The sequence below is a fragment of the Streptomyces albipurpureus genome (genome assembly GCF_023701525.1).
Taxonomy (GTDB): Bacteria; Actinomycetota; Actinomycetes; order Streptomycetales; family Streptomycetaceae; genus Streptomyces; species Streptomyces albipurpureus.
In genome coordinates this window covers 421,165-478,835 of sequence record NZ_JAMQAW010000036.1, presented here as the reverse complement: position 1 = coordinate 478,835, position 57,671 = coordinate 421,165, and the positions used below count along the sequence as shown (strand labels likewise).

Annotated in this window: 46 protein-coding genes, 1 tRNA gene and 1 other RNA gene (2 of these 48 only partly in view); 40 read left to right on the top strand and 8 right to left on the bottom strand. The window is 68.5% G+C overall.

Annotated features, from left to right (window positions below; translation table 11 throughout):
• Together NBG84_RS29145 and NBG84_RS29140 are read right to left on the bottom strand one after the other, a co-directional pair.
• Positions 1–219 carry the 5' end (the start) of an ABC transporter substrate-binding protein gene (locus NBG84_RS29145; protein WP_250922602.1) on the bottom strand. 1,149 nt of this gene lie to the left of the window's left edge, so the window shows 219 of its 1,368 coding nt (coding positions 1–219); it begins with the start codon at positions 217–219; its stop codon lies beyond the left edge, outside the window.
• Between the two features lie 148 nt (positions 220–367).
• Positions 368–3,673 (bottom strand): FHA domain-containing protein, encoded by a 3,306-nt coding sequence (locus NBG84_RS29140; protein WP_250922601.1) that lies wholly within the window; start codon positions 3,671–3,673, stop codon positions 368–370.
• A gap of 489 nt (positions 3,674–4,162) precedes the next feature.
• Here NBG84_RS29140 and NBG84_RS29135 point away from each other — a divergent pair, with 489 nt between their 5' ends.
• From NBG84_RS29135 to NBG84_RS29120, 4 genes are all read left to right on the top strand, one after another.
• The gene (locus NBG84_RS29135; RefSeq protein ID WP_250922600.1) at positions 4,163–5,926 is read left to right on the top strand and encodes a serine/threonine-protein kinase; all 1,764 of its coding nucleotides are present in this window, start codon (positions 4,163–4,165) and stop codon (positions 5,924–5,926) included.
• A 144-nt stretch (positions 5,927–6,070) separates the two neighbouring features.
• Entirely contained in the window at positions 6,071–7,321 is a 1,251-nt protein-coding gene (locus tag NBG84_RS29130; RefSeq protein WP_250922599.1) for a serine/threonine-protein kinase, read from the top strand.
• An 82-nt stretch (positions 7,322–7,403) separates the two neighbouring features.
• Positions 7,404–8,510, top strand: coding sequence for a peptide chain release factor 2 (prfB, locus tag NBG84_RS29125; protein WP_250922598.1), 1,107 nt, complete (start codon positions 7,404–7,406; stop codon positions 8,508–8,510).
• A 500-nt stretch (positions 8,511–9,010) separates the two neighbouring features.
• Positions 9,011–9,724, top strand: a complete 714-nt coding sequence (locus tag NBG84_RS29120) for a hypothetical protein (RefSeq protein ID WP_250922597.1) — start codon at positions 9,011–9,013, stop codon at positions 9,722–9,724.
• Between the two features lie 222 nt (positions 9,725–9,946).
• On the opposite strand, the gene NBG84_RS29115 is transcribed toward NBG84_RS29120, so the two are convergent.
• Entirely contained in the window at positions 9,947–10,138 is a 192-nt protein-coding gene (locus NBG84_RS29115) for a hypothetical protein (protein WP_250922596.1), read from the bottom strand.
• 315 nt (positions 10,139–10,453) lie between these two features.
• On the opposite strand from NBG84_RS29115, the gene ftsE reads away from it, so the two are divergent.
• The 12 genes from ftsE (at position 10,454) to NBG84_RS29055 (ending at position 23,410) form a co-directional block, all read left to right on the top strand.
• Complete coding sequence (gene ftsE, locus NBG84_RS29110) at positions 10,454–11,143, top strand: cell division ATP-binding protein FtsE (protein ID WP_250922595.1); 690 nt, start codon at positions 10,454–10,456, stop codon at positions 11,141–11,143.
• Positions 11,144–11,204: 61 nt separating this feature from the next.
• The gene (gene ftsX, locus NBG84_RS29105) at positions 11,205–12,125 is read left to right on the top strand and encodes a permease-like cell division protein FtsX (RefSeq protein ID WP_250922594.1); all 921 of its coding nucleotides are present in this window, start codon (positions 11,205–11,207) and stop codon (positions 12,123–12,125) included.
• A 67-nt stretch (positions 12,126–12,192) separates the two neighbouring features.
• Positions 12,193–13,353 carry a S41 family peptidase gene (locus NBG84_RS29100; RefSeq protein WP_250922593.1) on the top strand — a complete coding sequence of 387 codons (1,161 nt, stop codon included), beginning with the start codon at positions 12,193–12,195 and terminating at the stop codon, positions 13,351–13,353.
• Between the two features lie 18 nt (positions 13,354–13,371).
• On the top strand, positions 13,372–13,851 hold the full coding sequence (gene smpB / locus NBG84_RS29095; protein ID WP_250922592.1) for an SsrA-binding protein SmpB: 480 nt from the start codon (positions 13,372–13,374) through the stop codon (positions 13,849–13,851).
• A 123-nt stretch (positions 13,852–13,974) separates the two neighbouring features.
• Positions 13,975–14,369, top strand: a transfer-messenger RNA (tmRNA) gene (gene ssrA, locus NBG84_RS29090).
• 257 nt (positions 14,370–14,626) lie between these two features.
• Positions 14,627–15,859: a serine hydrolase domain-containing protein gene (locus NBG84_RS29085; RefSeq protein WP_250922591.1), complete on the top strand. Its 1,233-nt coding sequence runs from the start codon at positions 14,627–14,629 to the stop codon at positions 15,857–15,859.
• Positions 15,860–16,001: 142 nt separating this feature from the next.
• The gene (locus tag NBG84_RS29080; protein ID WP_250922590.1) at positions 16,002–16,604 is read left to right on the top strand and encodes a CGNR zinc finger domain-containing protein; all 603 of its coding nucleotides are present in this window, start codon (positions 16,002–16,004) and stop codon (positions 16,602–16,604) included.
• 216 nt (positions 16,605–16,820) lie between these two features.
• The gene (locus NBG84_RS29075; RefSeq protein WP_250922589.1) at positions 16,821–17,408 is read left to right on the top strand and encodes a sigma-70 family RNA polymerase sigma factor; all 588 of its coding nucleotides are present in this window, start codon (positions 16,821–16,823) and stop codon (positions 17,406–17,408) included.
• Positions 17,405–18,370, top strand: a complete 966-nt coding sequence (locus NBG84_RS29070; RefSeq protein WP_250922588.1) for an anti-sigma factor family protein — start codon at positions 17,405–17,407, stop codon at positions 18,368–18,370. The genes NBG84_RS29075 and NBG84_RS29070 overlap by 4 nt, the downstream gene beginning before the upstream one ends.
• A 188-nt stretch (positions 18,371–18,558) precedes the next feature.
• On the top strand, positions 18,559–20,862 hold the full coding sequence (locus NBG84_RS29065; protein ID WP_250922656.1) for a HelD family protein: 2,304 nt from the start codon (positions 18,559–18,561) through the stop codon (positions 20,860–20,862).
• 533 nt (positions 20,863–21,395) lie between these two features.
• Positions 21,396–22,829, top strand: coding sequence for an NAD-dependent malic enzyme (locus NBG84_RS29060; RefSeq protein WP_250922587.1), 1,434 nt, complete (start codon positions 21,396–21,398; stop codon positions 22,827–22,829).
• Between the two features lie 299 nt (positions 22,830–23,128).
• A complete protein-coding gene (locus NBG84_RS29055) occupies positions 23,129–23,410 on the top strand; it encodes an HU family DNA-binding protein (protein WP_004571953.1) in 282 nt (93 codons plus the stop codon).
• 785 nt (positions 23,411–24,195) lie between these two features.
• Here NBG84_RS29055 and murA read toward each other — a convergent pair.
• Positions 24,196–25,536 carry a UDP-N-acetylglucosamine 1-carboxyvinyltransferase gene (murA, locus tag NBG84_RS29050; protein ID WP_250922586.1) on the bottom strand — a complete coding sequence of 447 codons (1,341 nt, stop codon included), beginning with the start codon at positions 25,534–25,536 and terminating at the stop codon, positions 24,196–24,198.
• Between the two features lie 280 nt (positions 25,537–25,816).
• Here murA and NBG84_RS29045 point away from each other — a divergent pair, with 280 nt between their 5' ends.
• The 17 genes from NBG84_RS29045 to NBG84_RS28965 all read left to right on the top strand — a co-directional run bounded on the left by NBG84_RS29045 (position 25,817) and on the right by NBG84_RS28965 (position 46,491).
• The gene (locus NBG84_RS29045; RefSeq protein ID WP_250922585.1) at positions 25,817–26,377 is read left to right on the top strand and encodes a YqgE/AlgH family protein; all 561 of its coding nucleotides are present in this window, start codon (positions 25,817–25,819) and stop codon (positions 26,375–26,377) included.
• A 182-nt stretch (positions 26,378–26,559) separates the two neighbouring features.
• Positions 26,560–26,847 carry a DUF3039 domain-containing protein gene (locus NBG84_RS29040; RefSeq protein ID WP_250922584.1) on the top strand — a complete coding sequence of 96 codons (288 nt, stop codon included), beginning with the start codon at positions 26,560–26,562 and terminating at the stop codon, positions 26,845–26,847.
• Between the two features lie 542 nt (positions 26,848–27,389).
• Positions 27,390–28,694, top strand: a complete 1,305-nt coding sequence (locus NBG84_RS29035; protein ID WP_250922583.1) for an extracellular solute-binding protein — start codon at positions 27,390–27,392, stop codon at positions 28,692–28,694.
• A gap of 19 nt (positions 28,695–28,713) precedes the next feature.
• The gene (locus NBG84_RS29030; RefSeq protein WP_250922582.1) at positions 28,714–29,685 is read left to right on the top strand and encodes a carbohydrate ABC transporter permease; all 972 of its coding nucleotides are present in this window, start codon (positions 28,714–28,716) and stop codon (positions 29,683–29,685) included.
• Between the two features lie 5 nt (positions 29,686–29,690).
• A complete protein-coding gene (locus tag NBG84_RS29025) occupies positions 29,691–30,530 on the top strand; it encodes a carbohydrate ABC transporter permease (RefSeq protein WP_250922655.1) in 840 nt (279 codons plus the stop codon).
• Between the two features lie 58 nt (positions 30,531–30,588).
• A complete protein-coding gene (locus NBG84_RS29020) occupies positions 30,589–32,259 on the top strand; it encodes a beta-N-acetylhexosaminidase (protein WP_425608717.1) in 1,671 nt (556 codons plus the stop codon).
• 582 nt (positions 32,260–32,841) lie between these two features.
• Positions 32,842–33,738, top strand: coding sequence for an FAD binding domain-containing protein (locus tag NBG84_RS29015; RefSeq protein ID WP_250922580.1), 897 nt, complete (start codon positions 32,842–32,844; stop codon positions 33,736–33,738).
• Positions 33,735–35,531, top strand: a complete 1,797-nt coding sequence (locus NBG84_RS29010) for a 2Fe-2S iron-sulfur cluster-binding protein (protein WP_250922579.1) — start codon at positions 33,735–33,737, stop codon at positions 35,529–35,531. The genes NBG84_RS29015 and NBG84_RS29010 overlap by 4 nt, the downstream gene beginning before the upstream one ends.
• A complete protein-coding gene (locus NBG84_RS29005; RefSeq protein WP_250922578.1) occupies positions 35,528–37,879 on the top strand; it encodes a xanthine dehydrogenase family protein molybdopterin-binding subunit in 2,352 nt (783 codons plus the stop codon). Before NBG84_RS29010 ends, NBG84_RS29005 begins: the two co-directional genes overlap by 4 nt.
• 97 nt (positions 37,880–37,976) lie before the next feature.
• Positions 37,977–38,507 (top strand): hypothetical protein, encoded by a 531-nt coding sequence (locus NBG84_RS29000; RefSeq protein WP_250922577.1) that lies wholly within the window; start codon positions 37,977–37,979, stop codon positions 38,505–38,507.
• A 51-nt stretch (positions 38,508–38,558) separates the two neighbouring features.
• Entirely contained in the window at positions 38,559–40,166 is a 1,608-nt protein-coding gene (locus NBG84_RS28995) for a WXG100 family type VII secretion target (protein ID WP_250922576.1), read from the top strand.
• Positions 40,167–40,243: 77 nt separating this feature from the next.
• Positions 40,244–41,635 (top strand): S8 family serine peptidase, encoded by a 1,392-nt coding sequence (locus tag NBG84_RS28990; protein WP_250922575.1) that lies wholly within the window; start codon positions 40,244–40,246, stop codon positions 41,633–41,635.
• 220 nt (positions 41,636–41,855) lie between these two features.
• Entirely contained in the window at positions 41,856–42,284 is a 429-nt protein-coding gene (locus NBG84_RS28985; RefSeq protein ID WP_250922574.1) for a hypothetical protein, read from the top strand.
• A 15-nt stretch (positions 42,285–42,299) separates the two neighbouring features.
• Positions 42,300–44,615 (top strand): DUF6571 family protein, encoded by a 2,316-nt coding sequence (locus NBG84_RS28980; RefSeq protein WP_250922573.1) that lies wholly within the window; start codon positions 42,300–42,302, stop codon positions 44,613–44,615.
• On the top strand, positions 44,612–45,334 hold the full coding sequence (locus NBG84_RS28975) for a hypothetical protein (RefSeq protein WP_250922572.1): 723 nt from the start codon (positions 44,612–44,614) through the stop codon (positions 45,332–45,334). The genes NBG84_RS28980 and NBG84_RS28975 overlap by 4 nt, the downstream gene beginning before the upstream one ends.
• Before the next feature lie 188 nt (positions 45,335–45,522).
• Positions 45,523–46,068, top strand: coding sequence for an AAA family ATPase (locus NBG84_RS28970; RefSeq protein ID WP_250922571.1), 546 nt, complete (start codon positions 45,523–45,525; stop codon positions 46,066–46,068).
• Positions 46,069–46,278: 210 nt separating this feature from the next.
• Positions 46,279–46,491, top strand: a complete 213-nt coding sequence (locus NBG84_RS28965; RefSeq protein WP_250922570.1) for a hypothetical protein — start codon at positions 46,279–46,281, stop codon at positions 46,489–46,491.
• 170 nt (positions 46,492–46,661) lie between these two features.
• Here NBG84_RS28965 and NBG84_RS28960 read toward each other — a convergent pair whose 3' ends face one another.
• Positions 46,662–47,474: a helix-turn-helix domain-containing protein gene (locus NBG84_RS28960; RefSeq protein ID WP_250922569.1), complete on the bottom strand. Its 813-nt coding sequence runs from the start codon at positions 47,472–47,474 to the stop codon at positions 46,662–46,664.
• 137 nt (positions 47,475–47,611) lie between these two features.
• On the opposite strand from NBG84_RS28960, the gene NBG84_RS28955 reads away from it, so the two are divergent.
• From NBG84_RS28955 to NBG84_RS28945, 3 genes are all read left to right on the top strand, one after another.
• Positions 47,612–48,355, top strand: a complete 744-nt coding sequence (locus tag NBG84_RS28955) for an SDR family oxidoreductase (protein ID WP_250922568.1) — start codon at positions 47,612–47,614, stop codon at positions 48,353–48,355.
• 35 nt (positions 48,356–48,390) lie between these two features.
• Positions 48,391–48,747 (top strand): nuclear transport factor 2 family protein, encoded by a 357-nt coding sequence (locus NBG84_RS28950; protein WP_250922567.1) that lies wholly within the window; start codon positions 48,391–48,393, stop codon positions 48,745–48,747.
• Positions 48,748–49,061: 314 nt separating this feature from the next.
• Positions 49,062–49,217 carry a hypothetical protein gene (locus NBG84_RS28945; protein ID WP_250922566.1) on the top strand — a complete coding sequence of 52 codons (156 nt, stop codon included), beginning with the start codon at positions 49,062–49,064 and terminating at the stop codon, positions 49,215–49,217.
• 476 nt (positions 49,218–49,693) lie between these two features.
• Here NBG84_RS28945 and NBG84_RS28940 read toward each other — a convergent pair.
• Positions 49,694–49,768 (bottom strand) — tRNA-Cys (locus NBG84_RS28940).
• Positions 49,769–49,941: 173 nt separating this feature from the next.
• Between NBG84_RS28940 and NBG84_RS28935 the strand changes: the two genes are divergently transcribed.
• The 4 genes from NBG84_RS28935 (at position 49,942) to NBG84_RS28920 (ending at position 56,111) form a co-directional block, all read left to right on the top strand.
• Positions 49,942–51,417 (top strand): MFS transporter, encoded by a 1,476-nt coding sequence (locus NBG84_RS28935; protein WP_250922565.1) that lies wholly within the window; start codon positions 49,942–49,944, stop codon positions 51,415–51,417.
• Positions 51,418–51,728: 311 nt separating this feature from the next.
• Positions 51,729–53,519, top strand: coding sequence for a DEAD/DEAH box helicase (locus NBG84_RS28930; protein WP_250922654.1), 1,791 nt, complete (start codon positions 51,729–51,731; stop codon positions 53,517–53,519).
• Positions 53,520–54,253: 734 nt separating this feature from the next.
• Positions 54,254–54,895, top strand: a complete 642-nt coding sequence (locus tag NBG84_RS28925) for an IclR family transcriptional regulator (protein ID WP_250922564.1) — start codon at positions 54,254–54,256, stop codon at positions 54,893–54,895.
• 427 nt (positions 54,896–55,322) lie between these two features.
• Complete coding sequence (locus NBG84_RS28920) at positions 55,323–56,111, top strand: YlbL family protein (RefSeq protein WP_250922563.1); 789 nt, start codon at positions 55,323–55,325, stop codon at positions 56,109–56,111.
• Here NBG84_RS28920 and NBG84_RS28915 read toward each other — a convergent pair.
• Together NBG84_RS28915 and NBG84_RS28910 are read right to left on the bottom strand one after the other, a co-directional pair.
• On the bottom strand, positions 56,041–57,396 hold the full coding sequence (locus NBG84_RS28915; RefSeq protein WP_250922562.1) for an MFS transporter: 1,356 nt from the start codon (positions 57,394–57,396) through the stop codon (positions 56,041–56,043). The genes NBG84_RS28920 and NBG84_RS28915 overlap by 71 nt on opposite strands.
• Positions 57,397–57,409: 13 nt before the next feature.
• A protein-coding gene (locus tag NBG84_RS28910; RefSeq protein WP_250922561.1) for an ArsR/SmtB family transcription factor crosses the window boundary here: on the bottom strand, positions 57,410–57,671 show its 3' end. 422 nt of this gene lie beyond the right edge of the window; only the last 262 of its 684 coding nucleotides appear in the window; the start codon falls outside the window, past its right edge; it ends in the stop codon at positions 57,410–57,412.

Here is a 57,671-nt window from a genome sequence, read left to right as displayed (position 1 = left end):
ATTCTCTTGCTCGGGGCCGCTCCAGACGGCGGCCACTTGCACTTTCTCCCCGTTCAACTTGGGGAGTTGGAGGGTGGATGTGGGGGCTGAACCCTTGGTGTCACCGGATTTCTCTGGTTTACCCTCACCGTCGCCATCGCCACCACATCCGGCCACTGTGAGCGCGACAACTGCGGTTAATACCGCGGCGGTCCTGCCCGTACGAAGAGTTGTGCGCATTGCTGCCCCGTCTCTTTCGTGCGTTCCCGTTGACCGATAGGTGTACGCCGGGCCCAGCAGTGTCGCAACACCGCCGCGAGGCCCGGGCCGTCTTTTGTGATCCCTCTGTGACGTGCTGTCCCGTCAAAGGACATGAATACCCGCGGCGTTAGGGATGTATGAGAGTGAGTGGTGACAGCGGCCGCGCGTCGACCAGGCTGGCCGCCCGCTCCAGCGCGCTGGCCAGCAGCGCGAGATCGGTTGGCCCATTGCCCAGTTCCCGTACGGGCCGGCGCGTCGGCGGATCGCCCATCCGTTCCCACTCCAGGGGGACGACGGTGGGGCGCAGGGTCGCCGTACGGGGAATGCGCCCGGTGACCCGGCCGCTCTGGAACGGGGTCTCGCGCCCATCCGGGTGGCTCAGCCGGCCCCGGCCCGGGGCGGGCTCCCCCGGCCCGGGGTTGACGGGCGGGGCGTCGAGGACGGCGCGCAGTCGGGTGCCGCGCGCCAACTCGGTGTCGGCCGTGTACTCGGGGCGGGCGGAGGTGGCGATGAGATGGACGCCGAGCCGGCCGCCGTCGCGTGCCACCGCCTCCAGCGCCCGGACGACCGAACCCGCCGCCGGACGGCCCGTACTCCCCAGGGCCGGGGCCACCAGCGCGTCGAAGTCATCGACGAGAACGACCAGTCGGGGCAGGGGGCGTTCGGTGGTGGTGGCGGTGACGTTGCCACGCCCGCCGGGACGCAGGCGCAGGGTGCCGCTGGGTGGGGAGTCGAGATCGCCGTGCGGGTGGCCGCCCGACCCGTTGGCCGTGGGCGGCGGAGAGGCCGTGGCCGCACTGTGGTGCCCGCGGGGCGGTGGGAGGCTTGATCCGCTCTGTTCGGCGGCGCTGGACGGGCGCTGACCGACCCTGCGGCCCGCCAGCTGACGGCCCTGCTGCCCTGCGGTGAAGCTCGCGCCCCCCAGGATCTCCGCCCGCCGCTTCAACTCGGCGCCGAGCGCCTGAGCGAAGGCGCGCATGCGCAGCGGGTCGCTGGCGACCAGATGGTCGAAGGCATGCGGAAGCTCGGTGCAGGCCGCGAGGCCGTCGCCGCGCTCCCCGCCGGCTCCGTCGACCAGCAGCAGACCGAGTCGGTCGGGGCGGGCGGCGGATGCGAGGGACGCGGCGATGGAGCGCAGCAGCTCGGTGCGACCGCTACCGGGCGGACCTTCGATCAGCAGATGTGGCTCGTCCGCGGTCAGATTGATGGTGAGCGGACCGCGCGGGCCAGCGCCGAGCACCGCGGTGCCGTCCGGCCAGCGGCCCTCGACCTGATCCACGGGCCTGCCCGGTCGCCCATCGGCCGACGCGGGAGGGGGCTGGCCGGCTTTCTGGGCCATATCGGTGGCCGATGCCCAACGCGCCATCAGGGAAGCGGGAGTGGCGCGGGCGAGTCCCAGTTCGTCCAGGAGACGGGCGGAGCGGGGGAGCGCGGCGGCCCGCCCGGGGCCCGTGTCGGACCCCGCGGGGCCTTCGGTGCGCAGCGGGGCGAGGGCTCGGGCGAAGCGCTCGGCCCAGGCCGCCGAAACGGCGTCCACCGCTGCCAGGGTGCCTTGTCCGGCGGGCAGCCCGCCGGCCGTCCGCAGCAGTCGCAGGGCGGTGGCCACATCGCCGCTGAGCATGGCGACCGCCCCGCACTCACGGAAGGCGAGCGATGCCGCGCACGCCGTCTCATAGGTCGCGGCGATCGGTGAGTGGGGGGAGGCCGGCGGTGTCTCGGCCAGCACGATCAGATGGATACCGGTCGCCCGGCCGGTGCTCGCGAGCCGTGCGGTCGCCTCCCGCAGCGCTGCCGAGCCCGGATCGCCGTCGACGATGACGACGGTACGTCCTCCGACATGCCGCCCGGCGGCTTCCGCCACGGCTCGCGGGTCGGCGCTTGGCCAGCCCGGGCCCAGCGGGCCGTCGTCCAACCGGCGCGTCAACTCGGCGGTACGCGCCGCGGCCTGGTCGCGGTCGTACGCCAGCAGCATGCGACAGTCCTGGCCGTGGGCTGGCCGCAGCTGGGGCAGCCAGCCGAGCCACGCCCACTCGGCCCTGCGTTCGTCCAGGCTGCGGGAGCGATCGGCACTGATCAGTACGATCTCCAGCTCGGTGGGGGAGTGCGCGGCCGCGAGCTGTGCGACCGCCCAGCGGGCCAACCCGGCCAGGCGGGCCCGGGGCCCTGCGAGACCGAGGGAGCCCGCCTCCCGCAATCCGACGGTCACCGGTACCGAGGGCAGCCCGTCCCGATCGTCCGTGCCGAGCCGGAGCACCAGTGACTCGGGGTGCGCCGGACCACGCTCCCAGAGCCGGGGCCCCGGGCCGAGCGCGGTCAGGAGCACGGCGGCGGGATCGGGCCAGCGCTCGGCGGTGAACCGCCCGGACAGCTCTGATCTCGCGGCGGGTACGGAAGGTCCCGAAACTGGCCATTCCGGGGGGTAGTCGACCGCGGCGGCACCCGCGGTCTCGTCCCTGCCCCCGGCCAGCCGCCGCGCCCAGGCGCCTATGCCCCGCTTGCGCCCGCCGCGACCCTCCTGCCCGCCCTGGCCACCGGGACCCTCGGTTCCCGCGCTGTCCAGCGGGCGGGAGTGCACCGGGGCAGCCGGGCCGGGGAGCGTGGGCTGGTACTGCGGGGGTACCCGGCTGCCGTCGAAGAGAGCTTGGGCCGGGTGGTCCGGATGGCCGGAGTCCGTGATGGGCGGGGGTCCCCACCCGGGCTCCGCCGGACGCTGCTCACGGCTGGAGTCATCCAGGGGATCGACGAAGGAGACACCGTCGGGTACGCGGAGGTGGCCCTCCCCGTCCGGGTCGGTCGACAGAGCCGGTGCGGGAGTGCCGGGAGCCAGGCGCAGCGCGGATTCCCCCAACCGCAGCAGCGCGCCCGCGGGCAGTCGCACCGGGCGGGGGCCCACGGGCCTGCCGTCCAGCGTGGTGCCATTGGTCGAGCCGAGGTCGGCGACCGTCACCCGGCCGTCTTCCTCGACCGTCACCGAACAGTGCAGCCGGGAGACATCGGGGTCGTCCAGCGCGACATCCGCGTCGGCCGAGCGCCCCACACTGATCTGCCCGCCGTGCAGGAGGTGGACCCCACCCGCGTCCGGGCCCGCGACGACATGGAGCTGTGCGGGGGCTTCCGCGCCGGGCGGCTCCGTCTCGCCGGGGCACTGGAAGGACAGCACCGCGCCATCGATCAGTGGTGGCTCGCCGAGGATGTGGCGCTGGGCGTCGAGCCGCTCCTGTCCCACGTACAAGACGACGGCACCGGATATGTCCGGGCCCGCGGCGGCGGTCGCCAGACCGGACGCCACGGCTCCGAGAGCCGTGCCGGCGGGCGCGGTGACGAGCACATCGCAGCCACGGGCGCGGGCCGGTCCGGCCTGCCCCGCTGCGGTCCCACCCGCCGCCGCGGACTGCCCGGCACGCGGCGCGAGAACGGTCAGCCGGATCTGCATCGCCGTCTGCAATCCCTTCTGCACGGGGTACCCGGCAGGGGAGCCGCCTCCGATTGCCCCCACCCGGCAGGTCGACACAGAGCACCAGGGCTCCCGTCCCACGGCTCCGTGCTTGAGGCATCCTCGCACCTGCTACTGACAACGCGCCCGGCAACCGGCGATAAGTGATCTTGAATGATCCTATCCGGACGGAAAAGTGCCTGGTTGGGTCAGCAAGCGTCAGGACTGTGTTGTGTACGGCACGCCAGTTCGGCAACCTTCCGTACTCCCTTCGCGTCTTTGCTGCGGACACCACACGGCCGCACCCGCGGCGCATTGCGGCTACGGGACCGGTACTCCACCGGCCCGTACCGGACCGGACCAGCGGAGAAGACCCGCGGACAACCGGCCGGCGACTTGTGCGGCGGCATTAAAGTGGGTCGGACACCCGGGCGGCGTCATAGTGGGCCCGGACCACGCAAGGACCACGATCAGCAGGGAGCGCATGACGTGCGGCCTGTAGGCAGCAAGTACCTCCTGGAGCAGCCACTCGGCCGCGGAGCCACCGGCACCGTCTGGCGTGCCAGGCAGCGCGAGACCGCGGGCGCCGAGGCGGCGGTGCCGGGCCAGCCCGGCGAGACGGTCGCGATCAAGGTCCTCAAGGAGGAGCTGGCGAACGACGCGGACATCGTGATGCGCTTTTTGCGCGAGCGTTCCGTACTGCTCCGCCTGACCCACCCGAACATCGTGCGGACCCGTGACCTGGTCGTCGAGGGCGATCTCCTCGCCCTGGTCATGGATCTGATCGACGGCCCCGACCTCCACCGCTATCTCCGGGACAACGGCCCCTTCACCCCGGTCGCCGCCTCCCTGCTGACGGCCCAGGTCGCCGACGCCCTCGCCGCCAGCCATTCCGACGGGGTCGTCCACCGTGACCTCAAGCCGGCGAACGTCCTGCTGAAAACGGACGCCGACGGACAGATGCATCCGATGCTGACCGACTTCGGCATCGCCCGCCTCGCTGACTCCCCGGGCCTGACCCGTACCCATGAGTTCGTGGGCACCCCGGCCTATATCGCCCCCGAGTCCGCCGAAGGCCGCCCGCAGACCTCCGCCGTCGACATCTACGGTGCCGGCATCCTGCTGTACGAGCTGGTCACCGGCCGTCCGCCGTTCGCCGGCGGCACCGCGCTCGAAGTGCTCCACCGCCATCTGAGCGAGGAACCCCGGCGCCCCACCACCGTGCCCGAGCCGCTGTGGACGGTCATAGAGCGCTGCCTGCGCAAGGAGCCGGGCGAGCGCCCCAGCGCGGTCAACCTCGCCCGCGCGCTGCGCACCGTCGCCGCCGGTGTCGGGGTGCACTCCAGCGGTGCCCAGGTCGACGCCGCCCTCGGAGTGGCCGCCCTGCTCGCGCCCGACCCCGCGCCGGCCCAGGTCCCCGAGACCCCCGGAGCGGCCGCCCCGACCCAGATGCTGCCCAACACCGGATCGCCCGGCGGTTACGACCCCAACGCCGCGACCAGCGTGATGCAGCAGACCGGCTCCCCCTCGGGCGCCGCCGACCCGACGAGCGTTCTGCCGCGCGCCGGGGCGTCCGATCCGACCGCGATGATGCCGCCGGTGCCGCCGCGCCCCGACGGTTCTCCCGGGTCCCAGGACCCGCACCCCTGGCAATCCCAGCTCCAGGCGGCGCGCGATCGCAATGACCAGACCCAGGTCCAGTACCTGGACCCGAGTCAGGACCCGCTGCGCCGCCGCCCCCAGCGTCAGCAGCCGCAGCAGCCTCCGCAACCACCGCACTCTCCCCAGCAGCAGCACCAACAGCAGCAGCAGCAGCAGTACGCGCCGCCTCCGCCGCAGCCGCAACCGCGGCGGGCCAGGCCGCAACCTCAGCCTCGCCAGCAGCAGCGCCCGCAGCCGCCCCAGCGCCAGCAGTACGCACCCCAGCCATACTCACCTCCGCAGCAGCCTCAGCAACCACAGCAGCCTCAACCGCCAGCCCCGCGTCAGCCCAGGCAGCGCAGTTCCAACCCCATGCGTATTCCTGGACTCGGCTGCCTCAAGGGCTGTCTGTTCTCGATCCTCATGCTGGTTGTCGCGGGCTGGCTGATCTGGGAGCTGACCCCCGTTCAGGGCTGGATCGCCGATGGAAAGAGCTACTGGGACGCGATTGGTGACGGCGTCACCAATGTGACGGACTGGATTTCCGAACTCGGCGCTTCCGACTCGACCACAAACGAGCCCAACACCAATAACCCGGACACCGGGCAGTAGCCACCACTCCCCACGGCCGAGTGGATTTATCGACTTCCGCGGGCAAAAACCGCCCGCGGAAGTGAAGGTTGGTGTCATCTGGGGCGCGCGGTTGCCATAACCACGCGTACGTTATGGACAACGCCAGCCGCTGAGGGAGCAGTCTTGGCACGGAACATCGGTAGCCGGTACACGGCGCACCAGATCCTCGGTCGGGGCAGTGCGGGCACGGTCTGGGCAGGGGACGGGCCTGACGGGCCCGTCGCCATCAAGCTGTTGCGCGAAGACCTCGCCTCGGACCAGGAACTGGTTGGACGCTTCGTCCAGGAGCGCACAGCCCTGCTGAGCCTGGACCACCCCAGCGTCGTCGCCGTTCGCGATCTCGTCGTCGACGGCAATGACCTCGCCCTGGTCATGGAGCTGGTCCGGGGCACCGATCTGCGCACCCGTCTGGACCGGGAGCGCAGGCTCGCCCCCGAGGCGGCGGTGGCGATCATCGCGGACGTCGCCGATGGACTGGCCGCCGCCCATGCGGCCCAGATCGTCCACCGGGACGTCAAGCCCGAGAACATCCTGCTCAACATGGAAGGGGAGCTCGGCCCCGGCGGAGCCCACCCGGCCCTGCTCACCGACTTCGGTGTCGCCAAGCTGATCGACACCCCGGGCCGCACCAAGTCGACCCGCATCATCGGCACCCCGGACTACCTCGCTCCCGAGATAGTCGAGGGGCTCCCACCGCGGGCCGCGGTCGACATCTACGCCCTCGCCACCGTCCTCTATGAACTCCTCGCGGGCTTCACCCCGTTCGGCGGGGGGCATCCTGGGGCGGTACTGCGCCGCCATGTCACCGAGACGGTCGTCCCCCTGCCGGGCATCCCGGAGGAGCTGTGGCAGCTGATCGTCCAGTGCCTGGCCAAGGCCCCCGCCTCCCGGCTGCGCGCCTCCGAGGTGGCGGCCCGGCTGCGTGAACTGCTGCCGCTGCTGTCCGGCCTGCCTCCGCTGGACGTCGACGAGCCCGACTCCGAGCCGCCCGCCGAACCCTACGAGGAAGCCGTTCCCGAACCCACCGGCGAGGTGCGCCGCCGTGGCGCGGTCCCGCTCGTGCCCGGCGGGCCCCCGGCCGACTCCAACCGCGACACCCACACCTCCATGCGCGTCCCCGCCCCGGACGAGCTCGCCGGTGGGGCGTACGGCACCGCCCGCGCGCCACGAACCCCGGGCCAGCCCCGCCCCGGCTCGGCCCGCAACAAGCAGACCGCCAGTCGGGCCAGTGCGGTGCGTAAGCGACGGATCACCCTGGGTGCGGCCGCTGTCGCGGTGATCGCCGCGGTGAGCGTCGGCGGCTGGCTCGCGACGGGTGACGGCGAAGCCGAACCGCCCCCGAGAGACTCCAAGTCCTCCACCGCGGAGCCCTAGAAGCCGACCCTGGTGGGGTGGCGAAAGCCGCTGCCAAACCCTGGCGGACGGGTAAGTTGCACCCAGCCGTTACGCTGGACCCGTGGCAGTCGTCGATGTATCTGAAGAGCTGAAGTCCCTCTCCTCGACCATGGGGTCGATCGAGGCCGTCCTGGACCTCGACAGGATGAGGGCTGACATTGCCGTGCTGGAGGAGCAGGCCGCAGCCCCGTCCCTGTGGGACGACCCGGAAGCGGCGCAGAAAATCACCAGCAAGCTCTCCCACCTCCAGGCGGAGCTGCGCAAGGTCGAGGCTCTCCGCAGCCGGATCGATGATCTGTCCGTGCTCTTCGAACTGGCCGAGGCCGAGGACGACGCGGACACGCTCGCCGAGGCCGAGTCCGAGCTGGTGGATGTCCGCAAGGCACTGGAAGAGATGGAAGTGCGCACCCTTCTCTCCGGCGAGTACGACGAGCGTGAGGCGCTGGTCAACATCCGCGCGGAAGCCGGCGGAGTGGACGCGTCCGACTTCGCCGAGCGGCTCCAGCGCATGTATCTGCGCTGGGCCGAGCGCCATGGGTACTCGACCGAGGTCTATGAGACGTCGTTCGCCGAGGAGGCCGGCATCAAGTCGACCACCTTTGTGGTCAAGGCCCCCTATGCCTATGGCACCCTCTCGGTCGAGCAGGGCACTCACCGGCTGGTGCGCATCTCCCCCTTCGACAACCAGGGCCGCCGCCAGACGTCCTTCGCCGGCGTCGAGGTGCTCCCCGTGGTCGAGCAGAGCGACCACGTCGAGATCGACGAGTCCGAACTGCGGATCGATGTCTACCGCGCCTCGGGCCCCGGTGGTCAGGGAGTGAACACCACCGACTCGGCGGTTCGCATCACCCACCTGCCGACCAACATCGTGGTCTCCTGCCAGAACGAGCGCTCGCAGATCCAGAACAAGGCGAGTGCGATGAACGTCCTCCAGGCGAAGCTGCTGGAGCGCCGCCGCCATGAGGAGCAGGCGAGGATGGACGCCCTCAAGGGCGACGGCGGCAACTCCTGGGGCAACCAGATGCGCTCCTACGTTCTGCACCCCTACCAGATGGTCAAGGATCTGCGCACAGAGTTCGAGGTCGGCAATCCGCAGTCCGTTCTGGATGGCGAGATCGACGGTTTCCTGGAGGCGGGCATCCGCTGGCGGAAGCGCCAGGACCGCTAGCACAAGTCCTCTCGTAAGAGAAAGATGCCGGCCCCCCCGCCTGGGGGTGCCGGCACTTGTGCGTGGGCGGCGGCTTCCCGCTCTGCCTGAGGGTCACCGGGGGAGGTCGCCGTGTCCCGATGGTGCGGCAGTCACGTCGAGTGCGGAACGGGGCCGTTTCAAGGAACCGAGGCTCCAGCGTGGTTGTCATACCAGTCGGTGAATTCGCCAACGCAAGCGCGGTATTGAGCTTCTACTCGCTTTGTCGATAAGGCAATCAGTAACTCATGGGCCGTCAGTTTCCTTATGTGTCACAGTTCTATCGCCCCTGCTCAGGCAACCTGCCTCATACCGGACATCGCACGCGCAACCGCCTTGACGCGTCCGCGAAAACTGGGAAGGCTAACGCGCGGCAGACGCATTTTCGGGGCTCATAAGGACGGGGAAGAGCCCAACTCCCTGTGGTTGAAGCCCCGACGCGCTGCACTACTTCACGAATAGCTACTGGGGGTAGCAGCTACATGACCAAGAAGACGCGCATCCGCGTGGCGCGGATTGTCGCCGGCGCGGTGGTCGCTGCCGGTGCGTCGCTGACCGCCGCGGGCGTCGCCTCAGCCGTCGGTGCGGACACCGACGCCGGTATCGGTATCGACGCTCGGGTTGACGACACCCCGCCCAGCCCCAGCCCGTCCGTGCCCACGACCATTCCGGATCCCAGTTCCTCCGGTCCGGGTCCTGGTCCGAGCAACAGCGGCCCCGGTCCGAGCCCGAGCAACACCGGTCCGGGTCCGAGCCCGAGCAACACCGGCCCTGGTCCGAGCCCGAGCAACACGCCTCCGAAGCCGACCCCGAGCAACACCCCTCCGAAGCCGACTCCGAGCAACACGCCTCCGGGTTCGAGCCCGAGCAGCACCCCTCCGGGTACGGGTCCGAGCCCGAGCAGCACTGTCCCCGGCCAGACCACCGGTGGCAACAACGGCGGTAGCACCGATGGCGGGGACGACGGTGGCGCGGGTACCTGCACCGTCGACCTCGACGGCGCCGAGTGCACCGACAACACGGACACCAACAACGCCGGCTCCCAGCCGGTCGAGCAGGGCAAGGCCAAGGAAGAGCTGGCCGAGACGGGAGCCCTGGAGACCACCTACCTGGTCGTCGGCGCTGCCACCATGATCGCCGGTGGCATCGGATTCCGCTTTATGCCCCGGCTCGTCGGCGGACGCACTGCTGCCTGATCCAGACGATGTCCAGCCGCGCCGTCCGAGACGGCGGCGCATCCCAGGGCCATCGGCTGCCGTCGATCGGCTCGGGCTTCGTTGAAGCGGCCTGAGACGCACACCACGCGTACGGGCCCGGTGTAACACAGCGCACAGGAGCGATCTCGCTCAGCGAGAAGGGCCCGGGGTGTGGCACAACACCCCGGGCCCTTCCTTGCGCGCTCCAGAGGCTCAGTAGCCCTACGCGGTCTGGGTCGCCAGCACGGCCAGTGCGGCGATCAACACCACCAGCAACGTCAACAACGCCACCGGATTGAGTCCGCCGAACGGGCCCTCTTGCTGGAGCCGCTCGCGGTTGGCCCGACAGACCTGGCAGCGACCCTCGGAGACGGGGGCCGCGCAGTTGGCGCACACCAGTCGGTCATAGGTCATGCGCTCTCCTCCTCCCGCGCGCCGGAGCCGCAGACGCGGACCGTGAGCACAGATCACTTCAGATAACGCTTAGGGAAACGCGACTGTTCCCTACCACTGTGCCAGCTCGCGCGCCTTTCGGCGCGCCCCATCGGATCGCATAAAGTCGGCATAAGCGCGCACGCGTTCCCCGCGCGTCATGATCGGTGCGCGCGGCAGGACAAAGTACCGGACGAAGTACGGGACAAACTGCGCATCCCAGGCCGCTAGCTGCCTCCGTCAGTTCCGTTCGCGTAAGGTCACGCACACCTACTCCCGGCCGACCGTGGTGCACCTGTGATCCGATTCGACAGAGTCTCCAAGAGCTACCCCAAGCAGAACCGCCCCGCCCTGTGCGATGTCACGCTGGACATCCAGAAGGGGGAGTTCGTCTTCCTCGTGGGCTCGTCAGGTTCCGGAAAGTCGACGTTCCTGCGGCTGATCCTGCGCGAGGAGCGAGCCAGCGAAGGGCTGGTGCACGTCCTGGGCAAGGACCTCGCCAAACTCTCCAACTTCAAGGTGCCTCATATGCGCCGCCAGTTGGGCACCGTCTTCCAGGATTTCCGACTGCTGCCCAACAAGACCGTCGCCGAGAACGTGGCGTTCGCGCAAGAGGTCATCGGCAAGCCGCGCGGGGAGATCCGCAAGGCCGTCCCCCAGGTCCTCGACCTCGTCGGGCTCGGCGGCAAGGAAGGCCGGATGCCCGGTGAGCTGTCCGGCGGTGAGCAGCAGCGCGTCGCCATCGCGCGGGCCTTCGTCAACCGCCCGATGCTCCTGATCGCCGATGAGCCCACCGGCAACCTCGACCCGCAGACCTCCGTGGGCATCATGAAGCTGCTGGACCGCATCAACCGCACGGGAACCACCGTGGTGATGGCGACCCACGACCAGAACATCGTCGACCAGATGCGCAAGCGTGTGATCGAGTTGGAGCAGGGACGCCTCGTACGTGACCAGGCGCGTGGCGTCTACGGCTACCAGCACTGAGCCGTCCGCGGCCGCAGGTAGTGAGCCAGTAAGAGCAGCAAGGAAAGGCTGAACGCACGCGATGCGCGCCCAGTTCGTACTGTCGGAGATCGGCGTCGGTCTTCGCCGCAATCTCACCATGACCTTCGCCGTCATCGTCTCCGTGGCCCTCTCGCTCGCGCTCTTCGGTGGCGCGCTCCTGATGAGCCAGCAGGTCAATACGATGAAGGACTTCTGGTACGACAAGGTCAATGTCTCGATCTTCCTCTGCAACAAGAACGACGCGAAGACATCACCTCGCCAATGCTCCAAGGGCGCCATCACCGGGCAGCAGAAGCAGCAGATCGAAGCCGATCTGCAGAAGATGGACATTGTCGAGACCGTCCACAAGGAGTCCGCGGAGCAGGCGTACAAGCTCTACAAGGAGGAGTACGGCGACACTCCGATCGCGGCCACGATCACCCCGGACCAGATGCAGGATTCCTTCCGCGTCAAGCTCAAGGACCCGGAGAAGTACAAGGTGGTCGCATCCGCCTTCGACGGTCGCGCGGGTGTTCATTCCGTGCGCGACCAGCGGGACATCGTGGAGAACCTCTTCTCCCTGATGAACGGAATGCGGGTCGCGGCCCTGTGCGTGATGGCGCTCATGCTGGTCATCGCGATGATGCTGATCGTCAACACGGTGCGGGTTTCGGCGTTCAGCCGTAGGCGTGAGACCGGCATCATGCGTCTGGTGGGCGCGTCCAGTTTCTATATTCAGATGCCGTTCATCATGGAGGCGGCTTTCGCCGGACTTCTTGGTGGAGTGGTCGCCTGTGCCTTCCTTCTGCTGGGCCGCTATTTCCTTATCGACAACGGCCTGGCACTCTCCGAGAAGATGCAGCTCGTCGAATTCATCGGCTGGGACGCTGTATTGACCAAGCTCCCCCTGGTCCTGGTGATCAGTCTGGTGATGCCCGCCCTTGCTGCTTTCGTCGCTTTGCGCAAGTACCTCAAGGTGTGACGAGCGCCCCGGGCGTCGTACGAACAACCTCCGTACGACGCCCTTCGCTTGTCCTAGACTCAACGCCATGTCGGGCCCGGAAGTCTGTCTACTGCCCCGCCGCATTCGCCGCGGGGCCGCCCTGACATTGGTTTTCGCAACCGTTCTCGCCACCGCTGCGGCCACCAACGCGCTGCCTCATGACGGGGATGTCGAGCAATCGCGCACCCTGGCCGCACGGCCCGCCGGAGCGACCGTCGACCAGGAGGCCGTGGCCCGGGCCGCCGCTGCCGCCGTCGCCGAGGGCAAGTCCGGGGCCAAGGCCGCCGGAGAGGTCGTCAGCCGCAGCGGAGACCGCTGGGGCGCGGTCTATGACCAGCAGGAGTACAAGACGTTTCAGCAGGCCCTGGACGGTGAGTACACCGGTGTCGGACTGTGGGCGCGCCGCTCGGAGGACGGCCGGGTCGAGGTGGCCAAGGTCCAGCCGGGCGGCCCGGCCGACGACGCGGGCGTCAAGGCGGGCGACCGGCTGCGCGCGATCGACGGACTGGCCGTCGACGATCGCCCCGTCACCGATGTGGTCGCGCTGTTGCGCGGCAAGGAGCGCACCCGGGTGAACCTCGGCCTGGAGCGGGCCGACCGTTCTTGGACCAGGACCCTGACCCGTAGGACGCTGTCCACCGAATCCGTCACGGTGCGGCATCTCAGGGGCGGCGCGGTGATGATCAGAGTCGCGGCCTTCACCAGGGGCTCGGGCGCCCGGGTGCAGGAAGCCGTACGGCGGGCCCCGCACGGCGCCGGTGTCCTCCTCGATCTCCGGGGCAATGCCGGCGGTCTGGTCACCGAGGCCGTCGCCGCGGCCTCCGCCTTCCTGGACGGCGGCCTGGTCGCCACCTATGACATGCGCGGCGATCAGCAAGCCCTCTACGCCGACCCCGGCGGCGATACGGACCGCCCGGTGGTCGCCCTCGTCGACGGCGGCACGATGAGCGCGGCCGAGCTCGTCACGGGAGCGCTCCAGGACCGGGGCCGCGCGATCACCGTGGGCTCCCGCACCTTCGGCAAGGGCTCGGTGCAGATGCCGAGCACCCTGCCGGACGGCTCGGTGGCCGAACTGACCGTCGGGCACTACCGCACCCCCTCGGGCCAGAGCGTCGACGGCGAGGGCATCACACCCGACGTCGCCGCCGATCACGGTGCCGAAGAACAGGCCCAAACAGTATTGGGTGGCCTCGGCACCGGGTCGTAGTGCGAAAATGGCCACACTATGGCTAAGGAAAAAGGGCGCAAGCTGATCGCGCAGAACAAGAAGGCGCGACACGATTACCACATCATCGACACCTACGAGTGCGGTCTCGTGCTGACCGGTACCGAGGTGAAGTCGTTGCGCCAGGGGCGGGCGTCGCTGGCGGACGGCTTCGTCCAGATCGATGGCCACGAGGCGTGGCTGCACCATGTGCACATCCCCGAGTACAGCCAGGGCACCTGGACCAACCACAGCGCGCGGCGCCGGCGGAAGCTCCTGATGCACCGGGCGGAGATCGACAAGCTGGAGTCCAAGTCCCAGGAGACCGGCCATACGATCATCCCTCTCGCCCTGTACTTCAAGGACGGCCGGGCCAAGGTCGAGATCGCACTGGCGCGGGGCAAGAAGGAGTACGACAAGCGCCAGACCCTGCGGGAACGTCAGGACCAGCGCGAGGCTGACAAGGTCATGTCGGCGGTCCGCCGCCGTCAGCAGGCCTGATCAGGGACCGCCGCCGAGGGCCCGCCCGCGGCGCCGCCGGGAATACGCTGGCACCCGCCCGGGTTGGTCACGTACGATGGCACCAGTCCTCCACAGCGAGGGCGAGCTTTGAAAAATCAACATGGGGATGATCGGTTTCGACAGCGGATGTCGAAGCAGGAGAAGCGAGCCGAGGAAGCGGCAATGATCTCGTAAACCATATGTCGCAAACAATAATCGCCGATTCCAAGCGCGATTCCTCCGAAGCCTTCGCCCTCGCTGCCTAATAAGCAGTAAGAGCGAACCTTCACTCATGGAGCGTTAGCCCGGGGCTGTTCCCGACCCGGTTCCTGACGTCATCAAGGGAACTAAACCTCTAGGCCCGGTCACGGGGTCAAGAGGGAAATCAAACAGTGGCTGAGCCCGTCGGAGACTTGTCCGCGTGATCTCCGGGGCCGAGAAAATCGTAGCGGACTGCGCTCGGAGAAGTCCTGATTCTGCACCGTTGGACGCGGGTTCGATTCCCGCCATCTCCACCACCCCATGTGTAAAAAGACCCCCTGACCTGCGAGAACTTCGCTAGGGCAGGGGGTCTTCTGCATGCCGTGGCTCTTGCGTGCCGTGGGAAGGGCGGTCGGGGGTGCCCCAGGCAGGGGCCGGTGCTTGTGCCGTGGGGGTTCGTGGGATGAGAGTTCACCCTTCCGGGTGCAACCCACAGCCCCGCCCGTGCGTATAGCTGATGCCGGTGTCCGCATCCGCGGCGCGGCTCGCTTCGGAGCACGGGAGAAGAACACAGATGGTCTCAGGCAAGGTGGTGAGGGGCACGGCGCTGGGCGCCGCGCTGTTGGCTCCGCTCGCGGTCCTCGTACCCGCGGGGACCGCGGCAGCCGAGGTGAAGGCGGCGCCCGCCGCCGTCTCGGCTGCCGCGCCGGCCCCCGATCTCGGGGCCCTGCGGGCGGCCCTGAGTACGGCGCTGAGTCAGGGCGCCCCGGGGGCGATGGCCCGGGTCGATGACGAGGGGACGGTCCACAAGGTCGCCGAAGGCATCGGGGATCGGGCCACCGGGCGGGCCATCGACGCCAATGACCGGTTCCGGGTCGGCAGCGTCAGCAAGTCCTTCACGTCCGTGGTGCTGCTGCAACTGGTCGACGAGGGCGAGTTGGCGCTGGACACCCCCGTCAACACGTATCTGCCGGGGCTGCTGGACGCCCGGATCACCGTGCGCCATCTGCTCAGTCACCGCAGCGGGCTGTACGACTACACCAATGACATGTTCGCCGCGACGGTGCCCGGCTTCGAGGCCGTGCGGAACAGGGTCTTCAGCTATCAGGAGCTCCTTGACCTCTCCCTGGCGAAGCCGCTGACCGTCCAGCCGGGTGCCGCCTACTCCTACTCCAACACCAACTTCGTGGTCGCGGGAATGCTGATCGAGAAGCTGACCGGGAAGCCCGTCGCCCGTGCGTACAGCAAGCGGATCATCAAGCCGCTCAAGCTCACCAACACCTCCTACGTACATCCCCGCACCGCCATCCCCGGCCGTCATATCAAGGGCTATCTGCGGCCCGACGAGGCCGGTGGCGCGCTGGTCGACTCCACCCGGCAGACCGCCTCCTGGGCGCAGAGCGCGGGTGCGGTCATCTCCAGCCCCAAGGATCTGAACACCTTCTTCTCCGCACTCGTCCGGGGGAAGCTGACGTCAGCCGCCCAGCTGGCGCAGATGCAGCAGTGGGCCCCGGTCAACGCCACCCAGGGCTATGGCCTGGGGCTGCGTCGCCGTGATCTGTCCTGCGGTGTGTCGGTGTACGGACACACCGGCACGGTCCAGGGGTACTACACATCGTCCTTCACCTCCCCGGACGGCAAGCGTTCGGTCACCGCGGTCGCCAACACCTCCAACAACGGGACGGTGCTCAACACCCTGCCGCGCACGCTGGAAGCCGTTTTCTGCGGTGCTTCCGCCGCCAAGTCGGTCCGCGGTATCGCCCCCGCTGAGCGCGAGGACATCGCCCCCGACGTCGTACGGGACTGAGCTCCCCGAGGCGCGCGGTCGGATCAGCTACCGATGGAGGGGTTCCGACCGCCCGCTGGGGCAGGCACTCTGGAGGGCGAATACCCGGAAATGACCCTGAGACAGTGACCTGAGGCAGTGACCTTGAGGCGGTGACAGGCGGATGACGGCCGATGCGAACGGTACGACTCCCTACGACTGGCGGTTTGACTCCGGACGTATATGCCTGGATCTCATAGCGACTTCGGACCCCGGCAGCGGTCCGGAGCCGCTCCTCGACAGCCAACTGCTCGGCCGGTGGCTGCTCGGTGTGGGGCTACTGCCCGCCGGGACCTCGGTGAGTCTGGTGGACGGCCCCTGGGCGGTTCGCTTCGTTGATCTACGGCTATGGATCGACCAGGTGATACGAGCGGAACTCGGCGGGCGTTACGCCGATTCGGCGTTGGAACGGGTCAACGCCGTCGCATCCGGCTCCCCGCCGCCGATCAGGGCGGTGCGGAAGGGGAGCGGTCCACTGGTCCGGGCCCTGGGCGCGGCTCCCGAATGCGGGGCGCTACTGGCCGCGGTGGCTCGCGACGCGGTGGATCTGCTCACCGATCCGGACGCGCTCGCACGACTGCGGGAGTGCGAGGGGGAGAGCTGCCGCCGGGTTTATTTGGACACCTCTCGGGGGCGTAGACGACGTTGGTGTTCGAGCGAGGTCTGTGGAAACCGGGAGCGGGTCGCCCGGCATCGGCGCCGGGCGGCGGCGATCGCCCGTGCCTGACGGAGTCTCAATTTGGTGATAAAACGCCCCTAAAGCCTTCATCCCAAAGAGCTGAAAGGCCATCAACTGCCGCCATCCACAACAGAATAGGACCAGTCGGGACCGCCAAGAATCTTGAAAGATTCTTGGCTCGGCTTTGAATGACTCGCCGACCTCCTCCGTAGAGGAGGGGGACAAGCATCAGCCGAAGTCAGGGTCTCGACCGGGAGGTTGCAGGTGCGCAAAGATGCGGCCGTGGCCGATGACCGTCCGCACAGGGCCCGCCATCGCAGCGAGAAACCGCGCTCGGATTCCTCAGTACCTGATGAGGAACTCATGCGCGCGCTCTATCGCGAACATGCGGGACCTCTGCTTGCCTATGTACTACGCCTCGTCGCGGGTGACCGCCAGCGGGCCGAGGACGTCGTACAGGAGACGCTCATCCGTGCCTGGAAGAACGCCGGTCAGCTCAACCGAGCAACTGGCTCTGTCCGACCCTGGCTGGTGACGGTGGCTCGCCGCATCGTCATCGACGGTCACCGCAGCCGGCAGGCCCGGCCGCAGGAGGTTGACCCGTCGCCGCTTGAGGTCATGCCCGCGGAGGACGAGATCGACAAGGCGTTGTGGCTGATGACGCTCGCAGATGCGCTCGATGATTTGACACCCGCCCACCGGGAAGTACTTGTCGAGACGTACTTCAAGGGGCGTACGGTCAATGAAGCGGCCGAGACACTCGGCATACCCAGTGGGACGGTGCGTTCCCGGGTTTTCTACGCACTCCGTTCCATGAAACTCGCACTGGAGGAGAGGGGGGTCACGGCATGACCACGCCTGAGCCGGAGTCCGTGCACGATGCCGTCGGCGCGTATGTGCTCGGCATACTCGACGACGCGGACGTACCGGCGTTCGAGATGCATCTCGCGGGGTGCGATATCTGCGCGACCCACCTTGAGGAGTTCGCCGGCATGGAGCCCATGCTGGCGATGCTGGCCGAGGTGCCGTCCGGCCCGTTCCAGGCGTCAGGGCCCAATGTGGTGAATCTGCCCGGGCCGCGAAACGCCGGCTGGAGCGATCCGTTCCAGCCACCCGCCGGCTATCAGCAGTCCCCACCCGGCTATGCGGGCGCCTCCTCCGGCTACCAGCAGTCGGCGGACGGGTATCCACCGTCGTCGACCGAGTATCCGCAGTCCGCTGCGGGGCAGCAGCCGGCGAGGCCCATTCCGATCATTCCCGCCCCGCCGGGTCCCAAGGTGCTGAACGGCCTGCTCGATGAGGTCGCCGCCAAACGGGCCGCTCGCCGTCGGCGCGGGATGTATCTGATCGCCGCGGCCGCCGCGCTGATCATCGGAGGCCCCGCCGCCGCGGTCCTGGCCACCGCCGACGACTCCGGGGCCAAGACCAAGGTCGAGGCAAAACCAACCTCCCCGGCCGAGGACGCCTTCTTCAACCATATGGACGAGAAGATCAAGGCGACGGACACCAAGACGAACGTCAGCGCGACCGTCGGCATGGAGAAGAAGGGCTGGGGCACCCACACCGTTCTGGAACTCAAGAACGTCAAGGGACCGCTGAAGTGCTCGCTGATCGCCATTTCCAAGACCGGCGAGGAGGAAGTCGTGACCTCCTGGGCGGTTCCGAAGTGGGGTTACGGCATTGTGGACAGCCCCAACAAGTCCGCCAAGAATCCGTTGTACGTGCACGGTGGCGCGGCCATGGAGCGCAATGAGATCGACCGCTTCGAAGTCCGTACCTTCGACAACCAGAAATTGGTGGAAATCGACGCCTGACAGATTCGCCCCCTTCGCGTACGGTTGACGGCTGCCCAGTGCACGTCAGAAGGGGGCCCTCGGTGGCCGCGCAGGAAGCCGCTGTCGACGCTGTTGAAGCTGTCGACCCACACCCGAGCGAGAGATCTGTTCGGGGCGGTTCGCTCCAGGACGATCAGCTCCAATCGCTCCGGGACCGCGAGATCGAGATCGAACAGGACCATCTGGACAAGGTCTACCGCCGACTGGAAGAGAACATCCACGAGGCAGAGTTTTTGATGCGCGACGCCGCGAAACTGGGCCAGGTCGGCACCCCTGGCGCACTCGCCGAGCGAGACGCCCAGGTCTTCCGCGCCGGAGTCCACCTCAATCGGCTGAACAACGAGTTCGAGGACTTTCTCTTCGGCCGGATCGACCTGCTCCTCGGCAAGGACGGCAAGAAGGGCCCCGATGGTGCGTTCACCTCCATCGAGACCGCCGACGACGCCGTGGCGCCGAACAACACCGCCCAGATCGCCGAGACGCTCCACATCGGCCGGATCGGGGTCCTGGAAGCCGACTACACACCGCTGGTGATCGACTGGCGCGCCCCCGCTGCCGCGCCCTTCTACCGCTCCACCCCGGTCGATCCCGGCCGTGTCGTACGTCGCCGGGTCATCCGCTCCAAGGGCCGCCGTGTGCTCGGGGTCGAGGACGACCTGATGCGTCCCGAACTCACCGCGACACTCGATGGCGCGCCGCTGCCCGCGATCGGCGACGGAGCGCTGATGGCGGCGCTCGGCCAGGCCCGCAGCCACACCATGCGCGACATCGTCTCCTCCATCCAGGCCGAGCAGGACCTGGTGATCCGCGCACCCGCCGCCTCCGTCACCCATGTGGAAGGCGGCCCCGGCACCGGGAAGACCGCGGTGGCGCTGCACCGCGCCGCCTACCTCCTCTACCAGGACCGCAGGCGGTACGCGGGCGGCATCCTGATCGTCTCGCCCACTCCGCTGCTCGTCGCGTACACCGAGGGCGTCCTGCCGTCGCTGGGGGAGGAGGGCCAGGTCGCGATCCGTGCGGTCGGCAATCTGGTCGACGGCGCCGAGGCCACCGTCTACGACACCCCCGAGATCGCCCGGCTCAAGGGCTCCGCCCGGATGCTGAAGGTGCTCCGCAAAGCGGCCCGGGGTGCGCTGGAGCGCTCCGGCCCCACCGTCTCCGTGCGCAACGGCCAACTCACCCTCGACGAGGAACCCGCCAGCGGAACGCCCAACCGGCTGCGCGTGGTCGCCTTCGGCCGCCGGCTGGAGTTGGAGGCCGGGGACCTGGACCGCATTCGGCAGTCCGTCCTCAGCGGCACCGCCCCGGTCAATCTGCTCCGCCCCCGGGCCCGCCGGCTGCTGCTCGACGCCCTGTGGTCGAAGTCGGGCGCGGCGGGTCGGCACGCCGACCCGGAACTCGCCGCCGAGCTGCGCTCCTCCTTCGACGAGGACATCACCACCGAGGACGACTTCATTCGGTTCCTGGACGCCTGGTGGCCCGAGCTGACCCCGCGCGGGCTGCTGGTCGCCATGGCCGACGAGCGACGGCTCGGCAGATGGGCCCGGCGCATCTTCACCCCCGGTGAGGTACGCCGGCTGGCCCGGTCGCTGCGCCGTGCCGGCGCTGACGGCAAGGGGCCGCTCTCCGTCCACGACGTGGCGATCCTCGATGAGCTGCAACTGCTCCTGGGCACTCCGCACCGGCCCCGTAAGAAGCGCGAGCTCGATCCGTTGGACCAGCTCACCGGTCTGGAAGAGCTGATGCCCCAGCGCGAGGAGACCCAGCGCGAGCGGGCGGAGCGGCTGGCGGCCGAGCGCACCGAGTACGCCCATGTCATCGTCGACGAGGCCCAGGACCTCACCCCCATGCAGTGGCGCATGGTGGGGCGCCGTGGGCGCCACGCCACCTGGACCGTTGTCGGCGATCCCGCCCAGTCCTCCTGGCCGGACCCGGAAGAGGCGGTCGAAGCGCGTGAGGAGGCCCTCGGCAGCCGTCCGCGCCGCCGATTCCAGCTCACCGTGAACTACCGCAACCCCGCGGAGATCGCCGAACTGGCCGCCAGGGTGCTGGCGCGTGCCATGCCGGGGATGGAGTCGCCGACGGCGGTCCGCTCCACCGGGGTCGTCCCGCGGTTCACGGCCGTGGGGGACGCCGCCATCGGTTCCGTCGTACGGGAGGAGACCCAGCGGCTCCTCGCCCGGGTGGACGGCACGGTCGGTGTGGTCGTCGCCATGAACCGTCGAGAAGAGGCCGCGGGATGGCTGACCGGGCTGGGGGAGCGGGCCGTGGCCCTCGGCTCGCTGGAGGCGAAGGGTCTGGAGTACGACGCGACGGTGGTGGTCTCCCCGGCGGAGATCGCCGGGAACACCGCGGCCGGGCTGCGCGTGTTGTACGTCTGCCTCACCCGGGCGACCCAGGAGCTGACGGTGATCTCCGGGCGGCGCGACGAGCCCGATGCGCAGGGCGTACCCGAACTGCTGCGGGGTTGACGGATGCGCGGACGCTCGGGACCCGTACGGAGGCACGTCGGGCCCGAGCGTTCCTGCCCCGGTTCGAGCAGCTCCAGGCCCGCCCGATCGGGGGCGACATCCGACTGACACGGAGTCAACCCGCGCTGGGGGAATCACTTACCGGGGTGGTTTGTTAGATTGGACGTGACACCGGCTCGATCCAAGCCCCCGGGCCCAACCTTCGTCGCTTCGAGCGACCACTTGCCGCGAGGCGAGCATGGCGGGTCGGTGTCACTTTCTTCTTCCAGGCTCCGTTGAGACCCACGTCACCCACCCGGTGACGTGGGTCTTTTCACATATGGGCCGCACGTGGCTCTCATGAGGTCCTCATAACGCGGGGTTACCACCCCCAGCGGCCACTTTTCTCGTATCGTGGAAGAATGGTTCCGGAAACAAAAGGACCATTATTACCTGCTACCGGCAGGTAGGTGCGACCATCGAAATGCGTCCGCCGGGGCTGCCCCGCCGCGGACGCGTAGCAATGAAGCTAGCGAAAGCAGAGGAATCCGGTCATGGCAACGGCGCCCAGCGTCTCGTACTCGATGACGGTCCGGCTGGAGGTGCCCGCGAGCGGAACCGCGGTCTCCCAGCTCACCACGGCCGTGGAGTCCTCCGGCGGATCTGTGACCGGTCTGGATGTGACCGCGTCCGGCCATGAGAAGCTGCGGATCGACGTCACCATCGCCGCGAGTTCCACCGCGCACGCCGAGGAGATCGTCGAAGGCCTGCGCAACATCGAGGGCGTCACCCTCGGCAAGGTCTCCGACCGTACGTTCCTGATGCACCTCGGCGGCAAGATCGAGATGGCGTCCAAGCACCCCATCCGCAACCGTGACGATCTGTCGATGATCTACACCCCGGGTGTGGCGCGGGTCTGCATGGCGATCGCCGAGAACCCCGAAGACGCCCGCCGCCTCACCATCAAGCGCAACTCCGTCGCCGTGGTCACCGACGGTTCCGCCGTCCTCGGCCTCGGCAACATCGGCCCCAAGGCCGCGCTCCCGGTGATGGAGGGCAAGGCCGCCCTGTTCAAGCGCTTCGCCGGCATCGACGCCTGGCCGCTCTGCCTGGACACCCAGAACACCGACGAGATCGTGGCGGTCGTCAAGGCCATCGCCCCTGGTTTCGCCGGTATCAACCTGGAGGACATCTCCGCCCCCCGCTGCTTCGAGATCGAGGCCCGGCTGCGTGAGGCCCTGGACATCCCGGTCTTCCACGACGACCAGCACGGCACCGCGATCGTCGTGCTGGCCGCGCTGACCAACGCGCTGCGCGTCGTCAGCAAGGGCATCGGCGATGTGCGCGTGGTCATGTCCGGAGCCGGCGCGGCCGGCACCGCGATCCTGAAGCTGCTGATCGCGGCGGGCGTCAAGCACGCGGTCGTGGCCGATATCCACGGGGTGGTGCACGCGGGTCGTGAAGACCTCGTGGACGCGGCCGCCGACTCGCCGCTGCGCTGGATCGCCGACAACACCAACCCCGAGGGCGTCACCGGCACGCTGAAGCAGGCCGTGGCCGGGGCGGATGTGTTCATCGGTGTCTCCGCGCCGAACCTGCTGGCAGCGGACGACGTCGCCGGGATGGCGAAGGACGCGATCGTCTTCGCGCTCGCCAACCCGGACCCCGAGGTCGACCCGGCAATCGCACGCCAGACCGCGGCAGTTGTCGCGACCGGCCGCTCCGACTTCCCCAACCAGATCAACAACGTGCTGGTCTTCCCGGGTGTCTTCCGCGGTCTGCTGGACGCCCAGTCCCGGACCGTCAACACGGAGATGATGCTCGCCGCTGCGACAGCGCTTGCTGATGTCGTCACCGAGGACGAGCTGAACCCCAACTACATCATCCCGTCGGTCTTCAACGACAAGGTCGCGGGCGCGGTCGCCGGAGCGGTCCGTACGGCCGCCAAGGCCGCCGGCACCACTGTGACGGGCCCCACGTCTCTCTGACCGTCGGCGCGTCGCGGGATGCCCGGCCCTGACTGCCGATCTAGGGTGGCGGACCATGGCCCCAGTGGCTCCGAGGAGTCCCCACCCTGTGGACGGAACGTCACCACGACGTGGCAGTGGCGCTTTTCGTGTGACTCTGGCGGGTGCCGGATTGGCGTTCCCGCCGTTGGTGGGGGCAGGATGCGTAACTGGGCGCGAGGGTCTGACGTAGACCCTGGTCCGGGGACTGTCAGTGGGCCCTGGCAGCATCGGCTTCGATCTCACGCCTCATAGGCAAGAAGAAACACGGGAGTAAGAACATGAACCGCAGTGAGCTGGTGGCCGCGCTGGCCGACCGCGCAGAGGTGACCCGCAAGGATGCCGACGCCGTTCTGGCCGCCCTCGCCGAGACCGTCGGTGAGGTCGTTGCCAAGGGCGACGAGAAGGTCACCATCCCCGGCTTCCTGACCTTCGAGCGCACGCACCGTGCGGCTCGTACCGCGCGCAACCCGCAGACCGGCGACCCGATCCAGATCCCCGCCGGCTACAGCGTGAAGGTTTCGGCCGGCTCGAAGCTGAAGGAAGCGGCGAAGGGCAAGTAAGCGGTTTCGGCTTACGCCACTTGGCGCTACAAGGGCGGCTCCCCAACCGGGGGGCCGCCCTTGTGCATGCCATGCATGCACCCTGAGCCGCCCGTGAGCGGCTTCTGGGCCCGCTCTGGAGGCCGCGGGGCCCGGCGAGGCTGCTGGGCCCTCTGCGGTCGTATGAGGGGCTGGCTGCCGCTGTGGGGTCGCTCGGTGGGTTGGACCGCTGCTCAGGGGCGTACTCGTCGACGGGGGCCGGGCCCGTTCCGGCCGGGGGCTCACCACAGGGAGCCGGGCCCTTCTGGAACCGGGGGCATCACCTCAGGGGTGCCGATTGCTTCCTGGGGCTGCCGGGACCGAGTGCTTCCTCAAGGTCGCTCGCCTCGCTACGCCAGGTGCTCAGGGTGGCTACCGCGCCAACCGCGGGGGCCGCTGGGGACCGCGGCCGACGGGCCTCCGGGAAGGACACCTGCCGGTGGGCCGGGGAGCAGTCCAGGCCCACCGGCATCTGAAACCGTGCCAGGGGCAGAAAACCGCGATCGCCGACGGCCCGTCCAGGGGGACCACCCAGGGGGACGGCCAAACCGACGGCAACCCTGCTGGGGAACGCCGCCCCGATGAACCGCCCACGCGTCCGCGAGGGCCGTGTGTACTGGGCCGCTCGTCCGCAAAGGGCCCTGTGCCAGGCCTTGAGAGGTCCTGAAGAGCCTTGAGCACCACTCAGCGGCAGGGATTCCAGGGCAGAGCCGGGACCTCGGCACCCCACCGGGGGAGCCGAGGTGCCCAGATGGGGGGCGAGAGCCTCAGGCCAGGCCCTTGGCCGGCAGTTCGACCTTGGCGCCGAGCTCCATCAACTTGGTCATGAAGTTCTCGTAGCCCCTGTTGATCAGGTCAATCCCATGCACCCGGGATGTCCCCTGGGCCGCCAGTGCGGCGATCAGATACGAGAATCCGCCCCGCAGGTCGGGGATCACCAGATCGGCGCCCTGGAGCTTGGTGGGCCCGGACACCACCGCCGAGTGGAGGAAGTTCCGCTGGCCGAAGCGGCAGTCCGAGCCGCCCAGGCACTCGCGGTACAGCTGGATGTGTGCGCCCATCTGGTTGAGCGCGGAGGTGAAGCCAAGCCGTGACTCGTACACCGTCTCGTGCACGATCGACAGCCCGGAGGCCTGCGTCAGCGCCACGACCAGCGGCTGCTGCCAGTCCGTCTGGAAGCCGGGGTGGACGTCCGTCTCCAGCGCGATCGCGTTGAGGGAGCCACCGGGGTGCCAGAAGCGAATGCCCTCGTCATCGATCTCAAAGGCGCCGCCGACCCTGCGGAAGGTGTTGAGGAAGGTCATCATGGAACGCTGCTGGGCGCCCCGTACATAGATGTTGCCCTCGGTCGCCAGCGCCGCGGAAGCCCAGGACGCGGCTTCCAGACGGTCCGGCAGGGCCCGGTGCGCATAGCCGCCGAGTCGGTCGACGCCGGTGATCCGGATCGTCCGGTCGGTGTCGACCGAGATGATGGCGCCCATCTTCTGGAGCACGCAGATCAGATCCTCGATCTCCGGCTCCACCGCGGCGTTGGACAGTTCGGTGACGCCCTCCGCGAGCACCGCCGTCAGCAACACCTGCTCGGTCGAGCCGACCGAGGGATAGGGCAGCCGGATCTTGCAGCCGCGCAGTCGCTGCGGGGCCTCCAGATACTGTCCGTCCGCCCGCTTCTCGATCTTCGCGCCGAACTGCCGTAGAACGTCGAAGTGGAAGTCGATCGGGCGGCCGCCGATGTCACAACCGCCGAGCCCGGGGATGAAGGCGTGGCCGAGCCGGTGCAGCAGCGGGCCGCAGAACAGGATCGGAATGCGCGAAGAACCCGCGTGGGCGTCGATGTCGGCGACGTTGGCGCTTTCGACATAGGTCGGGTCAAGCACCAGTTCGCCGGGCTCGTCGCCGGGGCGGACGGTCACACCGTGCAGTTGGAGGAGTCCGCGCACCACCCGCACATCGCGGATGTCTGGCACATTGCGCAGTCTGCTCGGCTCACTGCCGAGGAGGGCGGCGACCATGGCCTTCGGCACCAGGTTCTTGGCGCCGCGGACGCGGATCTCGCCCTCTAGCGGGGTTCCGCCGTGGACAAGCAGTACATCGTCTGTGCCGGTCATGAATCTCGCGTTCCGGAGGGGGTCCCCCCAGCGCAGCAAGGGGGAGGGACGGGCAGAGGGTCAGAGGAAAGGGTAAGGGGCCTGGGCCCGTGGCCTGTATGGGCAAGGACCCTCAGCGGTGTAATGACTTGGGTACACCACGCTCGGTCCATCAAGGCTTGCAGAGGGTCACCATCTGTACGGGAGCGTGGTGGTTCGGTGTATCCCGTCCTCGAATGCGTCGCACCGACTGTGGCGACCCTGCCCCCGTAGACGTCGAACATGCGGGATCATGTTTCGTATGACCGAGGTGTCCTCGCTCACAGGGCGATTGCTTGTTGCCACACCAGCCCTCGCGGACCCGAACTTCGACCGCGCGGTTGTTCTGCTCCTCGACCACGACGACGAGGGCTCGCTCGGCGTGGTCCTGAACCGTCCGACGCCGGTCGGTGTCGGTGACATCCTCGCGCCCTGGGCCGCGCACGCCGGTGAACCGGGGGTGGTCTTCCAGGGCGGCCCGGTCTCCTTGGACTCGGCCCTGGGCGTCGCCGTCATCCCGGGCGACGAAGGCCCCCTCGGCTGGCGCCGGGTGTACGGGGCGATCGGGCTGGTCGATCTGGAGGCGCCGCCCGAACTGCTGGGAGCGGCCTTGGGGTCGCTGCGGATCTTCGCGGGGTACGCGGGATGGGGCCCGGGGCAGTTGGAGGTCGAACTCGGCGACGGCGCCTGGTACGTCGTGGAGTCCGAGCCCGGTGATGTCTCGTCCCCGCGGCCCGAGTCGCTGTGGCGGGAGGTCCTGCGCCGGCAGCGCAATGAACTGGCCATGTTCGCCACCTACCCCGATGATCCGTCCCTCAACTGACCCGGCCCCGACCGCTGGCCGGCCACCCGTCGCACTCATGAACGCCCCAGCGGCAGGAGCCGCGGGACGCCTTACTGTCTGACGCCCCTTTTGGGATGGTATTCCTGGTGTCGATCGAGGCGCCGCAAACGGCTGGGACCGCTGGAGCCCGAGGGTCCGCGGTCCGGGTATTCTTGGAGTTCATGAGCACTCTTGAGCCCGACCGCGGGACAGGGACGGGAACCCTTGTAGAGCCGACGCCGCAGGTGTCGCACGGCGACGGCGATCACGAGCGCTTCGCCCATTACGTCCAGAAGGACAAGATCATGGCGAGCGCCCTCGACGGCACTCCCGTGGTGGCACTGTGCGGCAAGGTCTGGGTACCGGGGCGCGACCCCAAGAAGTACCCGGTCTGTCCGATGTGCAAGGAAATCTACGAGTCGATGGGCCCCGGCGGCGACAAGGGCGGCAAGGGCGGCAAGGACTCCTGACGTCCCGGCGACACCTTCTGAGGCCTCTGCTTCTGAGGCTTCTGCTCCTCAGGCTGCTGAGACTTCGGCGGTACGGCTCCGAGGGCGCGCGTTGATGCGCTGCCCTCGGAGCCGTACCGCGCTCTGACCGTTTCGCCCGTCCACTGCTTCGCCGCCGCGCTGGTTGACCCGCCCCCTGGGTGCGCCGAACCGTGTTCCGGTCGCTGTCGTACCCTCCGCCCAGCTGTCGGTGACGCCCGCCCGACATGGCCCGTGCCCTGCCGCGTGCTTTGAGCCGCGTGCCCCCGACCCGTGCCCCCGACCCGTGCCCCTGTCCCGTTCGGTCGACACGGCCCGCGTTCCGCGACCGCGCCCGCGGTGGTGTCGGTGATCCGGCTTTCCGGCCCCCGGCCGAGCTGTTGCGTTGCACAGGATGCATCCGCACGTCACAGAGTGGTTGAGACCTCTTGTCCCTGTCTTGTCCCCGCTCTAGCCTCCTGCGTGTTGTGGAGAACGAAACGTGCGTTGCGCATGTTGCAATATCTACTGGTAGGGGACCGCCCATGAAACTCAGCTCCCGATTCGCCGCACCCGTCGCGGCGCTGGTGCTGGCGGGCCTCACGGCCACCGCCTGCGCCCCCCAGACCTCGGACAACAGCGCCAAGAAGGACGAGAAGAAAGGCACCCTGCGCGTCTGGCTCTTCCAGGAGGTCAACAACGACCCGAAGAAGAAGGTCGTCGACGAGGCCGTCGCCGCCTTCACCGCCCAGAACAAGGGCTCCAAGGTCGAGGTCGAGTACATCCCGGTCGAGACCAGGGCCCAGCGCATCAAGGCGGCCTTCAACGACCCCAAGAGCGCACCGGACCTGATCGAGTACGGGAACACCGACACCGCCGGCTATGTGAAGGACGGCGGACTCGCGGACATCAGCAAGGAGTTCAAGGCCTGGGACGAGGCCAAGGACACCGACCCGACCGCCACCCAGTCGGTCACCGTCAACGACAAGATCTACGGCGCCCCCCTCTTCGTCGGTGTGCGCGCGCTGTACTACCGCACCGATGTCTTCAAGGAGCTCGGCCTCCAGCCCCCCAAGACCCAGGACGAGCTGATCTCCACCGCGAAGAAGATCCGCAAGGCCAAGCCCGAGCTGTACGGCATAGCCGTCGGCGGCGCGTACACCTACGGCGCCATGCCGTTCCTCTGGTCCCACGGCGGTGAGCTGGCCTCCGGCGGGGCCGGCTCCTACAAGTCGGCCATCAACAGCGCCGAGTCCCAGAAGGGCATCAAGGCGTACACCTCCCTCTTCGGCGACGACAACTGCCCCGCCGCCAAGTGCGCCACCATGGGCGGCAACGCGACCGTCACCGCCTTCGCCTCCGGTAAGGCGGGCATGGCCATCGGCGGTGACTTCAGCCACCAGGCGGTCGAGGACGGCACGGTCAAGGGCAAGTACGCGGTGGTTCCGCTGCCCGGGCTGAAGGCGGGCGAGATCGCCCCGGCGTTCGCGGGCGGCAACAACATCGGCGTACTCAAGAGCAGCAGCCACCGCACCCTGGCGGTCGACCTGATGAAGCGCATCACGGGCAAGGACAGCCAGCGCAAGCTCTTCGACGCCATGGGCTTCCTGCCGACCTACAGCGATGTGAGGACCGAGGTCGCGGCGAAGGAGCCGTTCGTCGAGCCCTTCGTGAAGACGCTCGGCGCGGGCGCCAAGTTCGTCCCGGCATCCCCGGGCTGGGGCCAGATCGATGCCTCCCTCGTCCTGCCGACGATGTTCCAGGAGATCGTCAGCGGCAAGAAGGACGTGGCCACCGCCTCGGGTGACGCGGCCAAGAAGATGGACGCAGCCTTCTCGGCCGCGGGCTGACACGAGCGGCTGACCGAATATGACGCACCAAGCGACAGCCCCCGGGCCGGCCGCGGTCACCAAGACCGCGCCGGCCCCGGCGGGCCGCCCCAAGAAACGCCGCCCCTCAGGCCGGCACGGCTCGCGCTGGACGCCCTGGCTCTATCTGGCGCCCGCGATCGTCGTCCTCGCCGGACTGCTGGTCTACCCGATCTACCAACTCGGTCTGATCTCGTTCCTCGAATACACCCAGGTCCAGGTGAGCGGTGGTGAGCCCACCACCTTCAAGGGGCTCGGCAACTACCAGGAACTCTTCTCCGACAGCCAGTTCTGGCAGGTCCTGCTGGCGACGGTCGTCTTCGCCGCCTCCTGTGTCATCGCCACCCTCGCGGTGGGCTGCGCCCTCGCCGTGCTCCTCACCCGCGTCAGGGCGATCCCCAGGCTCGTGCTGATGATGGCCGCACTCGGCGCCTGGGCCACCCCCGCCGTCACCGGCTCCACCGTCTGGGTCTTCCTCTTCGACCCCGACTACGGCCCGGTCAACCGACTGCTCGGCCTCGGCGACTTCTCCTGGACTTACGGCCGCTACAGCGCGTTCGCCCTGGTCCTCTTCGAAGTCGTCTGGTGCTCGTTCCCCTTCGTCATGGTGACCGTCTACGCGGGCATCAAGGCCATTCCCTCCGAAGTCCTGGAGGCGGCCTCACTCGACGGTGCGTCCCAGTGGCGCATCTGGCGTTCCATCATGGCGCCGATGCTGCGCCCCATTCTCGTTGTCGTCACCATTCAGTCGATCATCTGGGACTTCAAGGTCTTCACCCAGATCTATGTGATGACCAATGGCGGAGGCGTCGCGGGCCAGAACCTCGTGCTCAATGTCTACGCGTACCAGAAGGCGTTCGCCTCCTCGCAGTACAGCCTGGGCTCGGCCATCGGCGTCGTCATGCTGCTGATTCTGCTGGCCGTCACCCTTGTCTATCTGCGCCTGCTGCGACGTCAGGGAGAAGAACTGTGAGCCGTATGAGCCAATTGCGCATACGCCGCCCCTGGCGCCTCGCCGCCGAGGTGTCCGCGCTCGTCATCGCCGTCGTGGTGGCCTTTCCGCTGTACTGGATGGTCCTTTCCGCCTTCAAACCGGCGGGGGAGATCCAGTCCACCGAGGCCCGTCCCTGGACACTGTCACCCTCGCTCGACAGTTTCCGCCGGGTCTTCGAACAGCAGGACTTCGGACGCTACTTCCTCAACAGCCTCTTTGTGGCGAGCGTGGTGGTGCTCGCGTCCGCACTGATCGCCTTTCTCGCGGCGACGGCGGTCACTCGGTTTCGCTTCAAGTTCCGTACCACCCTGCTCATCATGTTCCTGGTGGCACAGATGGTTCCGATCGAGGCCTTGACGATTCCGCTGTTCTTCCTGATGCGCGACACCGGCCAGCTCAATACGCTCTGGTCGCTGATCCTCCCGCACATCGCCTTCTCCTTGCCCTTCGCCATCTGGATGCTGCGGGGATTCGTCAAGGCGGTTCCGGAAGCACTGGAGGAAGCGGCCTACATCGACGGCGCCAGTCGAACGCGCTTTCTCTGGCAGATCCTGTTCCCGCTGGTGTTCCCCGGGCTGGTCGCGACGAGTGTCTTCTCGTTCATCTCCACCTGGAATGACTTCCTGTTCGCCAAGTCCTTCATCATCAGCGACACCTCGCAGTCAACCCTGCCGATGGCGCTCCTGGTCTTCTTCAAACCCGATGAGAACGACTGGGGCGGCATCATGGCGGGCTCCACCGTGATGACCGTGCCCGTGCTGATCTTCTTTGTATTGGTGCAGCGGCGACTCGTCTCCGGACTCGGCGGCGCGGTCAAGGACTGAGCCCCGCCCGGTAAACGCCGGAAGGTGCCCACCCAGCGACAAGATGGAGGACCCATCCATGCCCCTCGAAGGAACCCCAGTGAATCTCCTTCCCGCGCCGAGTTCCCTCGACGGTCCCCACCGCGGAGAATTCGCGCCGGACACCAACACCACGCTCTACGCGGGGCCAGGCACCGAGACCACCGAACGCTGGCTGCGCTCCACCCTCGCCCCCGCGCTGGGGCTGCCCCTCGCCCAGGGGACGGCCGAGGACCCGACGCGGGCGAGCAACGCCATCCGGCTGGTCGTCGACGAGCGGGACGCGACCCTGGGGCCCGAGGCGTATCGGCTGCGGATCCGACCCGGCTGGGGAGTCGAGATCCGCGGGGGTGGTGGCGCGGGCGTCTTCTGGGGTGCGCAGACCCTCCGTCAACTCCTGGGGCCGAGCGCCTTTCGACAAGCGGAGCTCGCCGGTGGGCCGAGCTTGCGCCTCGCCGAGCAGACCGTCGAGGACCGGCCCCGCTTCTCCTGGCGCGGGCTGATGCTGGATGTCGCACGCCACTTCACCCATAAGACAGATGTCCTGCGGTATCTCGATCTTCTCGCCGCCCACAAACTGAATGTCTTCCACTTCCATCTCACCGATGACCAGGGCTGGCGCATCGAGATCAAGCGCTATCCCAAACTCACCGAGGTCGGCGCCTGGCGGGCCCGCACCAAATGGGGGCATCGTTTCTCCGATCTCTGGGACGAGAAGCCATACGGTGGTTACTACACCCAGGACGACATTCGTGAGATCGTCGCCTATGCGGCCGAGCGCCATATCGCCGTCGTCCCTGAGATCGATATCCCTGGTCACTCACAGGCGGCCATCGCCGCCTACCCGGAACTCGGCAATACCGATGTCATTGACACGACTGCCCTTTCCCCCTGGGAGACCTGGGGCATCAATCCGAATGTCCTTGCCCCGACGGACCATACGATTCGTTTCTATGAAGGCGTCCTTGAAGAGGTTCTTGAGCTCTTTCCCGTGGAGACCTCACCGTTCATCCACATGGGCGGCGACGAATGCCCCAAGGACCAGTGGAAGCAGTCCCCGACCGCCCAGGCCAGGATCGCCGAACTCGGTCTCGCCGACGAGGACGCACTCCAGTCCTGGATGATCCGTCACTTCGACGGTTGGCTCACCGCGCGTGGCCGCCGGCTGATCGGCTGGGACGAAATCCTCGAAGGCGGTCTCGCGGCGGGTGCCACGGTCTCCTCCTGGCGCGGGTACGCGGGCGGGATCACCGCCGCCGAGGCCGGCCATGACGTCGTCATGTGTCCCGAGCAGCAGGTCTATTTGGACCACCGCCAGGACGGCGGCCCCGATGAGCCGATGCCCATCGGGTACGTCCGCACCCTGGAGGACATCTACCGCTTCGAGCCGGTGCCGCCCGGCCTCACCCCCGAGGCCGCCGCCCACATCATCGGTACCCAGGCCAATGTCTGGACCGAGGTCATGCAGGATCGCTCCCGCGTCGACTACCAGGTCTTCCCCCGACTCGTCGCCTTCGCCGAGGTCGCCTGGTCCGCGCTGCCCGCGCCCGCGGCACGTGACTTCGAGGACTTCGAGCGACGGATGGTCGAGCACTACCAGCGGCTGGACGCACTCGGAGTCGACTACCGGCCTCCGGGTGGACCGCTGCCATGGCAGCGACGACCAGGGGTGAAGGGATTCCCGCGCGAGGGAGCACCCCCGACCGTGTGAGTCCCGATCCTGCGAGCCGTGGCGAAGCCGTGCGAGGTCAAGCCTCCCGGTGGCGGACGCTCCCCACCCGTGCCGGTCAGGATCCGGCGGCCGCGACCAGGCGTGTCGCCACTTCGGGACCCGCCACCCCTTCCAACCCCGGAGCTCACAACCGGCGTTAGACGGGTGAGCCATGGATGACCGAGGTCGGATCGCTGCCCCTGGAGCCGAGCCGCCCCCGCCCCGGGCGGTGCGGACCATCCCGGGCCGTGCGGCCGACCCCGCGGGCGACAGCGGACGCTAAGCGGCACGGCACCATGGATCTCAGCACGACTCCACGGAAAGGGCAGAAAGAACGCTCGTGCGGAAGGTCGTACAAGCGGCGCGGAAACCATCCGTCGGCGGTAATTCCCGATGCAGTGCCCAGCACATGCCAAATCGGGTCATCGCCTAATCAACAGGGCATCCGGCATAGATGCGTCCTTCGTGGACCCTCCCGCCGGTCGTCTCAGAAGATGTGCCAGAGTTGCCACGTCCGGGCTGTGAGCACGTACGGTACGGCAACACAGGCGGGATGGCCGGACACCGGGAAGGGGCAGCTGGGTGACCACACACGCACCGCAGACACCGCGGTCGGTGACGCTGCCGACCTCGCTCGACGAGGCCGTGGCTGCGCTCGCCGCCATGCCGGCGGCCGTACCGGTCGCCGGCGGAACCGACCTCATGGCCGCCGTCAACAAGGGCCAACTACGGCCCGCGGGACTTGTGGGCCTCGGTCGGATCAGTGAGATCCGAGGCTGGCGCTATCTCGACGGTCACGCCCTGCTCGGCGCGGGGCTCACCCATGCGCGCATGGGGCGACCCGACTTCGCCGCCCTCATCCCGGGCCTGGCCGCAGCAGCCCGCGCCGCCGGGCCGCCGCAGATCCGCAACGCCGGCACCCTCGGCGGCAACATCGCCTCCATCGCGCCGACGGGCGACACCCTGCCCGTCCTGGCCGCCCTGGAGGCGGACCTGATCATCGCGGGGCCCGAGGGCAGCCGGCGCGAGATCCCCGTCGCCCATCTGCTCGCCGGCCGGGACATGCTCGGACCGGCCGAACTCATCGGTTACGTACGGGTGCCCCTGCTGCACGCCCCCCAGATATTCCTCAAAGCCACCGGCCGCACCGGCCCGGGCCGCGCCACCGCGTCCGTCGCGGTCGTCCTCGATCCGGCGCGCCGCGGGGTGCGATGCGCGGTCGGGGCCATCGCCCCGATGCCGTTGCGGCCCTTGGAGGCGGAACGCTGGATCGCCTCACTGATCGACTGGGACGGTAGGCGCGGGCTGACCACCGAGGCGCTGACCGCGTTCGGCGACTATGTCGCGGCGGCCTGCATCCCGGACCCGGAACCGGGTCTGCCCGGCGACGAACAGCCGGTGCACCCGCCCGCAGTACTGCATCTGCGGCGCACCGTCGCCGCACTGGCCCGGCGTGCACTGGGGAGGGCGCTGTCATGAGCAACGAGGAGCACCCGCAGGGACGCTCGCCCGCGCCGCCGGGACACTCGTACGAGCACGGCGGCTGGCAGCCGACGCCGCACGGTGAGTACGACCCCGAGGGCACGGCTTTTGTTCAACTGCCCACGGAGGATGTCCCGCACGCCGCTCCGCTGGAGGCTCCGGGGCACGGATACGTACCCCCGATGATCACGCCCTTGACGCCCAACGGGCCCCCGTCCGCGCCCGCGTGGCCGACCGCGCAGCAGGCGCAGGAGCACACGGGCGAGTATGTCTGGCATGACCCGTCGCACCAGCCGCAGGGCGGCCCGACGGCGGACGCGCACGCCACCGGGCAGTGGGCGTTCCCCCAGGCGGAACACCGTCCTGCCGAGCCCCGGCCGGTCGGTTCCGACGCGACCGGCCAGTGGTCGATTCCGCTGGCGGGCAACAACCTGCCGGAGGAGACCGGGGAGTTCACCCGGGCGATGCTCCAGTCCCAGTGGAGCTCCGCACCCGCGACCCTGCCGGGTGGGGCGACGGCGCCTTGGGCGACCGATCCCTCGGCGACCCTGCCGGGTGGGGCGCCCGCGCCCTGGGCGGGTGAGCTCCAGCAGCATGAGCAGCCAGGTGAGCCCCTGGCACAACAAGCCCCCCAGCCGGAGGCCTCCGCGGCAGGATCGTCCCGCCCGCAGTCGGTCGAGGAGCCACCGGCCTCCGCGTCCGCCGAGGCGCCGGTGGAACACACGGCGGTGGCCGACGGTGCACCCGACACCGAGCCCCAGCGACCCGAGGCCGCCGAGCCGTCCGGACTTCCGGAAGCCTCCGCCGAGGAGCACCCGTCCGACCCGGGCCCGGCCGAAGACCCCCCGGCGCCCGCCAGCGCCGAGTCACACGGCCACTCGGGCCAGCCCGAGGCCGAGGAGGCCGAGGAGGCGCGGGAGCCGGCCGCGGAGCGGCCTCCGGGGCCCCAGGAGCAACCAGATCCGTCCGCGGCCGGACAACGGCCGACAGGACCGGTCGAACCATCCGCCGAGACGGCGCCGACGGTCGAAGGGGGAGCGGAGCCGGTCGACGCGGGCGCTGACCCGCAGCCGGTCGCCTTCGACGCGTCGACCGACACGGTCGATCCCCAGGCCGAGGGATTCGACGCGGAGCCTGACGCCGATGACCCGTCAGCGGCGTTGCTCGTCCCTCCCCCCGATGAGCATCCGCCCACCTCCTACGTACTGCGCGTCAACGGCAGCGATCGCCCGGTCACGGACGCGTGGATCGGTGAGTCCCTGCTCTATGTGCTGCGGGAGCGCCTGGGCCTCGCGGGTGCCAAGGACGGCTGCTCCCAGGGTGAGTGCGGTGCCTGCAACGTCCAGGTCGACGGTCGGCTCGTGGCCTCCTGCCTGGTCCCGGCGGCGACCGCGGCAGGTTCCGAGGTCCGCACCGTCGAAGGGCTCGCGACCGATGGTGAACCCTCCGATGTGCAGCGCGCCCTCGCTGCCTGCGGAGCGGTTCAGTGCGGCTTCTGCATCCCCGGCATGGCCATGACCGTGCACGATCTGCTGGAGGGCAACCACTCGCCGACCGAGTTGGAAGCCCGTCAGGCCCTGTGCGGCAACCTCTGTCGTTGCTCCGGCTACCGCGGCGTGCTCGACGCGGTGGCGGAAGTGGTCGCCGGCCGCGAGGCGAGTGCGGCCGCCGCGGCGGAGGCCAACGAAGCTCCCGGCGCCGACCCGGCTCCGGAAGCCCGCATTCCGCACCAGGCCCCGCCCGGTGCCGGTAGTGTGCAGCCCCACCCGCATGACGGAGGCATGGCGTGAGCAACGACGCGGCCACCACCGCGACGTCCCGGACGGCCGGTTCGGTTTCCGGGGTCGGCGCTGGGTCTTCGGGTTCGACGCGACCGGAACCCCCGGCCATGGGTCTGGGGATCTCCCTGCCGCCCGCCGACGCCCGGGCCAAGACCGAGGGCACCTTCCCCTACGCCTCCGACCTCTGGGCCGAAGGCCTGCTGTGGGCGGCCATCCTGCGCTCCCCGCACGCCCACGCCCGCATCATCTCGATCGACACATCGGGCGCGCTGGAGATGCCGGGCGTCCGCGCTGTCATCACCCATCAGGACATCCCTGGTGACACCTCCTACGGCAGACGGATCGCCGACCGGCCCGTCTTCGCCTCCGAGATCATCCGTCACCACGGCGAGGCGATCGCCGCCATCGCCGCGGACCACCCCGACACCGCGCGGCTGGCCACCGCGGCCATCGTCGTCGAGTACGAGGTGCTGGAACCGGTCACCGACCCCGAGCGGGCGTTCGAGGCCCAGCCCCTGCACCCCGACGGCAACCTCATCCGCCATATCCCGCTGCGATACGGCGACCCCGACGTCACGGGCGACATCATCGTCGAGGGCCTCTACCGCATCGGCCGCCAGGACCCCGCCCCCATCGGCGCGGAGGCCGGACTCGCCGTACCGCGCCCGGACGGCGGTGTGGAGTTGTACGTCGCCTCCACCGACCCGCACACCGACCGCGATCTGGCCGCCTCCTGCTTCGGACTGGAACCCGACCGCGTCAAGCTCGTGGTGACCGGTGTTCCCGGCGCCACCGGCGACCGGGAGGACCCCGGCTTCCAACTCCCCCTCGGACTGCTGGCCCTCAAGACGGGCTGCCCGGTCAAGCTGACCGCCACCCGCGAGGAGTCCTTCCTCGGCCACGCCCACCGCCACCCCACCCTGCTGCGCTACCGCCACCACGCGGACCAGGAGGGCCGGCTGGTGAAGGTCGAAGCCCAACTCCTCCTCGACGCCGGCGCCTATGGGGACTCCTCCGCCGAATCACTCGCGGCGGCGGTCGCCTTCGCCTGCGGCCCGTACGTGGTCCCGCATGCCTTCATCGAGGGCTGGGCGGTCCGCACCAACAACCCCCCGTCGGGCCATGTCCGCGGCGAGGGCGCGATGCAGGTGTGCGCCGCCTACGAGGCCCAGATGGACAAGCTCTCCATCAAACTGGGCATCGACCCCGCCGAGATCCGACTGCGCAACGTCCTCGCGACCGGTGACATCCTCCCCACCGGCCAGACCGTGACCTGCCCGGCACCCGTGGCCGAACTGCTTCAGGCGGTACGAGACTTCCCGCTGCCCCCGCTGCCCAAGGACACCCCCGAGGACGAGTGGCTGCTGCCGGGCGGCCCGGAGGGCGCCGGCGAACCGGGCGCGGTGCGTCGGGGCGTCGGCTACGCCCTCGGGATGGTCCATATGCTCGGCGCCGAGGGCGCCGACGAGGTCTCCACCGCCACCGTGAAGGTCCATGACGGGGTCGCCACCGTGATCTGCGCGGCCGTCGACACGGGATCGGGCTTCGCCACCCTCGCCCGCCAGATCGTCCAGGAGACCCTGGGAGTGGAAGAGGTCCATGTGGCCTCCGTCGACACCGATCAGCCCCCCGCCGGCCCTGCGGCCCACGGCCGCCACACCTGGGTCTCGGGCGGCGCGGTCGAACGCGCGGCGAAGATGGTCCGTACGCAGCTGCTCCAGCCGCTGGCCCACAAGTTCGGCATGTCCACGGAGCTCCTACAGATCACCGACGGCAAGATCACCTCATATGACGGTGTGCTGTCCACGACGGTGACGGAGGCGATGGACGGCAAGGAACTGTGGGCGACGGCCCAGTGCCGGCCGCACCCCACCGAGCCGTTGGACGAGTTCGGCCAGGGCGACGCCTTCGTCGGCATGGCGTTCTGCGCGGTACGCGCCGTGGTCGACGTGGACATCGAGATCGGCTCGGTCCGAGTCGTGGAGATGGCGGTGGCTCAGGACGTGGGCCGGGTACTGAACCCGGCACAGTTGGCCAGCCGCATCGAGGCCGGAGTGACCCTGGGCGTCGGTACGGCCCTGACCGAGAATCTCCGCACGGCCCGGGGAGTGCTCCGCCACCCCGATCTGACGGGCTACGCACTCCCGACATCCTTGGACGCTCCCGACATTCGCATCGTGAAACTCGTGGAGGAACGCGACGTCGTCGCCCCCTTCGGGGCGAAGGCGGCAAGTGCCGCACCGGTGGTCACTTCCCCGGCGGCCGTGGCCGCCGCGGTCCGCGCCGCGACCGGTCGTCCCATCAACCGGCTCCCGATCCGCCCCCAGGCCGCGGTGGCCGCCGTCCCCAACTCGTAACTGGGCAAGGGCATTGCAGCTGCAATCCAGAGATGCGGGTTGTCGGTGGCGATCGGTAAAGTGAACCTCGTAGACGTTTGTCAACGGGGAGGCGTTCGTGGCGGAGGACGACGGGACGGGGCGGCCGGTCTATGGCCGACCGACGCCGATGCCCAGCAAGGGTGGCGGCGGCAAGGATCTGGATGTTGACGCCGATGAACTGGTCAAGTTCAAGGATCGCGTCGACAACTTGCTGGTCAAGCTGGAGAGTTCACCGGCCGCGCCCAACAGGATGAACGAAGGCGCGGTCCCGGCGGGCGACCTTGGCGTGGGCTTCAGCGAGGCCACCGCACTCCACGGGATATACCAGAAGGTCCACGCGGAGCTCCAGAACCTGTCCAAGGGACTGGCGGGCCAGATCGAGGGCCTGAGCATCGCGGTCCAGGGCTCTACCAAGGGCTACCAGAACATCGAAGAAGACATCAAGGAGCGGATGCGCACCATCAGCAAGGACGCTCGCGAGGCCTATGACCGGCGTGAAGCAGAGCGCCGCGCGTCAGACCCCGAGCAACCGAAGCAGCCGGAGCAGTCCGGGGACGCGCAGCCCAAGCAGGACGGTGCCGGCGACACGAGCGGCGGCGCTTCCTGATGCGGTTTTTCACGGGGATCACGGGGACACGGGGAAGGGCGGGATGACGTCATGGGCGCTGAATCGACTCCAGGCGGTGGGGGCTTCTTCTCACCGCTGAGAATTCTGGGCAGTCTCTTCGGAACCACCGACTTCGAGGCCCACACACATGAGCAGCTGCTCGCCATGGTGGAGGCGGCCAACCCCAAGACGCTGGAGACGCTCTCCGCCCAGCTGACGGATGCGGCCAAGACCATCACCCAGATCGGTGAGGACCTCAAGACCTACATCACCGGCGTCCCCTGGGAGGGCGAGGCCGGAAAGGCCATGGAGGCGTGGGGCGAGGGCGCCTGGAAGGCGACCCTCCAACTGGGGACGTACAGCAACGTCGGCGGCACGTGGATGGGCCACGCGGCGCAGACGCTCCGCGAGGTCAAGCAGAACATGCCGCCGGTGGACGCGACCGCGAAGGGCAACATCGAGGCGGCCCACAAGTTCCGCAACATGCCGGACTACAAGGAACTCCTCGGCCCGGCCCAGGCCAAGGTCCGCGAAGACCACGCCCAGGCCGTCCAGCAGATGAACAAGCTGGCCCAGTCGTACTCCTTCTCGACCTTCGTCATCGGGGCGGCGGAGGCCCCGACGTTTCCACCGCCGCCGGGACAGTTTGTGCCGGACGACCAGCGTAAGAGTCGTCGAGTCTATCGAGACGGTGCTGAGCAGAACTCGCGAACCATCAACACCGGTACGGAGAATCCGAGGCGTTCGGCTCAGAGTTCATATGCTGAGACGGCTGCAAAGCCAGACAGCACGAGCTTCGTTCCGCCACAGAACGCAACGGAAACCGTGCGGCCTAGCGGGCCACCGGGCAGTCAGCCCACTGGCCAGCCAGTCGGTATGGAGATCGACAGTGTGGACACGCTGGCGCCGACCACGACAACGCAATCTCAGACGCCTGGCTCGGGCTTTGTGCCCACAAAGCCCGAAGGTGCCAGCACAGTGCTACCTGGTGCTATTCCTCCGACATTCACCAGGAACCCCGGTGGTCCAGGTGTAGTCGGCGCTGGTTCTGGATCCGCCACGGCCAAGGGTGTCTCAGGCGGCCGTGGCGCATTGCCGGCTGGCCAGATCGGTTCCGTCGGCGGGATCGGACAGGTGGGGGCGTCCGGAATGACCGGCTCCAGAATGCCGATTCCACGCGAAGGCGGGATCGTCGGCGGAAAGCCCGTCATGCCGACCACGAGCAACCCAACAGGTGCCATCCCCCGGGGAACGGTAATCGGTACCGAGGGCACCACTGGTGCTCGTGGCGGTGCGATGGGGCGGGGCATGGCAGGCATGCCCGGTGGGATGTACGGCGGTGGTCCCATGGGGGGCGCTGACCAGAGCGGTGTCTCCGGCGGAAGGCGCCTCGCATCGGAGACGGGTGGTGTCGTCGGAGGCAGGCAACCGCAATCCGGGCAGTCGAGTGCCCGTCCGTTCACGCCCGGCGGGTCCGGTCTCATCAGGGGTGCCGGTGACCAGTCCCCGTCAGGCCGGGCAGGGGCTGGTGCGGTTGGCGCCAATCGGGCCGGCTCTCGACATGAGGATGAGAGTGGCGAGCGTCCGGACTACTTGTCAGAGGACGAAGAGACCTGGCAGCAGGGCAATCGTCGGGTTGTGCCACCTGTGATCGACTGAAACTCCTACAACAAGAAGACGGTCTGAGGACGTAGATGCCTACCAGCAGCGGTCGAGTCGCTCGATATAGCGGGGTTATGTCGGGTGCAATGGGGTTGCTGCTGGTGGTCGCCGCAGCGACCCCGGCCCATGCCGAAACAGTGCGATCTGAGCAGTGGCATCTGGACACGATGCGTGCTGAAGAGATGTGGAAGATCAGCACAGGTAAGGGCGTGACGGTAGCTGTCATCGATACGGGAATTGCGGCGCTTCCGGAACTGGAGGGCCAAGTTCTGGCGGGAGGGGCGGACTTTACGAACATCGCTGGCGACGAACGGGACGACTACGGAAAGCACGGCAGCGATATGGCTTCCCTTATCGCCGGGACGGGGAAGGGACCTGGTGGTGATGGTGCCTTCGGGCTCGCGCCAGGGGTAAAGATCCTTCCCATTCGAGTTCCCTTGGGTGGAGGCGGTGGACCGACTCCCGACCAGGCCAAGGCTCAAGCGATTCGTCATGCGGTTGACAAAGGCGCCAAGGTCATCAGTATTTCGATGGGCAGGCCTGTTAGCGAAGGCGACCTTCTTCCCAACGCAGTGAAGTATGCGCTGGGGAAGGGGGCGCTGATTTTCGCCGCCGTGGGGAACGATGGGTGGTCTTCGCCCATTGACCACCCGGCTGGCTCCCCAGGTGTCGTGGGTGTCGCGGCTGTGGACAAGAAGATCAATGGCACCAAGCAGTCCCACCGTGGCCCTCTGGTGGATCTGGCGGCACCCGGCGCGGACGTCCTCTCAGGTTGTGTTGGGGATACCGGAGGCAATGCCTACTGCAAGGGCGACGGCACCAGTGCCTCCACCGCGCTTGCCTCAGCCTCCGCCGCGTTGATCTGGTCCAAGTACCCCCAGTGGACCAACAACCAGGTGCTCCGCGTCATGCTCAACACCGCGGGCGGACCCACCAGTGGGGCCGAGCGCAATGACGTCATCGGGTACGGCATGGTTCGGCCGCGGATTGCGTTGACCAATCCCGGCGATCCCGGGCCTGCCGATGTCTATCCGTTGCCTGATCTTGCTGCCGCGGCTCCCAAGTCGCCCTCGCCGGACGCTTCCCAGGCCGCACCCGGCCCTGATGGCGAGGGTGAGAAGCAGCCCACCGAAGCGGCAGCCCCCGCGGCGAGCGAGGACGACAGCGGTACCGGCTTGTGGATCGCGCTGGGTGTCGGTGCAGCTGTGCTCATCGGGGCAGCGGTCGCGGTCTCCGTCGTACGGTCTCGGCGACGGGCCGCCGTGGAGTCCGAGCCCGTGCCGGCTTCAGCTGTTGGGTATCCGCAGCAGCAGTCGGCGTATCCGTCGCCGTATGGGCCTCCGCCATCCGGGACGCAGCAGTATCCCGAGCAGCCCTATTCACCACAGCAGGCGCCCTACCCGCCCTATGGGTCGCCGCCGGCGGGGCAGCAGCAGAACAATCCGCCCTATCCGGGCCAGCAGTGATGTCCTGAAGGAATGCGGACGTATGGGTGGAACGCCATGAGCGGGCAACGTGCGCGGGTTGCCAACTAGCGCCGCTGTTTCACAGAATCCCTACCGAACGTCGTTCTTGTGTGCGGGGTCGCCGTCTTACGGTGGTGATCCATCCGGCCTCGTGTGCACAGTGGCCGGTTGGCTCCGCTTTCGGCGGCGTACGGAACATCGAGACAACAACGGGGATTCCATGTCGTTCGACCAAGAATGGGTGTCAGTCCGCTCCGCCTCCACCGCGACCGTCAGCACGCGGCTGAACCAGGTCGAGCCGTCGGGTGGAGGCGGTGGTGGAGGGTCCACCGATCTCAGTGTGAGTCAGGACAAGCTCGGTGCGCTGGGCAGCGCGGCCCACAAACTCCATGGGCATCTGTCCGGGGACGGCAAACACGCCGACGCCAGCACCACTGAGGCGGCCACCACCATGACGGTCAACGGCTTTCAGACCGGGGCGGCCATCACCACGGTGCAGAAGACATGGACTTCCCAGCTGAAGACGCTGCTGGACGCTTGCGCTCATATATCGAATCACCTGGACTACAGCTCCGCCTCCCACGCCAATGAGGAGAAGGACATCGAGACGGCCTTCCGGACGTCCCAGATCACCGAGTTCCTCAAGTAAGGCGCGGGGGTAGAGATGCTGACCTTTGACAATGTGTACCAGGCGCAGTTGGGCAAGCTGAGTTCGGCGGTCGGCGACTGGGCGGCGATGGTGACCAAGCTGGAGAAGCTCGCCGAGGACGCTCGTACGACCATGGCGAACAAGGCCAAGGACGACTACTGGCGGGGAGTCAACGCCGAGGTCACCAAGCCCTTCATCGATAAGACGGCCAAGGAGTTCGATGATGCCGCGAAGGCGGCCAAAGGCATCAAGCTGATCCTTGAAGACGGTCACAAGGAGTTCAAAAAGGCTCAGGATGAGCTGAAGAAGATCGTCGACGTGGATGCTCCCGCTCAGGGCCTGATAGTCGGTGCGCACGGCACGGTGCGCCCTCAACACGATCTGGCGCAGGATCGGGCCTATCGCCGCGATCCGGACTATGGGCCCGCCCTGAGGGATCAGCGGGCCAAGGTCGAGGCCATGCAGGCCCGCATCGAAGTCGTGCTGGAGACCTGCAACGACGCCGATGTCGCGACGTCCAATGCCCTCAAGGCCAATATCACTGCCGATCAGAACAACTTCAGTCCGCCGAAGTTCAGCAGCATCGACGCGGAAGAGGCCCATCGTGCCGTCGATCTGGCGAACAAGGGGCGGGACCTCACCCACACCGAGCTCCAGCAGCTGAATGAGCTACTCAAGGACAACCACACGTCGCGGGAGTTCTCCCGGACCTTCTACGACACCATGGGTCCGCAGAAATCGTTGGAGTTCTTCGGGAAGCTGTCGACCGATACGTATGACTACGCCAAGCAGGACAAGGAGCGCCTCAAGGACGTTCAGGAGCTCCAGCGCAATCTCGGCCTCAATCTGGCCACCGCGACCAGTCCCTCGGGTGCCGGTGACACATGGGGCCAGCGGTGGTCGGACGAGATGCGCAAGATCGGTACCGAGCGCATTCCGTTGGCCAAGTACGACCACAACGGTCCGTTTGGCTATCAGTTGCTCGGCGGCATCATGCGGTATGGGAACTACGACCCCAAGTTCCTCACCCCGATCGCTCAGCATGTGACCCAACTCCACGCCAAAGACCCGTATATGTTCGCCGAGAACAAGAGCACATCGAGCTGGGACAAGAACCCGTTCAACCCGTCCGGCAAGAATGGCTCCGGATATGACCCGATGCTCAGCATGCTGGAGGCGCTCGGGCACAGCCCGGAGGCCTCAAAGGAGTTCTTCTCCTCCGACCCGAAGGCGTTCAACGACGACGGCACGGTCAAGAGCGGCCTGCCGAAGGGCGAGGACGGCAAGGAGATCAAGAGCTATCTGGACTACTTCGGAAACAAGGACTACGAGTCCTTCCCGGACATCACCGGCCATGACCCCGATGAGATGGGGAAGTCGCTCAACCATATGCCCGACGCGTTTGGGCATGCTCTGGAAGCCGCCACGCTCGGCCATGCCTACGACGACCCGAACCCAAAGCTGGTGCGGGACGAGACCTCCTCGAAGATCATGGAGGAGGTCGTCGACAAGTACGGCGGCGATGCGGCTCTGCTCAAGCAGCAGGAGGCGATGGCCGACAGCCTCGGGCGGATGGGCGCGGGATATGTCGACGACATCAACTGGGCGCTCAACGAGAACAAGACGGACAGCCTCTTCGCGCCGGGCAAGGACAGCGAGTCGCACGCCGAATTCGGGCGGGACAACGCTCGCCAGTTCCTGAGCACCTTGGGTCAGCACCCGGATGCGTACGCCTCCGTCTCGGTTGCCGAGCGCGTCTACACCACCAGCATGCTGGAGGCGCAGGTCGGCGAGGGCGGGAAGATCAACGAGGCCCATGCCCGGGAAGTGGTCCGTACCGGCGCGGAGGTACAGGGATCGCTGGACCAGTCCCGTGCCGACCAGGTCGAAGCGACCAACAAGAAGAAGGACGAGGAGTACAACAAGGCGCTGGAGGAGCGGTCGGCCTGGGTCAACTTCGGTGCCGCCGCCGCGATCGGCGCCGGTGTCGCCTTCCTCCCGGCGACCGTGGCCGGTGCGGGTGCGGCCGCGATACTCGTGCCGCTGGCGGTGGAGACCGGCAGCGGTGCTCTGGAGACCCAGATCAGCCAGGTCATCGGCGACTGGACCAAGACCGAACAGCAGGACAGCTCCGAGAAGACCCAGTCGGCACGCAACGAGATCTACAAGGCGGGTCAGCTGACAGCGGAGGCGCCCATGGAGAGCTTTATGGCGAGGCACGGGGTCAAGTCCGAGAGCGACTTCGGGCAGGATCTCGAAGACGCGATGAAGGGCGGCTACACCTGGGGAACGCAGGGCGAGAACCAGCACGGAACCGCCCCGCAGACATGAGGGATGTGAAGGCCATCAAGGCGTGGAAGGCTATGACATCGGCAATCCTCGTGGGGGTGCTCGGTCTCTCTCTCACCTCCTGTTCGGGGAAGGACGGCGACGGCGGTGGGGCGGAGGGCTCGGACCAGGCCATGGTCGGTGCCGGCGAGATCTGCGAGGGGACCTTCGCCTCACCCGGCGCACGCGAGGCCCTGGCGAAGGTCACCAAAGCGGATCGATTCGCGCAGAACAGTGTCGGGGACGGCCTTGACAAGACGGTCTCCAACATCGTGTCCGACTATGAACTGTCCGGTCCGAGCAAGGGGAAGGATTCCAGCCTCTGCCATATCTACGCAGGTGGACCCTCCGACCTGGACGATATGTCGTTGCGGTTCGCGCTGGACGACGGTGAGTCCCTCGACAGCACCGACCAAGCACCGCAACTGACGTCCTATTCGCTCGGTCGACGTGCGCTGGCCGGGAACGACTATGCCGCTCTGTATTTTCCCTGCGCCAGTTCGAAGATGGGCAGTACCTCGGACGATCCCGCGGTGGTGAGCGGAGTGCTGCGGGTCAGACTGGAACCGAGAGGGGATGTCGGTGAATTGAGCAAGGCCAATATGACCGTGCTCAACGCAGCCGCGTTCGCCGTCGCCAAGAGGCTTGGTTGTGCTGGGAACGGCGGCTTGACCGAGACACCCGTACTCAAGCCGGTGGTTCTCAAGCCGACGCCCACGTAGTTGATGAGACGCGCGTTGATTGGACGCGCGTTGAGTAGAAGCGAGTTGAGTAGGCACGCGTTGAGCAGACACACGTTCAGTAGCTAGATGTCATGTAGTCCGGTAATCCGCCCGCGCCTTGGGCGCTTCCGGGGAAGTGCCCAAGAAACCGGTGTGAGAGTGGCGGCGGGGATGGTTAGCGTCCTCGCATGAGTGAACCCTTGCAGTCCTCCGTCGTCCTCATCACCGGGATCATGGCCTCCGGCAAGTCCACGGTTGCCCAGGCACTGGCCGAGCGGCTACCGAGGGCCGCTCATGTCCGGGGGGACGCCTTCCGGCGGATGGTCGTCTCCGGGCGGGTGGAGATGCGCCCCGACGGCGACCCCTCGGCCTTCGCACAGCTACGCCTGCGCCACCGACTCTCCGCCCTGACCGCGGACACCTACGCGGAGGCGGGGTTCACGGCCGTGGTCCAGGACATCGTCATCGGCGATGAGCTGGCCGCGTACACCGCCCTGGTCCGCACCCGACCGCTGTATGTGGTGGTGCTCGCCCCGCACCCCAGTGCTGTCAGGGCCAGGGAGGCGGGCCGGTCGAAGACGGGCTACGGGGAGGGGTGGACGGTGGAGGCGCTGGATGGGGAGCTGCGGGAGCGGACACCGCGGGTGGGGCTCTGGCTCGACACCAGTGAGCGGACTCCGAAGCAGACGGTCGAGGAGATCCTGTCCCGGCTGCCGGAGGCGGCGGTGGCCTGAGCCCTCCTCGTAGGGGTTCAGCCAAGGTGAGCCCCGCAGGGGGAGTGGGATGATCTTGAAGGCGTGTACCGCGTTCCGGGCCTACCACCGGAGGCTTGGCCCTGTCCCGGGTTCCGCTGTGCCGATCCTCCCCCGGCGCCGACGCCGCGGTGATCTCGCTCGGGTGCGTACGGCGTGTCCGGCAGGGGCTGGGTATCGGGTGGGGTGGGGATGTCGATCGAGCGGGCCGGGTACCCGCGGTTCAAGCGGCTGATCACCGCGCGTGAGCTGTATGTGTTCTTCACACCGTCCGAGGACGAACGGGCCTTGGCGGAGGAGGCCGCGGACTCCCACGAGATCGGCATCACCCCCGACGACTACGAGGCGCGCCTGGATGTCGACTTCAGCGTGCTCGGCGACGACGAGAAGGCAGCAGCGGCATGACGGGCATCCGGCCGGGAACACAGCGGGCCCCAGCAGCCCCGCTCGCCGCAGCCCCGGCCCGGGTGAGTGCCGACGCCGGTGGGGCGGTGAAGGGCAGCATCCGGTCATGCCGCTCAGACCGGCGCCACCTACCGGCACCAGATGAACCGCCCGGCTCACCAACGGTGGTGCTACCCGGTCGGCCACGAGCAGTCGAGCAGAGCCAGGCGTTGGGCGTCGGGGCTTCCGGGCTCTGCGGTGCCGACCAGGAGTTGCTGGCCGGGCGCGTCCTGGACGTCGAAGGTCTGGTAGACGAGGGTCAGCTGCCCGCCTGTCGGGTGGTTGAACGTCTTGGTCTTGCTGCCCAGGCGGGTGACGTCCTGGTTTCTCCACAGGGCCGTGAAGTCTTCGCTCTCGGCGAGGAGACCGTCGATCAGGGCGGTGGTGCTGGGGGCGTGGCGTTCCAGTCCATAGGCCTGCCGCAGCGCGGCGACGGTGTCGCGGGCCACGGTGGGCCAGTCGGCGAACAGGTCCCGGGCTACGGGGTCGCAGAACAGGGAGCGGGCCATGCTCCGCGGGTTCGCGAGCGGGGAGAGCAGCGCGTCGGCCAGAGTGTTCGAGGCGAGGATGTCCAGGCGCCGGTTGACCACGTAGGCCACGGCCGTCGGGAAGGCGTCCATCAGCCGCAGGAGCTCGGGGGCGACCCGTTCCTCGCCGGGGGCGGGTTCGGGCACGAGGCCGGCGAGGCGGTAGGCGTGCCACCAGGCGTCGGCATCGAGGTGCAGTGCCCGGGCGAGGGCGTCGAGTACCTGACCGGAGGGGTGCCGTTCGCGGCCTTGCTCCAGACGGGCGTAGTAGTCGGCGCTGACCCCGGCCAGGACGGCGACCTCCTCGCGCCGCAGTCCGCTGACCCGGCGGCCCGGGGAGTGGGGAATGCCCACGTCGGCCGGGCTGAGGCGGGAGCGACGCGACAGCAGGAATTCCCCCAGTTCGTTGCCGCTCATGCCGGGATCGTACGTCGCCGGTTCCTGGGAGTCGCACACCCAGGAAGACCCGTCCTGCCGCCCGTGCCGGATTGGCTCCATGCTGACAAGGACCGGTCGACGTCCGACGCGGCCGTCGACATGTCGAAGGGCAGACCATGACCAACCCGTCCACCACTCCCGTCCCGAAGGTGGTCCTGATCACCGGGGCCAGCAGCGGCATCGGCGAGGCCACGGCCAGGCGGCTCGCAGCCGCCGGCCACCACGTGGTTCTGGGAGCGCGGCGCGCCGGCCGCCTCGCCCTCCTCGCCAAGGAGATCGAGGCCCAGTCCGGCAGCGCCCTCGCGCACGAACTGGACGTGACCGACCCGGCCAGTGTGGCCGCCTTCGTCCGGGCCGCCCACGACCGGTACGGGCACCTCGACGTCCTGGTCAACAACGCGGGCGTGATGCCGCTCTCGCGCCTGGACGCGCTGCGCGTCGATGAGTGGAACCAGATGATCGACGTGAACCTGCGCGGGGTCCTGCACGGCATCGCCGCCGTCCTGCCGATCATGAACGCCCAGGGCTCCGGGCACATCGTGAACATCTCCTCCGTCTCCGGACTGCGGGTCGATCCGACCGCGGCCGTCTACGCCGCGACCAAGCACGCGGTGCGCGCCCTGTCGGAGGGCCTGCGCCAGGAGAGCCGGGACGTGCGGGTCACCGTGATCAGTCCGGGCCTGACCCGAAGCGAGCTGACCGCGTCCATCGCCGACGGAACGGTCAGGGACGCGGTCGAGGGGCAGATGGACATCGCCATCCCCGCCGCCGCGATCGGCGAAGCGGTTCTCTTCGCGATCTCCCAGCCCGCCGAGGTCGACGTCAACGAACTCGTCGTCCGGCCCACCGCCCAAGGCTGAGCAGCACGGCGGCACAGCACGGAAGGACAGAACAGATGGTGACCGGGCAGCAGGTCCGCACCTGGGTGCAAGGCTATGCGCGGGCCTGGACCACCCATGGCAGGAAGGACATCACCGTGCTGTTCACCTCGCAGGCCGAGTCCCACGAATGGCCCTACGAGACCAACTGGATCGGCCGCGAGGCGATCGTCGATGGGTGGCTCAGTCGCGTCCCCTGGCAGGAGGGCGGCTGGGACTTCGAGTGGACCATCCTCACTATCAACGGGGACACCGCCGCCAGTGCGGGCACCGGCCGGTACAGGGAACTAGGCACATTCGCCAACCTGTGGACCGTGACGTTCGACAAGAACGGCCGATGCAGCATGTTCCGCATGTGGAACAACCAGGTCTGACGCTCCGGCTCCCGTCGCAGAGGCGATCCTGGTGTTCGGGGCGGCCGCCGGACGCCGATCATTCAGAGAGCTGATCGTCTCCGGCACCCGCGAGGGCCCGGCCGCCGCCCGCGCCCGCGCCAAGTCGGCGGCCGGCCAACCGTCGTCAACGCGGACATCATCAAGCCGCCCGCGACATGCTCCCCAACCCCGAGAACTCGATCACTCGATCGCCAAGCTCCTCGGCGTCAGCCCCGGCACCCTCTCCAACCGCATCCCCGACCCGCAGGAGCTCCGCGCCAGCCGATCCCCGCCCAGCTCAAAGCGGGCACCCGGTGATCCCCGGCGAACACCGGCTCAAGGGCGGCGCCTTCCAGTTCGGCGCCGACGATCCCGGCCTGCCCAGACCCTTCGGAGCCTGGACCGATCACGACGGCCAGGACGACGAGCACGAACCCGCCGAAGACCTCTTCGCCGAACCGCACAGCTGATTCTCCAAGGTCATCCCACTGCCCCTGCTGGGCTAACCCCGGCTGGCCCCCTCGTACACCGGCACCGGTACTGACACCGGTACTGACACCGGCACCGACGACGACCGCTGCCCCTGGCGCGCGTCAGTCGCATCCATGGCCCGGACCAGGCGGGCGGCGCGATGCGGTCAGCGGTGACCCGAGGCTGCCCGAGGTTGTGAGTCCTCTCACCATCGCGGATCTGAGCGGGGGAGAAGAGAGGCACGCGATCTGGTCGGGGAGGGTCCGAAGGCCCCCAGGCGCGCTCAGGAAACCCGTATCGAGGACGGGACCTTGTGGGCGTAGGCGTACGGAAAGCGGGCTGCGCGGCCCCTACGGAAGGCCGGAACCCCGGTGTCCTGGGAGCGGCACCGGCCGGGGCCTGGCGGCAGGATCCAAGACGTCCCGAACTCCGGGGTACAGAAGTCCTGTACCCCGGAGTTCGGGACATCCCGGCCTGGAGACCGCGACCGGATTCGAACCGGCGTAACTCGAGTTGCAGTCGAGTCCCTGAGCCTCTCGGGCACGCGGTCAAGCGTTGTGCGACTGGTAAGACCGTAAGCCGCACCTCGCTCCACTCTCAAGACATCTGGGCTCACTGCAATACACCTGCCACAAGGCGTTCATAGTCGTACGACCAACGGACCAGGACAGGTCCCGCCCTGCGACAGGGTTCAAGGCCTTTTACGCCCCTTACCCTTGGGCTATGACCGCCCTGGAACCCCGTGACGCCGAAGTCACGACACCGACCCCTGCCCCCGATGTCCAGCCGATCGACCAGCAGCTCCAGGGCGGGGTACTAGGGCGGGACTATCGGGCACTCAGTGTGGGGATCGTCTCCGTCGTCCTGCTGATCGCCTTCGAGGCGACCGCCGTGGGCACGGCGATGCCCGTTGCCGCCCGAGAGCTGAACGGCATCGGACTGTATGCCTTCGCCTTCTCCTCCTACTTCACCACCAGCCTCTTCGCCATGGTCCTCTCCGGGCAGTGGGCGGACCGCGACGGACCCCTGCGGCCCCTGGCCACCGGTATATCCGCCTTCGCCGTCGGGCTGCTGCTCTCCGGAACCGCCAACACGATGTGGCTGTTCATCCTCGGGCGGGCGGTCCAGGGGCTCGGCGGCGGCATGGTGATCGTCGCGCTGTATGTCGTCATCGGACGGGCCTACCCGGAGCGGCTGCGGCCCGCGATCCTCGCCGCCTTCGCCGCGAGCTGGGTGATCCCCTCGGTGGTCGGCCCGCTCGCCTCCGGGACGGTCACCGAGCAACTCGGCTGGCGCTGGGTCTTCGTCGGCATCCCCGTGCTCGTCGTCTTCCCGCTCGCCCTCGCGCTGCCCGCGATCCGACGCATGGCGTCCGGCCCCGCCGATCCCTCGGCCACGCGTGGGAGCTTCGACGCCCACCGCATCCGGCTGGCCCTCGGTATTTCGTTGGGCGCCGCGCTGCTCCAGTTCGCTGCGCAGGACCTGAAGTGGCTCTCCCTGCTGCCGGCCGCCGTCGGCGCTGCGCTCCTGGTGCCCGCGGTCCTCGGGCTGCTGCCCAAGGGCACCTACCGCGCGGCCCGCGGGCTGCCGTCCGTCGTGCTGCTGCGGGGCATCTCCGCCGGCTCCTTCATCGCCGCGGAGTCCTTTGTTCCGCTGATGCTGGTCACCCAGCGCGGACTGTCCCCGACGATGGCCGGCTTCTCCCTCGCCGCGGGCGGCGTGACCTGGGCCCTGGGTTCGTTCCTTCAGTCCAGGACGCGCATGGAGCCCCATCGGGAGCGGCTGATGGTGTTCGGGATGGTGCTGGTCGCCGTGGCGATCGCGGGTGCGCCGACCGTACTGATCGACTGGGTGCCGGTGTGGATGGCGGCCGTCTCCTGGGCGATCGGTTGCTTCGGCATGGGCATGGTGATCGCCTCCACGAGCGTGATGCTGCTGAAGCTCTCCGAGCCGGAAGAGGCCGGTTCGAACTCGGCTTCGCTCCAGATCTCGGACGGTCTGTCCAACGTGATCCTTCTCGCGGCGGGAGGCGCGGCCTTCGCGGCGCTCGGCGGTGGATCGGTCGCCGGCCACGGGGCGGTGAGCGGCGCCGGGGCCTCGCACCCGGCGGCCTTCGCGGTGGTGTTCCTGCCGATGGCCTTGGTCGCCCTGGTGGGGGCCTGGGTGTCGACCAGGGTGCGGGTTCCGCAGACCCCGTGAGGTCCCGACAGCACGCTGAAACCCCGTGAGGGCCCGACACCAGGGCTGCGTAACCGCAGCGGGATCACCCCAGAAGAATGTTTGATTAATGAACTTTCGTCCAGATTCGGCCTGGTGGGCTCGGCCCGTTCAAGGCCCAACGCCCCGCCCTGGACGGCTCTCTGTGAGGCCCGTCTCACCCCTCACGCGCGGCCCCGTCCGGGCCGGGCCCGCGCGGTCACACAGGTAGGGTGGCCCGGTTGTCATACCCGTACACCACCCGTGGCACCCCCCGCTGCGTCGTGCCCTGGACGAGCGTCGAACCGGAGACCGTGACTACTACCGCCTCCCACTCCCACCACCTCTCGCCCGCCTTCCCCGGCCGGGCCCCTTGGGGCACTGCCAGCAAGCTGCGGGCCTGGCAGCAAGGAGCGATGGAGAGATACCTCCAGGAACAGCCGCGTGACTTCCTCGCCGTCGCCACCCCCGGCGCCGGCAAGACCACCTTCGCGCTCACCCTCGCCTCCTGGCTGCTGCACCACCATGTCGTTCAGCAGGTGACCGTCGTCGCACCCACCGAACACCTGAAGAAGCAGTGGGCCGCTGCGGCGGCGCGGATAGGGATCAAGCTGGACCCCGAGTACAGCGCCGGCCCCCTCAGCAGGGAGTACCACGGCGTCGCCATCACCTACGCCGGTGTCGGTGTGCGGCCCATGCTCCACCGCAACCGCTGCGAGCAGCGCAAGACCCTCGTGATCCTCGATGAGATCCATCACGCCGGTGATTCCAAGTCCTGGGGCGAAGCGTGCCTTGAGGCCTTTGACCCGGCCACCCGACGGCTCACCCTCACCGGCACGCCCTTCAGGTCGGACACCAACCCGATCCCCTTCGTGACCTATGAAGAGGGAAACGACGGCATCCGTCGATCGTCCGCCGACTACACCTATGGATACGGCAACGCCCTGAGCGACGGAGTCGTGCGGCCCGTCATCTTCCTCAGCTACAGCGGCAACATGCGCTGGCGGACGAAGGCGGGCGATGAGGTCGCCGCCCGTCTGGGTGAGCCGATGACCAAGGACGCCATCTCCCAGGCCTGGCGCACCGCCCTCGATCCGCGCGGCGAGTGGATGCCCAATGTGCTGCGCGCCGCCGATCAGCGACTGACCGAAGTCCGCAAGTCCATCCCGGACGCGGGCGGTCTGGTCATCGCCTCCGATCAGGACTCGGCACGCTCCTACGCCAAGCTCATCCGCGAGATCACCGGTGACAAGGCGACCGTGGTCCTGTCCGATGACACCGGTGCCTCCCAGCGCATCGATGACTTCAGCGAGAACCAGGATCGCTGGATGGTCGCCGTCCGTATGGTGTCCGAGGGGGTGGACGTGCCGCGGCTGGCCGTCGGTGTATACGCCACCACCATCTCGACGCCGCTCTTCTTCGCCCAGGCGGTCGGCCGTTTTGTGCGGTCCCGGCGGCGCGGCGAGACCGCATCGGTGTTTCTGCCCACCATCCCCATGCTGCTCAGCTTCGCCAATGAGATGGAGGTCGAGCGTGATCATGTGCTCGACCGGCCGAAGAAGGACGGCGAGGAGGACCCGTACGCCGAGTCCGAGAAGGAGATGGACGAGGCCAACCGGGAGCAGGACGAGGACACCGGCGATCAGGACATGCTGCCCTTCGAGGCGCTGGAGTCGGACGCCGTCTTCGACCGGGTGATGTACAACGGCGCCGAGTTCGGTATGCAGGCCCACCCGGGGAGCGAGGAGGAGCGGGACTACCTGGGCATTCCCGGTCTCCTCGAACCCGAGCAGGTGGAACTCCTCCTCCAAAAGCGCCAGGCCCGCCAGATCGCCCACAGCCGTAAGAAGCCCGATGCCGAGGCGGACCTCCTGGAGTTGCCCGCCGAGCGGCGGCCGGTGGTCTCCCACAAGGAACTGCTGGAGCTACGGAAGCAGCTGAACACCATGGTGGGCGCCTATGTCCATCAGAGCGGTAAACCGCACGGTGTGATCCACACCGAGTTGCGTCGGGTGTGCGGCGGACCACCGAGCGCGGAGGCGACGGCCGGGCAGCTCCGCGAGCGGATCAAGAAGGTCCAGGAGTGGGCCACCCGGATGCGTTGACCGTGGTGCGCGCCGAGCCGAGGTCGGCGCCCTCGGACCCGGGTCCGCTCTGGAGGGCGACGATGCTCGCCGGGTCAAGGTCGCCCTCGGACACGGTCCGCTCCCGGACGGCGGCGACGTTCGCCGGGTCCAGGGGGCTGGCCTCGTGGGGCCGCTCGGGGGCGGGGTCCGGTGTCGGTGAGCCATGGCGCCCCACCTGGGAATGTGTTCCCTCCAGCTTTCGGTCCGATCCGGCGGCGAGGTGAGGCCTGAAGGCTGTCCCGGGGCGCGTGACAGGGCCGGCGCGGGACGGCCCGCCCCCTGGGTCCGCCTGCCGGGGGCGGGCCCCCGGACCGGCCGCCGTCCCGCCCGGCTCGCCCGGGCCCGCCCAGTGTCCGGGCCCACCCAGTGTCCGGGCCCGCGTGCCTCGACCGGGAGTGTGTTGGCCATCCCAACGCCAGGTGATCCGTCGGCGCAATCCGGTATGAGAGTCATGGGGGCGGATGTAGTGTTTCGAACAACCGCCAATCGGGCCGACATCACCGGCTTCCATCCGGATTCTGGACGAGGCCTTCCGCTGAGCGGACTGGATCGCTACTGTCCGGGCAATACCAACGCTCTCGTGGCAGTTCGCCGCGGAGCCCAGCCGGTGTGCCATGGCCTGCCGGCGGCCTCTGGATGCGGTGCCGATGCGACCGGCCCCGCGGATAAGACCGTGAGGGTCCGCCGTCACTCACTCCGAAGGAGAGGGCGTCGTGACCGCGGAGACCTCCCAGACGCTCGACCGAGGACTGCGCGTCCTCAAGCTGCTCGCCGATACCGACCACGGGCTGACCGTCACCGAGTTGTCCAACAAGCTCGGCGTCAACCGAACCGTGGTCTACCGCCTGCTCGCCACCCTGGAGCAACACGCCCTGGTGCGACGTGATTTGGGTGGACGGGCCAGGGTGGGCCTCGGTGTGCTCAGGCTCGGACGGCAAGTGCACCCGCTGGTACGCGAGGCGGCGATGCCAGCGCTTCGGGCACTGGCCGAAGACATCGGCGCCACCGCCCACCTCACCCTGGTGGACGGCGCGGAGGCCCTCGCGGTCGCCGTGGTCGAACCGACCTGGACGGACTACCACGTGGCCTATCGCGCGGGGTTTCGCCATCCACTGGACCGCGGCGCGGCGGGCAAGGCCATACTGGCCGCACGCCAGGGCCACGCCAATGACCCCGGCTACACCCTGACGCACGGCGAACTTGAGGCCGGTGCCAGTGGCGCCGCGGCCCCCCTGGTCGGGGTTACCGGGATCGAGGGGAGCGTCGGTGTGGTGATGCTCGCGGACTCGGTTCCGGAACGGGTGGGCCCCCGGGTGGTGGACGCCGCCCGCGAGGTCGCCGACGCCCTGCGCTGAGAGCCTCTGCCGTCTACCCCGCCCCATCCGCGGCTCTGCGGCGCATTTGGGTGCGGGGCCGCCGCGTCACTGGTGTCACCGCATAGCCGCGTGCCGTGCCGCCGTGTCCAGACCGCCTGTCTTCGCGCCGCCGTGTCTCCGTTCCGGTCGCCCGGCACTCGCCCCGAGTCCATCGCCGCCCGGTTCCCGCACCATCCGATCGCACTCGTGATGGGTACCACTCCCAGGGCCTGCCTCCGATTTTCCGTGGCCCCAACGGCCAGGCAGGGAATCCAACGGTACGGGCGACACCGGTGGGGCGTACGGGATGCCTGAGATGTGAGTGCCGCACCGCACTCCGCAGGTTCCGGCGCCCGTCTGCCCGCGTCCTGCTCAGCGCGGCGGTCCGCGTTCCTCCTGCCCTGCTCAGCCCGGATAGATTGGGCCGGTGCTCTCCCGTCTCTCGCGCACGCGCGCCCTCCTCCTCAGTGCCGTACCCCTGGTGGCGCTCTTCGCCGTCGTAGGGTTCGCGCCGCTGCCGTATGTCATCGCGCAGCCCGGGGGCACCACGAATGTGCTGGGTACCCACCAGGGGACCCAGGTCATTTCCATCAGCGGCGCTCCGGTCCGTAAGACCGAGGGCGCGCTGCGCATGACCACCATCCTGGCGACCGGCCCGTCCACCGATATCGAGCTGGGGGAAGTGGTCGACGGTTGGTTTCGGACCGACCGCGCGGTGATGCCGCGGGATTCCGTCTACCCCGGCGGGAAGTCCACCCAAGAGGTCGCGAAGCGCAATCTGAAGGACATGACCGAGTCCCAGCACGACGCCACCCGGGCCGCCCTCGCCTATCTGGATGAGGACCCGGCGAAGGTCAAGGTGACCCTTCGGCTCGCCGATGTCGGCGGGCCCAGCGCGGGACTGCTGTTCTCGCTCGGCATCGTCGACAAGCTCGACGGCGATGGCGCGGGCGGTGATCTCACCGGCGGCCGAAGCGTCGCCGGTACGGGGACGATCACCCCGGACGGCCAGATCGGTCAGGTCGGTGGTGTCTCCCTGAAGACCCAGGCCGCCGCCCGGGACGGGGCCACCGTGTTCCTCGTACCGAAGGGGGAGTGCTCGGATGCCAAGGCCCAGGTGCCCAAGGGGCTGCGGTTGATCCCGGTTACGACTCTGAAGGGCGCGGTGGAGTCCCTTCGGGCGTTGGATGACGGGGGGAAGGTGCCGTCGTGCTGAGCTGTCCTGCTGGGCGGGCGTTCAGTTGGCGCCAGCACGGGAAGATCGCCGGGGCGAGGGTCGCCGCGAAGTAGAGTCCGCCCAGCGTCAACAGGGCGAGCAGCAGATCGGTCTGCTCGATCAGAAAACCCGCTGCGAGCCCGCCCAGGGGGGTGGTCAGCAGCGCCCCCGCCACCGTCACCCCCGCGACCCTGCTGCGCAACTCGTCCGGGACCCGTTCGTACATCAGCGTGGTGAGGATCGGGTTGAGCATCCCGGCCGCCAATCCGCCCAGTGCCATGGTCACCGCCAGCGGCACGGTGCCGTCCACCAGAGCCGCCACGGTGAACTTCGGTGCCCCGGCGAGCAGAAACGCCACCGTGAAGACGGCTCGCCGTGGAAAGCGGTCTCCGACTGCCCCGTACAGCAGAGCTCCCACCAGCGCGGAGCCGGCGAAGAGCGCGACGAGCATCCCGAGCTCTCCGGCCCCGCCCAGATTGTCCTTGGCGTGTACGGGCAGGAGTACGGCGCTCCATGCCTGGTCGAGGCCGTTGGTGCACATCACCAGCACCGTCATGGCCAGCAGCAGCCGGTTGCGCGCCAGAAAGGCGTATCCCTCGCGCAGTTCACCCGCGTAGGCCCGCAGGGAGACGGGGGCGGTGTCCTTGCGGGGTTCGGCCGAGGCGACATTCCGTACGCCGAAGAACACCAGCAGTGCCGAACCGGCGAAGGTCAGGCCGTCCAGCAGCAGCACGGCCTCCGCGCCGGTGAGTGCTATCAGTACGCCGGCGAGTGCGGCTCCCGCCATCCGCGCCCCTCGGGACACCGCGTCGAAGAGGCTGGCGGCCCGGGCGAGCGGGGTGCCCGCGATTCTCGCCAGGTCCGGCACCAGGACATAGCGCGCGGTCTCGCCCGGCGCGTGGCAGAGGCCGGTCACGGCCATCAGCGCGCACAGCATCCAGAACTGGAGTAAGCCCGCGTAGCGCAGGAGCGGAATCGCCGCGATGGCGGCGGCGCAGACGGCGTCGGAGGCGATGCTGACCCGTCGCCGACCCATCCGGTCGATGGCCGGGCCGCCCGCGATCGCGGACACCACGACGGGCAGGGTGGCGCAGAACGCCACCAGACCGGCCTTTGCGGGGCTGCCGGTGGTCTCCAGCGCGAACCAGGGGACACCCACGAGGGTGAGCGAGTTGCCGGTGATGGAGACGGCATTGGCCGCCAGTACATAGGAGAGCGGGCCCCGCCTCGGTTGCTGCGACGCGTGCGGGGTGGGTGCGTCGGCTACGTCGTCCGCGGCTGGCATGGTTTGGGCTCCTTCACTCCGCTGGGCTGGGGGAGTGCGTCGAACGGGGCAGGAAGTGCAGATGGATACGGACCTGCGCGGCGGCTTCGGCGTCGGGGCTCTCCACCGCGCTCACAGCGTCGGTGCTCACGGCGTCGGAGCTAGGAGCGACGGCCTCTGGAGTGATGGCCGGCTGTCCCGGCTCCCGCTCCCGGTAGCTCTCGATCAGTGCGTGCACTTCTCTGTTCAGCTCCTGTGCCCGGGCCGGTGTCAACCGGAGGGTGAAGTCGCTGAGG

Bases quoted from the DNA above. Each gene is read 5' to 3' on its own strand.
- NBG84_RS29140 (WP_250922601.1), bottom strand. From the start codon at position 3,673: ATGCAGATCCGGCTGACCGTTCTCGCGCCGCGTGCCGGGCAGTCCGCG.
- NBG84_RS29120 (WP_250922597.1), top strand. From the start codon at position 9,011: ATGACCAAGAAGACGCGCATCCGCGTGGCGCGGATTGTCGCCGGCGCG.
- NBG84_RS29115 (WP_250922596.1), bottom strand. From the start codon at position 10,138: ATGACCTATGACCGACTGGTGTGCGCCAACTGCGCGGCCCCCGTCTCC.
- ftsX (WP_250922594.1), top strand. From the start codon at position 11,205: ATGCGCGCCCAGTTCGTACTGTCGGAGATCGGCGTCGGTCTTCGCCGC.
- NBG84_RS29100 (WP_250922593.1), top strand. From the start codon at position 12,193: ATGTCGGGCCCGGAAGTCTGTCTACTGCCCCGCCGCATTCGCCGCGGG.
- smpB (WP_250922592.1), top strand. From the start codon at position 13,372: ATGGCTAAGGAAAAAGGGCGCAAGCTGATCGCGCAGAACAAGAAGGCG.
- NBG84_RS29085 (WP_250922591.1), top strand. From the start codon at position 14,627: ATGGTCTCAGGCAAGGTGGTGAGGGGCACGGCGCTGGGCGCCGCGCTG.
- NBG84_RS29080 (WP_250922590.1), top strand. From the start codon at position 16,002: ATGACGGCCGATGCGAACGGTACGACTCCCTACGACTGGCGGTTTGAC.
- NBG84_RS29070 (WP_250922588.1), top strand. From the start codon at position 17,405: ATGACCACGCCTGAGCCGGAGTCCGTGCACGATGCCGTCGGCGCGTAT.
- NBG84_RS29060 (WP_250922587.1), top strand. From the start codon at position 21,396: ATGGCAACGGCGCCCAGCGTCTCGTACTCGATGACGGTCCGGCTGGAG.
- NBG84_RS29055 (WP_004571953.1), top strand. From the start codon at position 23,129: ATGAACCGCAGTGAGCTGGTGGCCGCGCTGGCCGACCGCGCAGAGGTG.
- murA (WP_250922586.1), bottom strand. From the start codon at position 25,536: ATGACCGGCACAGACGATGTACTGCTTGTCCACGGCGGAACCCCGCTA.
- NBG84_RS29045 (WP_250922585.1), top strand. From the start codon at position 25,817: ATGACCGAGGTGTCCTCGCTCACAGGGCGATTGCTTGTTGCCACACCA.
- NBG84_RS29040 (WP_250922584.1), top strand. From the start codon at position 26,560: ATGAGCACTCTTGAGCCCGACCGCGGGACAGGGACGGGAACCCTTGTA.
- NBG84_RS29035 (WP_250922583.1), top strand. From the start codon at position 27,390: ATGAAACTCAGCTCCCGATTCGCCGCACCCGTCGCGGCGCTGGTGCTG.
- NBG84_RS29030 (WP_250922582.1), top strand. From the start codon at position 28,714: ATGACGCACCAAGCGACAGCCCCCGGGCCGGCCGCGGTCACCAAGACC.
- NBG84_RS29025 (WP_250922655.1), top strand. From the start codon at position 29,691: ATGAGCCAATTGCGCATACGCCGCCCCTGGCGCCTCGCCGCCGAGGTG.
- NBG84_RS29020 (WP_425608717.1), top strand. From the start codon at position 30,589: ATGCCCCTCGAAGGAACCCCAGTGAATCTCCTTCCCGCGCCGAGTTCC.
- NBG84_RS29010 (WP_250922579.1), top strand. From the start codon at position 33,735: ATGAGCAACGAGGAGCACCCGCAGGGACGCTCGCCCGCGCCGCCGGGA.
- NBG84_RS28995 (WP_250922576.1), top strand. From the start codon at position 38,559: ATGGGCGCTGAATCGACTCCAGGCGGTGGGGGCTTCTTCTCACCGCTG.
- NBG84_RS28990 (WP_250922575.1), top strand. From the start codon at position 40,244: ATGTCGGGTGCAATGGGGTTGCTGCTGGTGGTCGCCGCAGCGACCCCG.
- NBG84_RS28985 (WP_250922574.1), top strand. From the start codon at position 41,856: ATGTCGTTCGACCAAGAATGGGTGTCAGTCCGCTCCGCCTCCACCGCG.
- NBG84_RS28980 (WP_250922573.1), top strand. From the start codon at position 42,300: ATGCTGACCTTTGACAATGTGTACCAGGCGCAGTTGGGCAAGCTGAGT.
- NBG84_RS28975 (WP_250922572.1), top strand. From the start codon at position 44,612: ATGAGGGATGTGAAGGCCATCAAGGCGTGGAAGGCTATGACATCGGCA.
- NBG84_RS28970 (WP_250922571.1), top strand. From the start codon at position 45,523: ATGAGTGAACCCTTGCAGTCCTCCGTCGTCCTCATCACCGGGATCATG.
- NBG84_RS28965 (WP_250922570.1), top strand. From the start codon at position 46,279: ATGTCGATCGAGCGGGCCGGGTACCCGCGGTTCAAGCGGCTGATCACC.
- NBG84_RS28960 (WP_250922569.1), bottom strand. From the start codon at position 47,474: ATGAGCGGCAACGAACTGGGGGAATTCCTGCTGTCGCGTCGCTCCCGC.
- NBG84_RS28955 (WP_250922568.1), top strand. From the start codon at position 47,612: ATGACCAACCCGTCCACCACTCCCGTCCCGAAGGTGGTCCTGATCACC.
- NBG84_RS28950 (WP_250922567.1), top strand. From the start codon at position 48,391: ATGGTGACCGGGCAGCAGGTCCGCACCTGGGTGCAAGGCTATGCGCGG.
- NBG84_RS28935 (WP_250922565.1), top strand. From the start codon at position 49,942: ATGACCGCCCTGGAACCCCGTGACGCCGAAGTCACGACACCGACCCCT.
- NBG84_RS28915 (WP_250922562.1), bottom strand. From the start codon at position 57,396: ATGCCAGCCGCGGACGACGTAGCCGACGCACCCACCCCGCACGCGTCG.